The following is a 57,671-nucleotide window of genomic DNA, read 5'->3' on the forward strand; positions in this document are numbered from 1 at the left end:
GAAGAAAGTCGCTGATCAGCGAGCGGAGGATACGAGATTCGAACTCGTGAGGGTGTTAACCCAACACGCTTTCCAAGCGTGCGCCCTAGGCCTCTAGGCGAATCCTCCGTCGCACAGGATACAGGTCTGCTCGGGGCGATCCAGGCCACCCCAAACCCGGCGACGGGTCAGCCCGGGTACGCTAGGGGCACCCCTCGTGCGGCGTACAACCTGTGAACCTCCCCAGGGCCGGAAGGCAGCAAGGATAAGCGGGCTCTGACGGGTGCACGAGGGGCCTTTCTGTCTCTGGCCTCAGGTCCACTCGGACTGCGCGGCGTACCAGCCCAGTTGCATGCGGGTGCGCACGCCGGCCAACTCCATCATTCGCTGCACCCGGCGCTGCACCGTGCGCATCGACATGCCGAGCTGCGAGGCGATGGCGCGGTCGGTCAGCCCGGTCAGCAGGAGGGCGAGCACCTGGCGGTCGAGAGGGAAGAGCCGGCCGTCCTCGGATTGCTCGTTCAGCTCGCCGTCGAGGCCGAGCGAGAGCGGCCAGGCGCGGTCCCACACCGCGTCGAAGAGGGCCTGCAACGCGTCGAGCAGGCCGCTGCGGTGCACCACGATCGCCGTGGGGAGGTTGGTCTCGTCGGCCATCGGCAACACGCCGATCGCCCGGTCCGCGATCACGAGCTTGATCGGCACGTGGTCGGCGACGCGTACCTCTTCTCCCGCCGCCAACGCGGTGACCGCGTCGGCCGTGCCGCCGTCCTCTTCCAGCACCGCCCGCTCGACGACGACCCGATAGCGGACGCCTCTGCGCAAGGTCTCGGTCTCGACCGTGTTGTCGGCCCGGCTCACCGCGAGCGTCGTGGTGGTGACCAGGGCCTGCACCTCGTCCGTCGCAGTCGCCTGAAGCTGCTCGAAGCGCTGGCTGATCACATCGATCCCGCTGACCACCTCGACCAGGTCGCCGGCGGCACGGTCGGCGGCCGTCGCCCGGTACCGGGCCGCCAGGTTGGCGAGCTCGAGCTCCGCCCGGCGCAGCTGGTCGCGGCGGGCGGTGACCAGCGGGCCAAGGGCGAAAGCGGGGGAGCTGGCGATATATCGGCCACCGGAGCGGGCGGCCAGGCCGAGGCCGTGCAGGCTGGCCAGGGCAGCGTCCGCCTCGGGCAGGCTGGTGTCGAGCGCCGCGGCGAGCTCTTCGGTGGTTGCGGCGGGACGGGCGACCAATTCGCGGTAGGTCGCTTCTTCGATGGGTCGCAGGCCGAGTGCGGCGAGCGGTGAGCTGTCGGTCACGCGTTACTTCCCCCAGGTCAAGCGCTGGCGAGTATGCGCCATGACCTAAATACGACGCAACCGGAGCGTCCCGTCCATGTCGTGCGTGTGCCAGTGTGTGCGAAGTCGGCGCAGGCCCCTCACCCCCCAACTGCGCCGGCTACCTCGTGCGATGTCCGGGCGTTGCCAACCCAGTTGGTGGCGCCCGGATCACCGTTATGGGGCGGGCAACCTGTCGGTGCGGCGTGAGAGGCTAGACGCCGTTGGGAGGGGACTGTGGCGCTCGCGCTCTACCGCAAGTACCGGCCGCGGACATTCGCCGAGGTGATCGGCCAGGAACATGTGACCGAGCCGTTGTCGCAGGCCTTGCGCAGCGGTCGGCTTCACCATGCCTACCTGTTCTCCGGCCCACGGGGCTGCGGCAAGACCTCCAGCGCGCGCATCCTCGCCCGCTCGCTCAACTGCGAGCGCGGCCCGACGCCTGAGCCCTGTGGGGTTTGTGAGTCGTGCCGGGCGCTCGCGCCCGACGGTTCCGGCTCGATCGACGTGATCGAGATCGACGCGGCCAGCCACGGCGGCGTCGACGACGCCCGTGAGCTGCGTGAACGCGCTTTCTTCGCGCCGGCCTCCAGCCGCTTCAAGATCTATGTGATCGACGAGGCGCACATGGTGTCGACGCAGGGCTTCAACGCGCTGCTCAAGTTGGTCGAAGAGCCGCCCGACTACGTCAAGTTCATCTTCGCGACCACCGAGCCCGACAAGGTCCTCGGCACGATCAAGTCGCGCACGCACCATTACCCCTTCCGGCTGATTCCGCCAGGAATCTTGCGGCCTTATCTCGAGCAGCTCGCCGAGGCCGAAAAGGTGAAGGTCGAGCCGCCGGTCTTCCCGCTGGTGGTCCGGGCCGGTGGTGGCAGCGCTCGTGACACCCTGTCGGTGCTCGACCAGCTGATCGCCGGCGCGGGTCCGGAGGGCGTCAGCTACGGGCGGGCGGTGGCCCTGCTCGGGGTGACCGACGCCGCGCTGATCGACGAGATGTGCGACGCGCTGGCGGCCAGCGACGGCGCGGCGGCTTACGGCACGATCGACCGGGTCGCCGAGGCCGGCCACGACCCGCGCCGGTTCGCATCCGACCTGCTGGAGCGGCTGCGCGACCTGATCGTCATGCAGCAGGTCCCGGAGGCCGCGGCCAAGGGCCTGATCGACGGGCCGGCCGACCAGCTCGAGCGGATGAACGCCCAGGCACAACGACTCGGCCCGGCGACCCTGTCCCGGTGCGCCGACATCGTGCACAACGGCCTGATCGAGATGCGCGGCACCACCGCCCCCCGCCTCCTGCTCGAACTGATCACCGCGCGGATGCTGCTGCCGACCGCGGACCGGGCCGAGAGCGACCTGCTCCAACGGCTCGAGCGCATGGAGCACCGACTGGCGCTCGGGGGCGACCAGGGCTTCGCGTCAGAAGAGCCTTCCGATTCGCGGCCGGCCGTGCTCGCCGGCCGGGGTCCGGGCGCAGCCCGGCAGCCCGGCACCGCCGGTGAGGCGGCCCCGGCCGACCGGGGCGCGACCGACCCGGCTTCTACGGACGGCGACCCGCCCGCGGGCGGAGGCCTCGCCGCGGCCCGCGCGGCCGCAAGTCGTGGAGCGGCCGCGGCTCGCGCCGCGGCGAGCGGCGGAGCCACTGGGGCTCGCGCCGCGCAGGGCGGCATTGCGGAGTCCGGTGGTGGCGCGGCTGCGGCTCGCGCTGCGGCGGGCGGTGGCGCGGATGTCGGTGGTGGCGCGGCTGCGGCTCGTGCTGCGGCGGGCGGTGGCACGGACGCGGATGCGGCGTGGCACCGCGCAGGTGGCGGTGCCGCTGCGGCTGGTGGTCGCGCAGGTGCTGGCGGTGGCGCTGACGCTGGCGCTGAGGCGGACGCGGCGTGGCACGGCGTAGGTGGCGGTGCCGCTGCGGCTGGCGGTGGCGCGGATGAGGCCCGATCTGGCAGTTCTGCCGAGGCCCGCGGTGGCGTGGATGCGGCATGGCCGGTCGCCGGCGGCGAGGCCGGTGTGGCTCATGCCGCGGGCGGTTCCTCCTTCGCGGCTGCGCGCGATGACGTTGCCGGAGGCGGCCCGGACGAGGCGCGGTCGGGCGGGGGTTCCGGACGTGCGGCGGCCGACCGCACTGGCGGGAGCGCACGCCGCACCGAGATCGTGCCCGACGACCAGATGGCGTCCGGCGACGGCGATCAGCGACCGCCCTCCGACGCGCGGGCGCCCGACAACCGCCCCGGACGGCCACAGCCCCACGGGACCGACGCCGATGAATCCTCGAGCAACGGCTATGACGAGCGGCCCCGCCGGGTGCCGCCGCAGGCGGTGATGGCCGACCCCGCTACGCCGGAGCCGGTAATTCCTGAGGCTGGCGGGCCGGATGCGCTGGACGCGGCCGCCGTGCGGCGGGTCTGGGACGAGATCGTCGCCATGGCTCGGCGCGACAACAAGAGGATTGCCGCGCTGGCCAGCGAGGCGACCGTGCGCGACATCGACGGCGATACGTTGGTGTTGACCTTCCGGCATTCGTTCCACGCCCGCACCCTCGCCGAGAATCGTGAGCCGTTGTCGGATGCGATCTATGAGGTGCTCGGCAGCCGTTGGCAGATTCGCTGCGAGTTGGCCGGTGACGAGCGGGCCACTGGTTCCGGGGCAGGCCCCGCGCCTGCTCGGCCGTCCGGCGGCCGCGAGCCGTCCGGCGACTCCTCGGCGGCCGGCGGTCGGGCGCCCGGTCGCGAACGGGGAGCGCGGGAGCGCTCGTCGAGTGCTCGGGGTGAGAGCGGCGCCTCCGGCGACCGCTCGTCCGATGAGGATCACCCGGCCGGTTCAGCTACCCGATCCGCGCCGGCTACGGCCGGAACAGCCCGCGCCGACCGGGGACCGGATCCAGCTCGGCCCAGCGACGGCGAGCGGCCTCGCGTAGAGCGCAGCCCGGTCGCGACTGCCGAGGGCGAAGCGAGCCCAGCGGCCAGGGCCACCCCAGCCCAAGCCGAGCAGCAGTCGGACCGCGCCGCGACAGCACCAGCGGGACGCGCGGACTTCGCAGCGGCCACGGCGCACAGCGACGAGCGGGCGGCGGACCGGCCCGCGTCGGGACGCCCGCCAACCGCAAGCCCAGCACCGGACGTGAAGGACACGGACGGCCACGGCCTGGCAACGAGCCCGACACCCGACGCGAGGGAAGCAGGCGGGCGGACCACCTCGGCGCCGGCGAGCCCAGTCCGCCAGCCGGGTGCGTCCGCATCTCGCGCGGACAGGCCGACCGCGGACCGGCGTCCCCCCGCGCGGCCGGCGGCACCCGCCCCACCACCGGCGACCGACGAAGAAGAGGACTGGCCGGAGACCGCCCTACCAGGCGGTGTGGCAGCCGACTCGGAATGGCCTGAGACCGCGATCGCCTCACCACCGACCCAGACCGCCGCGGCAGCGGTAGCCGCTCCGGTCGCTGTAGCGGCGGCCCCAGCCCCGGTGCAAACCCGCCCGACACCACCGGCCGGAGGCGGCGGTGGTGCGGCGGCCGCCGCCCGGGCCGCCGCCCGAGCAGCCGCGGGCCGCGGCAACAAGACGACAACAACAGCACCACCAGCACCCCAGACCAAGGCCGCGGATGCCGACTGGGCGGCTGAGCCGCCGTTCGACCCGGACTACGACACTCCGGGCAAGGCGGCCCGGTTCGAGGGATTCGACCCGGGAGACGAGCCGACCGACGACGTGATCGACGAGAAGACCGCGCGGCAGAGCAGTGAGCAGCAGGCATTCGCGCTTCTGCACGAGGCTCTCGGTGCCGAACGGATCGGCGAGATCGACCTCAAGTAGCCGCAGGACCGCACCTCGCCAGCGATCGGCCCGATCACCCCACTAGTCTCTAAAGGGACCGACGGACCCGACGAAGGAGTCACCCGTGCGCCCCGGTGGACAGCCCAACCTGCAGCAGCTCATGAAGCAGGCGCAGAAGATGCAGCAGCAGATCGCCGACGCGCAGGCCGAGCTCGCTGAGGCCGAGGTGACCGGCACCGCCGGCGGTGGGCTGGTCACGGCCACCCTGAGCGGCACCGGCGAGGTGCTTAGCGTCAAGATCGACCCCAAGGCGGTCGACCCGGACGACGTCGAGACGCTCGAGGACCTGGTGGTCGCGGCGCTGCGCAACGGCACCGAGGCCGTGCGCACCCTCACCGAGGAGAAGATGGGTCCGGTCAGCGGCGGCATGGGCGGCCTCGGCCTGCCCGGCTTCTAAGAGCAGCCCACCGTGTACGAAGGCGCGATCCAGGACCTGATCGACGAGCTGGGCCGCCTGCCCGGCGTCGGGCCGAAGAGCGCCCAGCGGATCGCGTTCCACATCCTCTCGGCCGACCCGGCCGACGTCACCCGGCTGGCCACGGTGCTCAACCGGGTCAAGGACCAGGTGCGCTTCTGCACCACCTGTTTCAACGTCGCCGAGTCGGAGCAGTGCCGGATCTGCCGCGACCCGCGCCGCACCGACGAGTTCCTCTGTGTCGTCGAGGAGCCGAAGGACGTCGTCGCGGTCGAGCGGACCGGTGAGTTCCGCGGCCGGTACCACGTGCTCGGCGGCGCGATCAACCCGCTCGAGGGCATCGGCCCCGACAACCTGCGGGTACGTGAGCTGATGAGCCGGCTCGGGTCGGGCGAGGTCAAGGAGCTGATCCTGGCCACCGATCCGAATACCGAGGGTGAGGCCACGGCGACCTACATCGCCCTCCTGGTCAAGCCGATGGGCATCGCCGTAACGCGCCTGGCCAGCGGGCTTCCGGTCGGTGGCGACCTGGAGTACGCCGACGAGATCACATTGGGCCGTGCCTTCGAGGGCAGGCGTGCGGTCTGAGTCACTTCCCACGAGCGGGAAGCCACAAATAACTACAACTTAGACACATCGAATGCCCGTACATCGGGCATATCGGGGCAAGCTGTCCGGTTCGATGCCCGGGGTCAATATGACACTGGCCGAACCGTGTGCCAGCATGACCGTCACACCGAAGACGTTTTCACGTCCGGGCACAGCGTCATCCCCCGATTACCCGAGGTTCCGAGTTGGCAGGTCACATTGTCATTACGGGCAGGCCTGAAGTTGGTTACGCCCCTTCCCCGCCCTTGACGCTGAGCGACGACGCGAGAAATTGTTCGGTACGCAGCGACACGACGTCGCTGACGTTCGCGCGCCCGTTCGGCTCACCCCAGTCGAGCGGTCATCACGAACTCTCCACGTACGCGCCAACCGATCGGTTGTCGACGCGGCGGGGGCCGGTCCGTCCTGCGGGTCGCACGGTCACCTGCGCGCGGCGGCCGGGGAAAGGACCGGGCAGCTGATGGTCGTTGGCCCCGACGCGTCCATTTCCGATCAGGTCCCTGTCGGAGAGCCGCCGGCTGAAGCCGCGGGCTCCACGAAGACCATCGAAGGACGTTCCCTAGGCCAGATCGCCTGGCGCCGGCTCAAGCGGGACAAAGCCGCTATGGCCGGCGGCATCGTGATCATCCTGTTGATCCTGATCGCCCTCTTCGCGCCGCTCATCGTGCACGCGTGGGGCTACGACCCCAACTCCTTCCACCAGGAGACGATGGATCCGGCGACGCAGGCGCCCACGTCGACGTTCCCGTTCGGGGCGTTCGACTCCAAGCACCTGATGGGTGTCGAGCCGCCGTTCGGCCGCGACATCTTCAGCCGGGTTCTCTACGGCGCGCGCATCTCGCTGCTGATCGCCTTCCTGGCGACCCTGCTCTCGGTGGTCATCGGCGCGACGCTCGGCGTCATCGCCGGTTACCTCGGCGGCTGGGTCGACACGCTGATCAGCCGCGCGATGGACCTCTTCCTGGCGTTCCCGATCCTGGTGTTCGCGATCGCGCTGGCCGGTGTCATCCCGGACAAGGCGTTCGGACTCTCCGGCGACACGCTCCGAATAGTCCTACTGATCTTCATCATCGGCTTCTTCAACTGGGGCTACATGGCTCGCATCGTGCGGGGCCAGACGCTCTCGTTGCGGGAACGCGAGTTCGTCGACGCGTCCCGGAGCCTGGGTGCGCGCAGCGGCTACATCCTGCGCAAGGAGCTCCTGCCGAACCTGGTCGCGCCGATCCTGATCTACGCGACCCTGCTGATCCCGACCAACATCCTCTTCGAGGCGGGCCTGTCCTTCCTGGGCGTCGGCATCCGGCCTCCGACGGCGACGTGGGGCGGAATGCTCAGCGAGGCGGTGCGCTACTACACGATGCCGCACTTCATGTTCTGGCCTGGCCTGGCGATCTTCATCACCGTGCTGGCCTTCAACCTCTTCGGAGACGGACTCCGCGACGCGCTTGACCCAAAGACGCGATGAGCGAGCAACGGTTCCACAACCCGAAGCCCCACCACCTCTCAACCGAAGGGGAGCAGTAGATGAAGAGAAGGATGGTGACTGGCGTCGCCGTTGGCGTCGCAGCCGCCCTCGCTCTCGCCGCATGTGGCGGCGGGGGCACTGATTCCACCACGGACAACGCCGGCGGTGGCACCACCACGGCAGCGTTCGACGCCGCCAACGGCAAGGTGTTCAACCCTTCTGACAAGAAGGGCGGAACGCTGAAGATGGCGATTTCGTCGGACTGGGACTCGGTCGACCCGGGCGACACCTACTACGGTCTCTCCTGGAACCTCGCCCGGCTCTACACCCGTTCGCTGACCATGTTCAAGGTCGGCCCGGGCAAGACCAGCAGCGAGCTGACCGGTGACCTCGCCGAGGGCCTGGGCGTGCCCAGCGACGGCGGCAAGACCTGGACGTACAAGCTGCGTCAGGGTCTGAAGTTCGAGGACGGCACCCCGATCACGTCGAAGGACGTCGAGTACGGTGTGTCGCGCTCGCTGGAGAAGGCGACGCTGGTCAACGGCCCGACCTACTTCAACGACTTCCTCGACCTCAAGGGCTACAAGGGCCCCTACTCGAGCAAGGGTCAGGACAACCCGGCGATCGACACGCCGGACGACCAGACCGTTGTCTTCCACCTGAACAAGCCGTTCGGTGGCTTCGACTACTTCGCCCAGATCCCGGCGACCGCCCCGGTTCCGGCCGGCAAGGACACCGGTGCGAAGTACAAGGAGCACGTGGTCTCGTCGGGCCCGTACAAGTTCGAGAGCTACTCGGCCGGTAAGGGCTTCAAGCTGGTCCGCAACGACCAGTGGGACCAGTCCACCGACCCGAACCGCAAGGCGCTGCCGGACGCGTACGACGTCACCATCGGCGCCAACGCGGACGACATCGACAACCAGATCATCGATGGTTCGCTCGACGTCGACATCGCCGGCACCGGTGTGCAGCCCGCGGCTCTGTCCCGCGTGCTCGGCCAGCCGGACATCAAGGCCCGCGCCGACAACCCGCTCAGCGCGCGTCTGAACTACGTCTCGATCAACCCGAACGTCCCGGCTCTCAAGAACATCGAGTGCCGTAAGGCCGTCGAGTACGCGGCGGACCGCACCACCTACCAGACCGCGTACGGCGGCCCCCAGGCCGGCGGCGAGATCGCGACGGGTCTCCTCCCGCCGCAGCTCCCGGGCTTCCAGAAGCTCGACGTGTGGTCGGCCGGCGCGGACAACAAGGGTGACCTCGACAAGGCCAAGGCCGCTCTGCAGGCCTGTGGCTCGCCGAACGGCTTCGAGACCAACATCGCCTACCGGGCCGAGCGTCCGAAGGAGAAGGCGACCGCCGAGGCGCTGCAGCAGTCCCTCCAGCGGGTCGGCATCAAGCTCACGCTGAAGCCGTTCCCGACCGGTGACTACTTCGCGCTGTACGCGGGCAAGCCCAGCTACCGCAACTCGAACAACCTGGGCCTCATGGTCAACAGCTGGGCGGCGGACTGGAACGACGGCTTCGGCTTCCTGTCGCAGATCGTCGACGGCCGGGTCATCCGGGACACCGGTGGCTCGTCCAACCTGAGCGTCAACATCCCCGAGGTCAACACGATGATCGACCAGGCCATCGCGGAGACCGACACCGCCAAGCGGGACGCCCTCTGGGGCGCCATCGACAAGCGGGTCATGGAGGAGGCGGTGATCCTGCCGGGCGTTTGGGCCAAGCAGGTCACGGTGCGTTCGAAGAACACCACCAACGTCTTCGTCAACGACGCGTACGGCCAGTACGACTACCTGTCGATGGGCGTTCAGTAAATCTCCGTCTAGAGCTAAACCCCTTGGTTAGCAAGCACCCCAAGTGAGGTAGGTGAAGGCGCGCGGCGGTCGGCCCGTCCCGGTAACTCGGGACGGGCCGGCCACCGGAGCCGAACTCCGTGGTCACGTACATCATCCGGCGCCTGTTCGGTGCCGCGCTGACGTTGGTCATCGTCAGCATGATCACCTTCGGCATCTTCTACCTGGTGCCGCGTTGGGCCGGCGGCACCGCCGAAGACCTGGCGTCCCGCTATGTCGGCCGCACGGCCAACCCGGAGCAGGTCGCCGAGGCGGCGAAGGGGCTCGGCCTCACTGACAACTTCTTCGTGCAGTACGGGGACTGGCTCAAGGCCATCTTCGTCGGGCGGCAGTTCCACTTCGGTGGGACCACGTACGACTGCTCGGCACCGTGCCTCGGCTACTCGTTCATCGGCCGTAACCCGGTGCTGCCCGACATCCTCGACCGCCTCCCAGTCACCGCCTCGCTCGCCTTCGGCGCGGCGATCATCTGGGTGATCTTCGGTGTCGCCACCGGCGTGCTGTCCGCCCTCAAGCGGGGCAGCATCTTCGACCGCGCCGCGATGGGCATCGCGCTCGGCGGCGTCTCGCTGCCGATCTTCTGGACCGGCCTCGTCTCGCTGGTCATCTTCAGCTACACGCTCCACTGGACCAAGCCCGGTGGCTCGTACACCCCGATCGAACAGAATCCGGGCGAGTGGGCGTACAGCCTGCTGCTGCCCTGGATCACGCTCGCACTGCTGTTCTCCGCGGCCTATGCCCGGCTGACCCGTGCGGGCATGCTCGAGACGATGGGCGAGGACTACATCCGCACCGCGCGGGCCAAGGGCCTGCGCGAACGGACCGTGGTCACCAAGCACGGCTTGCGTGCCGCGCTGACCCCCATCGCGACCATCTTCGGCCTCGACGTCGGCCTGCTGATGGGCGGCGCGGTGCTCACCGAGAGCACCTTCTCGCTGCCGGGCATCGGCAAGTACGCGATCGACGCCATCAACGCCAACGACATGCCCAAGGTGATGGGATTCGTCATCTTCGCCGCCGGCTTCGTCGTCATCGCAAACCTGATCGTGGACGTGGTGTACGCGGTCATCGACCCGAGGGTGAGGCTGGCCTGATGCCTGCTCCAGATGCCTTCCTCGATGTGCGGGACCTGCGCATCCACTTCCCGACCGACGACGGCCTGGTCAAGTCCGTCGACGGCCTGAACTTCAAGCTGCAGCGCGGCAAGACGCTCGGCATCGTCGGCGAGTCCGGCTCCGGCAAGTCGGTGACCAGCCTCGGCATCCTGGGCCTGCACAACAAGCGCAACGCCCGGGTGTCCGGCGAGATCCTGCTGGACGGCACCGACATCGTCAGTGCCGACCCGGAGGAAGTGCGCAAGATGCGCGGCCGCCGGATGGCGATGATCTTCCAGGACCCGCTGTCCGCGATGCACCCGTACTACACGGTCGGCCACCAGATCGTCGAGGCCTACCGGGTGCACAACAACGTGTCGAAGGCGGTCGCGAAGAAGCACGCGATCGACCTGCTCGGCCGGGTCGGCATTCCGCAGCCGGACCGCCGCGTCGACGACTACCCGCACCAGTTCTCCGGCGGCATGCGGCAGCGCGCGATGATCGCGATGGCGCTGTCCTGTGACCCGGAGCTGCTGATCGCCGACGAGCCGACCACGGCCCTCGACGTCACGGTGCAGGCGCAGATCCTCGACCTGATGCGTGACCTGCAGGAGGAGTTCAACTCCGCGCTGATCATCATCACCCACGACCTGGGTGTGGTTGCCGAGCTCGCCGACGACGTGCTGGTCATGTACGGCGGCAAGTGCATCGAGTACGGCTCGGCCGTGACCATCTTCGAAGAGCCGGAGCACCCGTACACCTGGGGTCTGCTCGGCTCGATGCCGCGGCTCGACCGGGGCGTGACGAACCGGCTCATGCCGATCAAGGGCACCCCGCCCTCGCTGATCAACGTGCCGTCAGGCTGCGCGTTCCACCCGCGTTGCGCCTACGAGCCGCAGACCGGCGGTCGGGGTACGACGGAGGTCCCGGAGCTGGTCGAGTCCGGCCGGGGCCACCTGGTGCGCTGCCACCTTCCGGTGGCCGAGCGCAAGCGGATCTGGCAGGAGCAGGTCCGCCCGAAGTTGGAGGCAGGATCATGACGGAGAGCATCGCCCGGGAAGGCGTCGCCACGCAGACCCCGAGCAAGGAGGCGCTGCTCTCGGTGACCGGGCTGCAGAAGCACTTCCCGATCACCAAGGGGCTCCTCAAGCGTCAGGTCGCCGCGGTCAAGGCCGTCGACGGCATCGACTTCGAGGTCTTCAAGGGCGAGACGCTCGGCCTGGTCGGCGAGTCCGGCTGCGGCAAGAGCACGACCGGCCGACTGATCACCCGGCTGGCCGAGCCGACCGGCGGGAAGATCACCTTCGACGGCTCCGACATCACGCACCTGAAGACCGGCGCGATGCGGCCCTACCGCCGCGACATGCAGATGATCTTCCAGGACCCGTTCTCGTCGCTGAACCCCCGGCACACGGTCGGCGCCATCGTCGGTGCGCCGTTCCACATCCAGGGCGTCAAGACCGAGCACGGTGTCAAGCGCGCGGTGCAGGACCTGCTCAAGCTGGTGGGCCTCAACCCGGAGCACTACAACCGCTACCCGCACGAGTTCTCCGGCGGTCAGCGGCAGCGCATCGGCATCGCCCGCACCCTGGCGCTCAAGCCGAAGCTGATCGTCGCCGACGAGCCGGTGTCCGCGCTCGACGTGTCGATCCAGGCCCAGGTCGTCAACCTGCTCGAGGACCTCCAGGAAGAGCTCGGCCTGACCTACGTGGTGATCGCGCACGACCTCTCCGTGGTGCGGCACATCTCGGACCGGGTCGCGGTCATGTACTTGGGCAAGATCGTCGAGGTTGCCGATCGCGAGTCGCTCTACAGCAACCCGCGGCACCCGTACACGGTCGCGCTGATGTCGGCGGTGCCGGTCCCCAACCCGCGCCGGCGCGCGTCCAACCAGCGCGAGCGCGTGCTGCTCACCGGCGACGTGCCGAGCCCGATCGACCCGCCGTCCGGCTGCCGGTTCCGCACCCGCTGCTGGAAGGCCCAGGAGATCTGCGCGACGACAGAGCCGCCGCTCGTCGTCCGTGAAGGCGACGCACCAGGCCACCAGACGGCTTGTCACTTCCCGGTCGCTGACAACGAGGAAGTCGTCGGCCGCACCAAGACGGCATAAGAGCGGCTGGATCAAGAGCCGGTCGCGGTCCCGGGTTCGCCGGGGGCGCGACCGTTGCTCCCGCCGGAGACCGCTCCGCTTCGCTGCGCTGCCAGGTCCGCGGTGGGTTGCGGCAACGTCTTCAACCCGCCGCGACCGCGCAGGCCGCGGTGGGTTGCGGCAACGCCTTGGCCCGCCGGGACCGCGGAGGCTGCGGTGGGTTGCGGCGACGGCTTTAGCCCTCTGGGCGGTTCAGTAGCGCCAGCGCGATCGTGTGCACCGCGTCGAGGTCGGCCGGGTCTTTCAGGCTGGCCTTGCCGCCGGTGACGGCGTACCACTCGGCGGCGTCCTTGTACTGGACCTTCAGCGCGACGGTGCCGTCGGCCAGCTCGGTGCGCAGGGTCAGGTCGCCGGTCACTACGCCGACTTCGTCGGTCATGACGCCGCCTGGGCCGGCGGTCAGGTCGGACTGTTTCGCGGTTGGCTCCGTCATGGGCAGGTCTCCAGCATGTCGGCTAGCGCGTTCTTTTCCGCGGTGGTCACTGTCAGCTTCCAGTAGTGCTTGACGGTGATCCAGTCTTGCGCGTACTCGCACCAGAAGTCGCGGTTGCTCGGCTTCCACTGCGACGGATCCTGGTCACCCTTTGCCCGGTTGCTGTTGAGCGAAACCGCCAGCAGCTGGGGGCGCTCCAGGTCGTTGGCGAAATCGCCCCGTGCCTTGTCCTCCCACTCGTCAGCACCTGAGCGCCAGGCGTTCGCCAGCGGCACCATGTGGTCGATGTCGACATCGGACGGGTCCGTCAGCGTGCGGTTGTCATAGACGCTGTCCCAGCGCCCGCCGACCACATTGCACCCGCTCACCTCGACGCCCGTGCCGTCGCGGTGCAGCACCGTGTCACGGACGTCACAGTTCTTGCCGGCCTTGCGCCAGTGCGGGAATCGATCGCGGCTGTAGCCCTTCATCGAGGCCGCCCGGGCCACGGTCAACTGGTCGAGCAACCGGGTGGCTTCGGTGGCCGCCGGACCCGTTTCGGTGGCTCGTGGGCCGGCCGAACCCGGCTCAACCGGGACGCAACCGGCGGCGGCGGTGAGGACGAAGGCAGCGGCCAGGACATTGAGGATGATGCGGGGGGTACGCACGTACTAATCGTGCGCCCCGTCCGCCACCCAGGCCAGAACCTCCGGTCCCTTCGGCGAGTCAGTGGTGGTCCGTGACCGCGCGGGGCAGATTGGGCACATGACCACGCCCATCCCTCTCGAACTGAAGTCGGCAGCCGGTCGGGGCGTGCTCTTCTCCACCATCCTCGCGTCGGGCATGGCGTTTCTCGACGGCACCATCGTCAACGTCGCCCTGCCGCACATCGGCGCCGACCTGAACTCGACGGTCGCGGGTCTGCAATGGACCATCAACGGCTATCTGCTGACGCTGGCCGCGTTCGTGCTCCTCGGCGGCTCGCTGGGTGACCGGCTCGGGCGCCGCAGGATCTACGTGATCGGCATCGTCTGGTTCACCGTGGCGTCGGTGCTGTGCGCGCTCTCGCCGACCATCGGCATGCTGATCGGCGCCCGGTTCCTGCAGGGCGCCGGCGCGGCGCTGCTCACGCCGGGCTCGCTGGCGATCATCCAGGCGTCGTTCCGGTCCGAGGACCGCGGTCGCGCGATCGGCATGTGGTCCGGCTTCTCCGGCATCTCCACTGCGCTCGGCCCGTTCGTCGGTGGCTACCTGATCGACGCGTTGTCCTGGCGCTGGGCCTTCCTGATCAACGTGCCGCTCGGCGTGCTGGCGATCCTCGCGTCGGCCAAATGGGTGCCGGAGAGCCGGGCGCCCGCCGAGAACACCCGATTCGACGTGACCGGCGCCGTGCTGGCCGCGCTGGCTCTGGCCGGCATCACCTTCGCGTTGATCGAGGCGCCGGACGACGGTTGGGGCGCGCCGTTGGTGGTCGGGGCGGTCGCCATCGGCGTGGTGTGCGCGGTGGCCTTCGTGCTGGTCGAGCGCCACAAGGGCGACGCGGCCATGACGCCGCCCGCGCTGTTCCACAGCCGGGTATTCACGGTACTCAACCTCTACACCGTGGCGGTCTACGGCGCGCTGAGCGGCCAGAGCTTCTTCCTCGCCGTGATGCTCCAGAACGTCGCCGGGTACGACGCTTTCCAGACCGGCCTGGCCACGCTGCCGTCGACGGTCCTGATGCTGCTGCTCTCGGCCCGCTCCGGTGAGCTCGCGACCCGGATCAGCCCGCGCTGGCAGCTCGCCATCGGCCCGGTGGTCGCCGCGGTCGGGATGATCCTGCTCCGCCGCGTCGGACCGGACACCAACTACCTCACCGACGTGCTGCCAGGGGTGCTGCTCTTCGGCCTCGGCCTGGTCACCCTGGTGGCTCCGCTGACAACCGCCGTGCTCGGCGCGGTCAGCATGGAGCACTCGGGCATCGCGAGCGGGGTCAACAACGCGGCCGCCCGGGCCGGCGCGCTGATCGCCATCGCCGCGTTGCCGTTGCTGGTCGGCCTGACCGGCGCGGCGTACGAGGTGCCGGCCGAGCTCACGTCGTCGTTCCGCTCGGCGATGCTGTGGTGCGCCGGGTTGATGGTGGTCGGCTCGGTGTTAGCCGTGGTCTTCTGCGGTGGCGTCGTGGCGGCCATGTGGCACCGCGCGGTCACGGTCACGACGACAGCCACCCACTCCGTGCACCCGGTGCAGGACCGTGCCGACGTCTGAACAGGCCGGAGCCCGGCACCCAGGGTTCGGGTGCCGGGCTCCGGTCTTTCCGGGATCGCCGGTTACTTGCGGGCGCGGTTGACCGCGCTGGTGATGGCTCGCATCGAGGCGTTGACGATGTTGGGGTCGAGGCCGACGCCCCACACGGTCTCGCCGTCGACGTCGCATTCCACGTAGGCGGCGGCTCGGGCGTCGCCACCGGATGACATGGCGTGCTCGGCGTAGTCGAGCACCCGTACGCGGATGCCCATGCTCTGGATCGCGTTGACGTAGGCGTCGATCGGACCGTTGCCGACCGCGGTCAACACCCGCTGGACGTCCGAGTACTCGACGGTCGCCTCGACCTCGACCTTGTCGTCGACCGTGGCCGTCGCGTACCCGTGCAGCGTGATGTCGTTGGTCCGCGCGGTCAGGTATTCCGCCGCGAAGATCTCCCACATCCGCTCGGGCTCGACCTCGCCGCCCTCGTTGTCGGTGTGCGCCTGGACCACGCCGGAGAACTCGATCTGCAGGCGACGCGGCAGGTCGAGGTTGTGCTCCTCCTTCATGATGTACGCGACGCCACCCTTGCCGGACTGCGAGTTGACCCGGATGACCGCCTCGTAGGTGCGCCCCACGTCGCGCGGGTCGATCGGCAGGTACGGCACGCCCCAGGTGAAGTCGTCGATCGGCACACCGGCTTCCTTGGCGTCCCGGCCGAGGGCGTCGAGGCCCTTCTTGATCGCGTCCTGGTGCGAGCCGGAGAAGGCGGTGTAGACCAGGTCACCGGCGTACGGGTGGCGCTCGTGCACGGGCAGCTGGTTGCAGTATTCGACGGTCCGCTTGATCTCGTCGATGCGGCCGAAGTCGATCTGCGGGTCGACGCCCTGCGAGAAGACGTTCAGCCCGAGCGTGACCAGGTCGACGTTGCCGGTGCGCTCGCCGTTGCCGAACAGGCAACCCTCGACCCGGTCGGCGCCGGCCAGCACGCCGAGCTCGGCGGCGGCGACCGCGGTGCCACGGTCGTTGTGCGGGTGCAGGCTCAGCACGACGCTGTCCCGCCGGGGCAGGTTGCGGTGCATCCACTCGATCGAGTCGGCGTACACGTTGGGTGTTGCCATCTCGACGGTCGCCGGCAGGTTGATGATCAGCGGCCGGTCCGGCGTCGGGTCGATCACGTCGATGACGGCCGAGCAGACCTCGAGCGCGTAGTCGAGCTCGGTGCCCGTGTAGGACTCCGGCGAGTACTCGTAGAAGATCTCGGTGTCCGGGGTGTGGATCTCCGCGTACTTCTGGCAGAGCCGCGCACCGCTCGTGGCGATGTCGGTGATGCCGTCCTTGTCGAGGCCGAACACCACCCGGCGCTGCAGCGTCGAGGTCGAGTTGTAGAAGTGGACGATCGCGCGCTTGGCGCCGCGCAGCGACTCGAAGGTGCGTTCGATCAGGTGCTCGCGGCACTGGGTCAGCACCTGGATCGTCACGTCGTCCGGGATCATGTCGTCTTCGATGAGCTGTCGGACGAAGTCGAAGTCCGTCTGGCTGGCCGACGGGAAGCCGACCTCGATCTCCTTGTAGCCCATCTCGACCAGCAGGTGGAACATCCGGCGCTTGCGCTCGGGCGACATCGGGTCGATCAGCGCCTGGTTGCCGTCGCGCAGGTCGACGGCGCACCAACGGGGCGCGGTCTCGATGCGGCGGGTGGGCCAGGTGCGGTCGGGCAGGTCAACGCCGAACTGCTCGTGGTACGAGGCGTACCGCCGGAAAGGCATGCGGCTGGCACGTTGGCGGGCGATGGGATTTTCGGACGTTACGTCAGACATCGCGAAAAAGCTCCTGAGGCTGGAGAAGAGTCATGGGCGCCGTCGGGCGGCTAGAAAACCTGGGTTCGGTGCAGCGAACGGACGGCGCGACTCAGCTCCGCGACGGGGTGCCGGCCTAGAGGGCCCCGTCGCGGCAAGGAAGCAGGAGCTGCCGATGCCACATGACAACGATCACCCTACGTGACGCCGTGCCGCTTTTGCCAAGGACCGTCCGGACTCTGAGACGAAAGTCTCGTTACGTGCCCGGCTGAGCACTGCCGGTGACCGTCGGCGTGGGGCTCGGCGGTGCCGCCATGCCGAGCGGCTTGCCGTCGGTGACCGGGCCTGGCATGGCAACGCTCGCCGGCGCCGGGCCGGTCGGGCCGGCCAGCACCAGTTCGCCGTAGTCGAACCGGGCCGCGGTCAACGTCCCGTCGGCGTCGTAGCAGTAGAAACCGACGTCCAGGGCGGCGCTGACCGAGGCGGTGGTGGTCTCCACCGCGAAGCAGGAGCCCTTCGCGCCGGCCACCGGCGGTGCCGTCGAGACCGACAGCGGCGCGCCCGGGTCGGTCAACACGTGGCGGACCGTGACCAGCGCCCGCTGCACCTTGGGGTCGATCGAATGGGGCACGTCGGCGTCCGGGCCGCCGATCTTCACGCAGTTGGGCGTCAACGACTCGTCGGCCGAGGGCAGCGCGCACTGGAACAGGCCGATCTCGTTGCGCACGATCGAGATGTCGACCGTGCCGCCGAGCGCCAGGTCCGGCACGTCGACCCGCCAGCTCCCGTCGGGCGAGATCGTCAGCGAGACGCTGCGTTCGCGGTTGTCTGCCTTGTAGGTGTAGATCGCGGTGAGGGTGCGGTCCTGCGCGGCGGCGGCGAGGGCGGCGAGTTGGTCGCGAGCCTCGGCTTTCGGCGGCTGCGCGCTCGTGGGCGTCGGATCGGTGGGCTCCGGGGGCGGGTCGCCGCCACAGCCCGTGAGCACGAGCACGGCGGCCAGCGCGCCGGCGAACCACCGGCGCGGGCTCACCCCGTACGCCCACACGGGGTTCATTGTGGTGGTCCTGGCATGTAGAGCGGTCCATGCGTGTCGGCGTGTCTTCGCCCGGGTGGAACTTCTGATCGTGAACGGTGCGTGACGGTCCGTCAGATGGTGGGATCACGACTCCCCTCACACCCTGGCCGCCGGTACCCTGACGGGGGAAAAATCGCGCCGCCGGCGGCCAACCCGGCGGCGCTGGCACGTTTGCCCCGTGCGGCGCCGACCCGGTGCTGCGGGGCGCGGGCATGTGAGACGGGAGCATTCCGCGGTGGCGCTTGTAGTGCAGAAGTACGGCGGCTCATCGGTCGCCGACGCGGAGCGGATCAAGCGGGTTGCCGAGCGCATCGTCGACGCCCGCAAGGCGGGCAACGACGTGGTGGTCGTGGTGTCCGCCATGGGCGACACCACCGACGAGCTGCTCGACCTCGCCCACCAGGTCAGCCCGCTGCCGGCCGGCCGCGAGCTCGACATGCTGTTGACCGCCGGCGAACGCATCTCGATGGCGCTGCTCGCGATGGCGATCCAGAACCTGGGCTACGAGGCGCGGTCCTACACCGGGTCCCAGGCCGGCGTGTTGACCACGTCGGTGCACGGGCGCGCGCGGATCATCGACGTCACGCCGGGTCGGTTGCGCGGTGCGCTCGACGAGGGCGCGATCGCGATCGTGGCCGGCTTCCAGGGCGTCTCGCAGGACACGAAGGACATCACGACGCTGGGCCGGGGCGGGTCCGACACGACTGCCGTCGCGCTGGCCGCGGCGCTGTCGGCCGACGTGTGCGAGATCTACACCGACGTTGACGGCGTCTTTACGGCCGACCCGCGTATCGTGCCTCGGGCGCGGCTCATCAAGCAGATCACGTACGAGGAGATGCTGGACCTGGCCGCCTGTGGCGCCAAGGTGCTGATGCTGCGCTGCGTGGAATACGCGCGCCGCTTCAAGGTGCCGATCCACGTCCGCTCGTCCTACAGCCAGAACACCGGCACTATCGTCACCGGATCGATGGAGGATCTTCCCGTGGAGCAGGCACTGATCACCGGCGTCGCCCATGACCGGAGCGAGGCCAAGATCACGATTGTCTCGGTCCCGGACGAGCCCGGCGCGGCCGCCAAGATCTTCGAAACGGTGGCCGGCGCTGAGATCAACATCGACATGATCGTGCAGAACATCTCGACGGGGCAGGCCGGCGCGCACCAGAGCGGCCGCACCGACATCTCGTTCACGCTGCCGCGGGCCGACGGCCCGGTGGCGATGGGCGCCCTCAACCGGGTGCAGGCCGAGATCGGTTTCGAGACGCTGCTCTTCGACGACCACGTCGGCAAGGTGTCGCTCATCGGCGCCGGCATGCGCTCGCACCCGGGCGTCGCGGCCAAGTTCTTCGCCGCGCTCGCCGAGGCCGGCGTCAACATCGAAATGATCTCCACGTCGGAGATCCGCGTCTCGGTGGTCTGCCGCGACACGGACCTCGACGAGGCGGTACGCGCTGTGCACGACGCATTCGACCTCGGGGGCACGGAAGAAGCCGTGGTCTACGCGGGGACCGGGAGGTGACCGCGGTGTCGCGCTCGGGTCTGCCGTCGCTGGCGGTCGTCGGCGCGACCGGAGCCGTCGGCACGGTGATGTGCGAGCTGTTGTCGGCGCGCAAGAACGTCTGGGGCGAGATCCGCCTGCTGTCCTCGGCCAGGTCGGCGGGCAAGAAGATCTACTGCCGGGGCGAGGAGCTGACGGTCCAGGAACTGTCGGAGTCGACCCTGTCGGGCGTCGACGTCGCGATGTTCGACGTGCCGGACGAGGTGTCGGCGGAGTGGGCGCCGCGCGCGGCGGCCCTGGGAGCGGTCGCGGTAGACAACTCGGCCGCGTTCCGCATGGACCGCGACGTGCCGCTGGTAGTTCCGGAGATCAACCCGGAACAGATCCGCAACAGGCCGAAGGGCATCATCGCGAACGCCAACTGCACGACGCTGACGATGATCGTGGCGATCGCGCCGCTGCATCGCGAATACGGCCTGCGTGAGCTGGTCGTGGCGTCCTACCAGGCGGTGTCGGGTGCAGGGCAGGTCGGCGTCGACACGCTGCACGACCAGCTGACCAAGATCGCGGGGGACCGCGTGCTGGGCTCGCGCTCGGGCAACGTCCGCCAGGCGATCGGCGACGAGCTCGGCCCGTTCCCGGCGCCGCTGGCCCTCAACGTGGTGCCGTGGGCGGGTTCGCTGAAGGACGCGGGTTGGTCGTCGGAGGAGCTGAAGCTCCGCAACGAGTCACGCAAGATCCTGGGGTTGCCAGACCTGAAGGTCTCGGCGACGTGCGTCCGGGTGCCGGTGGTGACCGGCCACTCGGTGGCGGTGCACGCGGTCTTCGGCAGCGAGGTGACGGCAGACGGCGCACGCGAGGCGTTGCGCAACGCACCCAGCGTGATCCTGGTCGACGACCCGGCGGCGGGGGAGTTCCCGATGCCGATCGACGCGGTGGGCACGGACCCGTCGTGGGTGGGCCGGATACGTCGCTCGATGGACGACCCGCGCGCGCTTGATCTGTTCGTCACAGGTGACAACTTGCGTAAGGGTGCGGCGCTGAACACGGCCCAGATCGCGGAACTGGTCGCGGCAGAGCTGACCTCGAAGTAGCCGGAAGCGCGGCGTGATGGCCGCGCTTGACGGCCGTTGGCGCGTTCGATGGGTTGGACCAACCGGGCGCGTTCGGTTGCGGCAATCGCTGGGTTGGTTCGAGGTCGTTGCGGCAACCGCTGCGTCTGCCTGAGGCGGTTGCGGCATTGACCGCGCTGACACCTGTGGTGCGGCAACCGTTGCCTTAGCTGGTGGGTTGGTGTGGCCATTGCCGCCTGGGGTTGGCTCGTGTTGCGGCAACCGCCGTGCGGCTCGGGCTGCGTTGCCGCACCCCCGCCTTGACCCGGGGGTGCGGCACCCTCCGCGTTGATGCGCGGGTTGCGGCAACTACCGCCCTAGCTGGGCCGCGCTTCGGCAACCACCCTGCTGACCTGGACTGCGGTGCGGCAACTACCGCCCTAGCTGGGCCGCGCTGCGGCAACCACCCTGCTGACCTGGACTGCGTTGCGGCAACTACCGCGCTGACTTAGGCGGCATCGCCCAACCACGGCGCAGACCTGGCTGCGTTGCGGCAACCGCCGCTTCAGCTCGAGATGGTTGCCGCAACCACCACCACAGCTTGAGATGGTTGCCGCAACCACCGCTGACCTCAGCAGCGTTGCGGCAACCAGTCAGACGCCGAGCTGGCGGCGGACCTCGGCCGCTACCCGGCCGCCCTCCGCGCGCCCGGCCACGGCCGCCTGGGCGGCCTTCATGGCCGGCCCCATCTGAGCCTTGCCACTGAACGCCCCGGAAGCCAACGCCTCGGACACCAACCCCGACAGCTCTTCGTCGGAGAGTTGCTTGGGCAGGTAGCGGTCGATGACCTCGCCCTCGGCGGTTTCCTTCGCGGCCTGCTCGGCCCGCCCCGCGTCGGCGAACGCGGTCGCGGCCTCGCGGCGCTTCTTCGCCTCACGGGTGAGCACGGCCAAAACCTCGTCGTCGGTCAGTTCGCGCTTCTCCTTGCCGGCCACCTCGGCATTGCCGATCGCGGCCAGCGCCATTCGCAGCGTCGACGTCGTCATTTCGTCGCGGGCCTTGAGCGCCGCCCGCATGTCGGTGGTGAGGACGTCCTTCAGCGTGCCCATGACGCCACAAACTACCCTGGGTCCCATGCGAAAGCGCACGGTTTACCGGCTGGCGGCCGGCACGGCGATGGCTGGCGCGGCGACGTTCGCCTACGCCGCGCTGGTGGAACGGAACCTCTTCACCCTCCGGCGGTACGACGTGCCGGTGCTGGCCACCGACGCCGAACCTCTGCGCATCCTGCATCTGTCGGATCTGCACATGATGCCGGACCAGCGGCGCAAGCAGCAGTGGGTGGCCGCGCTCGCCGGCACCGACCCCGACCTGGTGGTCGTCACGGGCGACAACATGGCGAACCCGCACGCCGTACCCGGTGTCATGCGGGCTCTTCAGCCCCTGCTCGACGTGCCTGGCGCCTTCGTCTTCGGCTCCAACGACTACCGCGGGCCGGTGTTCAAGAACCCGTTCAGCTACTTCGAGAAGGACAGGGAGTACGTCCAGGGCGTCGAGCTCCCGACCGAAGAGCTGCGGGACGTCCTGGTCGGCTCCGGCTGGGCCGATCTCAACAACGCGCGCACCACGATCAAGGCCGGCGGCCGCCTGATCGAAGCCGTCGGGGTCGACGACCCGCACGTGGAACGTGACGACTACCCCTCGGTGGCCGGCCCGGCCTCGCCCGCCGCCGACCTAAGGTTGGCGCTGACCCACACGCCGGAGCCGCGGGTACTCGACGGCATGGCGCGAGACGGCTTCGACCTGATGCTCGCCGGCCACACCCACGGCGGCCAGGTCTGCGTGCCGTTCGTAGGCGCGCTGGTGACCAACTGCGGCCTGCCCCGGTCGATGGCCAAGGGCCTGCACCACTGGCCCGGCGGCGGCGCCTGGCTGCACGTCTCCGCGGGCCTCGGCACGCACCCGACCGCCCCTGTTCGGTTCGCCTGCCGCCCCGAGGCGACGCTGCTCACGCTCATCCCTCGCTGAGGCGGTATACCGAATTTGACCCCGGTGGGCGGTGGGCTAGTATTGCTCGGCACGCCTCGGGGTGTGGCGCAGCTTGGTAGCGCGCTTCGTTCGGGACGAAGAGGTCGTCGGTTCGAATCCGGCCACCCCGACCAGGTGTGAGGGCACATCCGAGATTTCGGATGTGCCCTCTTTGCATCTGGAGCCACGGGACGCCGAGCATTCGCGGTGCGGCCGGTCGAGTGATCGCGGAGGCGGGGCGCCGAGCATTTCCGGGTCACCACGGACCGGGGGTGCCGAGCAATTCACGGCCCGGTCGGTCGAGTGATCGCGAAGTGCGAGGGCCGCCGAGCATTTCGCGGCCAGCAGGGAAGTCACGGATCGCGGGCGGCGAGCAATTCAGAGCAAGGCTGGTCCAGTGATCACGCAGGCCAGAAGCGCTGAGCGAGTGACGGCGCGGGCAACCGAGCGATCGCGGAGGCAGGCCGCAAAACGCGCTAGGAGCTGGCCATCCGAGCGCCGTCGCGGCCGTGGCGCTTGACCTCGTACAGGGCCGCGTCCGCTCGGCGCAGTGCGCGCTCCGGTGGCTCGTCCTCCTCGACCAACGCCACCCCGATGCTGACCGTGCGACCGATCGCCCGGGCGGCCGAGGTCAGCCGGTCCGCGATGGCCATCGCCTCGTTGGGGTGACGCACCTCCAGGACCGCCACGAACTCGTCGCCGCCCAGGCGGAACAGTTCGTCGACGTGGCGCAGGGCGTCCTTCAGCGCGCCGGCCACGGCGACCAGGACCGCGTCGCCCTCCTGATGGCCGTACGTGTCGTTGATGACCTTGAACTGGTCGATGTCGATCGCCAGTAGGGCGGTTCGGCCAGGCACCGCGCCGCGGATCCGTTCGCCGAATGGGCCCTGGTGCCGCAACCCGGTCAACGGGTCGGAGCTCGCCAGCTCGCGTAGCTGGGTCAGGGTGCGCAGCCGGTCGAGGCAGGACCAGGCCTGCCTGGCCAGCAGCTCCATCAGGTTGACCATCGACGGGTCCGGCTCGAGAGTGCGCTCGTCGGCGATCAGCATCACGCCGCCGGAGTCCGGTGGGCCGACCGGCACCATGATCAGAGTGGCTACGCCGGCGTCGACGAGCGGGCGGTACGCGTCCGGTACGCAGTGCTCCGACTCGCCCAGCGTGTACGACGAGCCGTGCTTGTGCGCGAGGCTGACCAGCTCGAGCAGCGCCGACTCGGGCAGCGCCGTCATCATGTCGCGTAGCTTCGCCTCGAACTTGTCCGGGAGCACGGTGGGCATGCCGACCCGCATCCGCTGGCCGTCGTCGACGACGAGCACGGCTGCGGACAGTCCGGACATGTCGCGAGCGGCGTCGTTGGCGGCCGCCATCAGCTCCCACTCGGTCGACGCGGAGGTGAGCGCACCGGCGTGCCGCAGCAGCTTCTCGGTGCGCTTCTCGGGCGGCGGTCCGCCGAGCCGGGTGATCCGGTCACCGAGACAGGCGGCGACCTCGTCGACCAGCTTCCGGGCTTCTTCGACGGGAGTCGGGTTCTGCCATTCGACGTTGAGTACCCCGATCGACCCGCCGTCGGTTTCCAGCAGGGGCGCGCAGACCTCCAGCGCGGTGCCGGGCGCACCGACCGGGATGTAGTCCGGGTCGTCCTGGACCGCGACGACGATCTGGGTCTGCCCGGTGCGGAAGGCACGCCCGGACACGCCGCGCCCGGGTTGCACAGCGGTGAAAACCTGCCAGGCGCCGGCAGCGGCGACACACCGCAGATGACGTCGTACGGGTAGCAGAGCGGCGGCCATCGCCCCCGTGTGCGCATGCACGGCGTTGACCGTAAGCCGGCAGGCTTCTTCGGCGGACGAGGCCCTGGTCAGGCGCGCCGTCACGTCGTTGACGATGCGTTCGTGATCCAGTCGCACGGCAACTTTCCGGTAAGGGCAGTTCGGCGCTGCGGTGAAGAAGAAGAACCTTCGGCAGCCTACCGACTGTAGCTGGATCATTGCTGCCTGCCCGCAGCGCCTCCCGGACAAACCGGTTGATCCCGGATGGTCGGTGAGCGTTGTCACCACATGGTTGCCGGATGGCAACAGGCCCCGCCCGACAACCCCACAGGGCCGTTGACCTGCGTCTCGACTGCGGTCGAGACTTCCTCCCCGTCGCGACGCCGACGGTGTCGATTTCCGTTGCCAGACGGCAACGGGCCAGTCAGACAAGCAGGCGGGGCGGTTGCCCTGCCCCTGGGCTGCGGGTGTCGGCTCGGTTGCCGGCGGCCCGGACGATGCAGGCGGGCCGTTGACCTTGCGCTGCGGCCTGCTGAGACCGCGGGCGTCGGCTTGCGTGGACCTTGCAGTGCGGCCGGCTGGGGCCGCAGGGCGTCGGCTTGCGTGGACCTTGCAGTGCGGCCGGCTGGGGCCGCAGGGCGTCGGCTTCCGTTGTCAGACGGCACAGGGCCCGCCGGACGATGCCGGCGGGCCCTGTGCCCTTGCAGTGCGGCGGCCCGATGGCCGCGCGCCTCAGCCTCCTGGGCCTCGGCCGGGCGGTCGGCCCGGCCCGCCGTTGCCTGGGCCGTTGCCACCGGGGCCGCCCCCGCCCTTGCCGTTGCTGATCTTGATTACTACGACGCCGCCCTTGATGGTTCTGCCGTCTGGGGACGTGCCTGCTGCCTGGCCGGCGGGGCAGCGGGAGTCGACCGGGAGGTCGTCGACGTCTACGACGAAGCCGGCCGAGCGGAGCCTTGACCGGGCGGACTCGACCGAACTGCACTCGACGTTGGGGATGCTCCGCTGCTCGCCGTAGATCATCTTGCTGCTGTTCGGCGGCGTGAAGTCCTTGCGGGGTGCCTTCATCGCCTTCATGGCGTCGCGCAGCGTCTCGTAGACCGCCGGGTTGACGATGTCGTGCTCCATGTCGTGGTTGGTCTCGGCCCAGTCCGGGTCGGCCAGGATGCCCGCCACCGAGAGCTGCTTGGTCATCGTGACCAGGGAGGCCGTCTTCTCGCTGTCGGTCGTGCCGGACTTGCCGGCCACCGGGTAGCCAACCGTGCCGCGCACGCCGGTCGCGGTGCCGCCGGTGCACCGCGACGTTTCGGAGCGGTCGCCGAGCGGGCAGCGGGCCGCGTCGACGGCCGCGCGGGCGACCTGCGGGTCGACCGCCTTCCGGCACCGTGACGCGGCGACGTCGAGCTTGGCGCCGTCCGGAGCGATGATCTCCTGCACCGGGTTCGGCTCGCAGTATTTGCCGTCGGCGGCCAGCGTCGCGTACGCGTTGGCGAGGTCGAGCGGCGTGGTCGAGGAGACGCCGAGGGTGAAGGCGCCCCACTGGTCGGCGCCCTCCTTGTTGTTGGCGATCACCGCGTCGCTCTTGGAGCGGAACTTGATGCCCATCCGCTTGGCGGCGTCGACAACGTTGGCCGCGCCGGCGGCCTCCTCGAGCGGGACGAAGAACGTGTTGACCGACTTGCCGAAGCCGGACCACATGTTGTGGACGCCGGCCATGCTCTTGTTCGCGTTCTCCGGACAGTATTTGTTGGTGCCGGGGCAAGCGCTCGGACCGTTGTACTCCACGATGTATTTCGAGGTGTATTTCTCTTTTGCGTTAATCGTGTAGCTCAGCGGATAGCCCTTTTCGAGCGCCGCGACCAGCGTGAAGATTTTGAAGGTCGAGCCGGCCTGGTAGCCCGTGATGTCACCGCCACCACTGACCAACGGGTTCGTGGTGTTCGGATAGGTGCCGCGGATCTTGCGCTTTTTCTTCGCCGGGTTCGTGGAGATCCCGTTCTGCGGCTTGTCGGCGGGGTCCAGCTTGTAGTTGCGGTTGACCGCCAGCGCCCGCACGTATCCGGTGCCCGGCTCGACCGCCGCGACCATCAGCGCGTTGGGGTGGTTCTTGGCCGTCTTGTAGGCCTGCTCGACGTTTTTCTTGGCGGCGTCCTGCACCCGCGGGTCGAGCGAGGTGATGATCTTGTAGCCGCCGCTCTTCAGCCGCCGCTCACGGTCGTACGTCGTCGCGCCGAAGGCCTCCTGGTCCATCCACCAGCGGTAGAAGAAGTCGCAGAAGAAGCCCCAGCTGTTCTTGGTGGTCGCCACGCAACCGTTCGGCGCGCGCTTGCCCTTGACGGCCAGCTTGACCGCCTTGGCCTTGTCGCGCTGCTCGGCGGTGATCGCGCCGATCTCGAACATGTTGTCGATGACGTAGTTGCGCCGTGCCACCGCCTGGCCGTAGCCGTCGGAGTTCGTCGGGTCGTAGTCGGACGGCGCCTTCACCATGCCGGCGAGCATCGCGGCCTCGTCGACCGTGAGGTCCTTGGGCAGCTTGGCGAAGTAGACCTGGCTCGCGGCGTAGACCCCGTAGGCGCCGTTGCCGAACGGCGCGGTGTTGAGGTAACGCTCGAGGATCTCGTCCTTGCCGAGCTCCTTGTCGATCTGGAGGGCGTAGCGCATCTCGCGGATCTTGCGCTTTGGCGTGTCCTCGGTCGCGGCGACCACGTCCTGCGGGTCGGTCGCGGAGTAGGCGATGGCGAGCCGCACGTACTGCATCGTCAGTGTCGAGGCGCCCTGCGTGGTCTCGCCGGCCTGGTTGTTGGCGACGAAAGCGCGGCCGATGCCCTTGATGTCGACGCCGTTGTGCTTGTAGAAGTCGTGGTCCTCGGCGGCGATCATCGCCTGCTGCATCACCTTGGCGATGTCTTTGAGGTCGACGTCGCGCCGGTTCTCGTCGTACATCGTCGCCAGCGGGGTCTTGCCGTTGCTGGCGTAGATATAGCTGATCTGCGGTGGGCGCTTGAGCGTCAGCTCGGTGGGCAGCTTGTCGAAGGTCTCGACACCGGCTTTGGCGGCCAGGCCCGACATGGCCACCGCGGGGAACGCGGCGGCCGCGACCACCACACCGGCGAGCACGCCACAGATGATCAGCGACGCGGCATTGGCGAAGATGTTGTGATCACGTCGCCGCATCCAGCTTTTTTTGCGGGGCTTCCCAGCCTGCGCACTCGGCTCACTCACCCCGCCAGGGTACGGGAACGTACAACAATCTCGCGTCCCGCGTATGGGGCCTCAACGGCACACGGCGTCGACAAGGTGAAATCCGACGCGCCAGTGAGCACGTCCTTCGGAAGCCGGTGTCGTTGTTGTGTTATGCGCACGCTCCGGCAGCCGGTGCGCACCGGCATCGAGGATTCTGCCGGACTGCTGTGGTTCGTGTTGGCTTTTGACCGAATCCAACCAAGATTTTCCGCGTACGGGGCAGCTACACCCGCTACAGACCGGGTAGGCGAAGAGTGTCCCGGTTGTGATGTATTTATCTGACAACGTTGCGTAATCAGACGACTACGGAGCATGATGGTTCGGCGAGGATCGCGCACCATCCGCCGTCTCCCGGGGGGAACGGAACGGCGGGTGACCGGGGGCAACACCTGTCGACTCGAGGTCGGTCCGACCGCGGTGGAGAGTTCGGCAGCGGACTGCAAGGGGGGACGTGGACTGATGGGCATGATTACAGACTGGCCGACTTTGGCGGCATGCCAGAACGGGGACCCGGACGCGCTTTTCGTACAGGGCGCCGAGCAGAACGTCGCGAAGCGGATCTGCCGAAGCTGCCCCGTGCGATACGAGTGCCTGGCCGACGCGCTGGACAACCGCATCGAGTTCGGTGTCTGGGGCGGCATGACCGAGCGCGAGCGCCGGGCTCTCCTGCGGCGTCATCCGCAGGTCGCCAGCTGGCGCAAGATGTTCGAAGCCGCGTTGCGCAACAAGGACAAGTCGCTGGTCACGGCTGGCTGATAGCCGAGCCGATCGTCCGCAGCCCGTCGATGTCGTGCACATCGGCGGGCTGTGCCGTTACGGCGACCGTCGGCACGTGCGGGAACTCCCGGGCGAAACCGGCGGTCACGGACCGTTCGCGGTCGGCCAGCGCCGCCAGCGCGGCGTGGATCCGCAAGGCGTCGGCCGTCGGTGCCTGCTCGCCCGCCTCGGTCAGGCTCGCCGCGGCGGCCAGGCTCGCCTCGGCGCCCAGTTGCGGCACCTGGGTCGCGTGCACCCGGTTGACGACCAGCCCGGCCAGCGGCATCCGCTCCTCGCCGAGCCGGCGCGCGAAGTAGGACGCCTCGCGGATCGCGTCCGGCTCCGGCGTCGCGACCACGAGGAACGCGGTCTCCGGCGCCTGGAGGATCTGGAAGGTCTGCTCGGCGCGCTGCCGGAATCCCCCGAACATCGAGTCGAGCGCAGCGACAAAGCCTGACAAATCAGTCAAAAGCTGCGCGCCAAGCACCTTCTGTACGACTCGGGAGAAGACCCCGAACGACGCGGTCACCAGCCCGAACACGCTGCGTCCGCCGGCTCGGGCTGGTGCCAGCAGCAGCCGAAGCATCTTGCCGTCGAGAAACCGGCCCAACCGGGCCGGCGCGTCGAGGAAGTCCAGCGCGGAGCGCGACGGCGGGGTGTCGACGACGATCAGGTCCCACTCGCCCTGCGCGTGCAGATGGGCCAGCTTCTCCATCGCCATGTATTCCTGCGTGCCGGAGAAGGTCGAGCTCATCGCCTGGTAGAAGGGGTTGGCGAAGATCTCCGCCGCCTTCGCCGGGTCGGTGTGGGTCAGCACCACCTCGTCGAAGGTGCGCTTCATGTCGAGCATCATCGCGTGCAGCGAGCCCCCGCTGCCCTCGCCGACGTCCTTGACCGGCCGAGGGGTGTTGTCGAGCTCGGTGAGGCCGAGCGACTGGGCCAGCCGGCGGGCGGGATCGATGGTCAACACCACGGTGCGCCGGCCGTGCTCCTCGGCCGCCCGCAGAGCGAGCGCCGCGGCCGTCGTGGTCTTGCCGACCCCACCCGAACCGCAACAGACCACGATGCGGACGCCCGGATCACTCAGGATCCGGTCGACGTCCAGCCGTGGCGGGTGTAGATCCGAAGACACATGACCGAGTTTATGGGGTCGGACCAGCGAGCAGAGCGGCGGCGAGAAGGTCGAGGCCGTCGCGGTCGACTCCGGCGCTCAGCAGCGGCAGCTCCAGCACCGGCCGGCCGAGCTCGGCGAGGTCGGTGCGGAGCGAGTCCTCCAGCTCCTGGCGGGTCAGGTGGTTCTTCACCTCGGTGAGCAGGCCGGTGACCGTGGCCCGGTCGGTGGGCAGCCCGGCGGCGGTCAAACCGCGCTTGAGCTCGGCCTGGGTGACCTTGCCGACGGACGCGACGGGCGTCTGCGCCTCGTTGACGATCACGTGCCCGACCGGGATGCGCAGGCGGTTGAGCTCCTCGATCGCGTCGACGGTCTCCTGCACCGGCATCTCTTCCAAAAGTGTGACCACGTGCACAGCGGTCATCGGCGACCGGAGCAGCGCCTGGACGCCGTCGCTCTGCGTCTTGATCGGCCCGACCTTGGCCAGCTTGGCGGTCTCGGCCGTGACGTTGAGGAACCGGCCGATCCGGCCGGTCGGCGGCGCGTCGAGCACGACGGCGTCGTACACCCGATGCCCCCCCGAGGTCCTGGTCGTGGCCTCCTTGACCTTGCCGGTGAGCAGCACGTCGCGCACGCCTGGCGCGACCGTGGTCGCGAAGTCGATCGCGCCCAGCCGGCGCAACGCCCGCCCGGCGGCACCCAGCCGGTAGAACATCTCGAGGTATTCGAGCAGCGCTTCCTCGGCGTCGATGGCCAGCACCCGCACCTCGCCGCCGCCGGCCGCCGCCGTGATCCGGCGCTCCTCGTAGGGCAGCGGGGCCGTGCCGAACAGCTGCGCCACGCCTTGGCGCCCCTCGACCTCGACCAGCAGCGTCCGGCGGCCGCCGGCGGCCAGGGCCAGGGCGAGCGCGGCGGCCACCGTGGTCTTGCCGGTGCCTCCCTTGCCGGTCACCACATGCAGCCGGGCCGGCCACAGATCGGCACGTCGGCTGGTCGCGGCGGGTCTCGTCACGCTCCGAGGGTATCCGTCAGCCGACGTCGCAGACCCACCAGCCGGTCTTGTGGACGAGGGTGAACCGGAGCTGCTCCTCGGCACTGCGGTCGTCGGCCGTCAACACGGTCAACCTGGTCGACACGATCGCCTTCTCGGCGTCCTGCTCCTCCACCTTCGGCGGGTCCCACCGGTAGCGGGGGCTCGGGTACGTCCGGGCGTACTGCCGTACCTCGTCGATCTTGTCCTGGACGGCGCGCTGGTCCCGGGCCTCGCGACACAGCAGCCCGGTGGCCGCGGCCGCGTTCTGGTCGACGTAGACGGCGTCGAGGAAGCCCTCCACCGCGGCCACCGGCTCGGCCGCTCCCTCGCCGGTCTCCGGGTCCCGGAGCAGCAGGTAGGCGGCCAGGCCGCCGCCACCGCCACAGAGCAGCACCACGGCCAGCACGATCGCCACCACCAGCGGGCCGCGCCCCCGGCGCTGCGCCGGTGGCGGCGTAGGTGGCGGGGGTACGGCGGTCCAGCCGGCGGTGTCCGGAACGGGCGCGGTCGCCCATTCCTGCGTGCCAGGCGGCACCGGGGTCGGGTTCGGGTTCGGCGGCACCCACGGGGGCGGGGTCCACAGCGGCGGCTGCGCCGGCGGTGGAGCCGGCGGCGCGCTGATCGGCCGAGGCGTTGGGGCGTTCGTGGCTGGAGGAGCCGTTGGCAACTCCTGGGTCCAGGCCGGATCGGGCTCGTCCGCGGGCGTCGGCGGCTCGTCCGACGACGGCGGCGTTGGCCTGGGCGAGGGGGCCGCTGCCGGGGGAGCGGGGGCCGGGGGCGGCTCAGGTGTGGGTGGCGCGGAATGCGGCCCGGACGGGGGCGGCGGAGCGGGTGTCGCCTGTTGCGGCGGTGGCGGCGGGACGGGTGGGCGTCCGTCGCCTTCGTCGCCCGACGAGGGAGCGTCGGCTGGCCGGCTGTCGGCACCGTCGGGCGGCACGGTCATGGTCTCCCCACAAGCTCTCGTCCGTTGCGGTCGAGCCGTCGCCGAGCAGGGTAGCCGACCTCGGCCCACTCCGATCGCCACCGGTAACCTCGGCCGCATGCAGAAATGGGAGTACGCGACCGTGCCGCTGTTGGTCCACGCGACCAAGCAGATTCTGGACAACTGGGGTGACGACGGCTGGGAGCTGGTCTCCGTGATCCCGGGTCCGAACCCGGAGCAGTTGGTCGCCTACCTGAAGCGGCCCAAGGCATGACGACTCCGCACGAGCGCCTCGCCGAGCTCGGCCTCACGCTGCCCGAGGTCGTTCCTCCGGTCGCCGCGTACGTGCCTGCCGTGCAGTCGGGTGTGCACGTCTACGTCTCGGGTCAGCTCCCGATCTCCGGCGGCGAGCTGCTGGCGACCGGCAAGGTCGGCGCCGAGGTCACCGGGGAGCAGGCTCGCGACCTGGCCCGGCAGTGCGCCCTCAACGTGCTCGCCGCGATCGACGCCCTGGTCGGCCTGGAATACGTCGTCAAGGTCGTCAAGGTGGTCGGCTTCGTCGCCTCGGCACCCGGCTTCACCGGCCAGCCCACCGTCGTCAACGGCGCGTCGGAGCTGTTCGGCGAGGTGTTCGGCGAGGCCGGTCGGCATGCCCGCAGCGCGGTCGGCGTCGCCGAGCTCCCGCTGAACGCGCCGGTCGAGGTCGAGGCGATCGTCGAGGTCGCGACCGCCTGATCCGGACAGGCAGACATAAATCTTCTGTCGTAGGCCAGTCGTACGATCGCACCCATGACGACCCACGTGACCACTCCGGCGGCGGCCCTCGCGGAACGCCTGCCGGAGTGGGTCACTCTGGTCCGTGCGCCCAACCCCGGCCCGATGACCCTCGACGGCACCAACACCTGGGTTCTGCGGGCCACGCCCGGTGCTCCGGCCGTGGTCGTCGACCCCGGACCGCTGCACGAGGGGCATCTGCGGGCGATCGCCGAGCACGGCCCGATCGGCACGGTGCTGGCCACCCACGGCCACCCCGACCACGTCGAGGGGCTCGACCGGTTCGCCGAGCTCACCGGCGCGACCGTGCTGCGCGACCTCGGCGAGCACGAGCTGGCCGGCGTGCGGATCACCGCGGTGTCCACCCCGGGCCACACCGCCGACTCGGTCTGTTTCGTGGCCGAGGCCGGTGGCGAACGGGCGGTCTTCACCGGCGACACCATCCTGGGCCGGGGCACCACGATCGTCGCCCATCCCGACGGGGACCTCGGTGACTACCTGGCCAGCCTGGAGCTGTTGACCGCCTATGCCGACCAGCTCGCCCTGCCCGGCCACGGCCCGGCGCTGGCCGACTGCGCCGTCGCCGCGCGGTTCTACCTGGCCCACCGACGGGCGCGGCTCGACCAGGTGCGGCAGGCCGTTGCTGATGGCGCAAAAACCGCCGAAGAGGTCGTTTCCACCGTCTACGCCGATGTCGATCCCAGCCTCTGGCCGGCCGCCGCCTGGTCGGTCCGGGCCCAACTCGCATATCTCGGTGTGCCGTCCGGGGAATCGCGACGGGGGTCACAGGGGTTGGATGGACCGTGACTTGTCTTGTGTGCGGCACGGTCGCCGTCCCCGGCGCCCGTTTCTGCCACAACTGCGGCGCCGCCCTGCCCGCGGCGGCGACGCTGCCCGCCGCCGAGCGCCGGGTGGTTACGGTCCTGTTCGGCGACCTGTCTGATTTCACCTCCTGGTCCGAGAATGTCGACCCGGAGCGCGTCGGCGCGGTGACCGACCGGGTCCTGGCCGCGCTCGCCGGCGCGGTGAAGACCTTCGGCGGCCACGTCGACAAGCTCACCGGCGACGGCATCATGGCCGTCTTCGGCGCACCGGTCGCGCACGAGGACGACGCGGAGCGTGCGGTGCGGGCGGCCCTGTCGATGCAGCGCGCGGTGCGCCGCGTGCTCGACGACGAGCGCGGCGGCGGCGCGCCGCTCGGCCTGCGGGTCGGGCTCAACACCGGTGCCGTGGTCGCCGGCATCCAGGCCGCGATCGAATACACCGTCATCGGCGACACGGTCAACACCGCCGCCCGGCTCGCCGACGCCGCCGCGGTCGGTGCCGTCTACGCCGGTGCCAGCACCTTCGAGGCCACCCGCCGGGTCGCGTCCTGGCGGCAGCTGCGACCGCTGCGGCTCAAGGGCAAGCGCGACCCGGTCCAGGCGTACGAGCTGCTCGGCCTGCACGACGCCCCCGGCACCCGGTCCGGTCTCGGCGACGAGGCGCCGTTCGTCGGCCGCGAGGCCGAGCTCGGCCGGATCGCCGGCCGCCTCGCCGAGGTCGTCGACCAGAGCCAGCCCACCGTCATGTTGATGACCGCCGAGGCCGGCATCGGCAAGACCCGGTTCGCGGGCGAGGCCGAGCGGCTGGCCGCCGGCTTCGACGTCGCCGCCGGCCGGTTCGCCACCCGCACCGGCGCCCGCGTGCTCTCGGTGCGCTGCGCCGCGTTCGGCGAGCGCCGCCGGCTCGCGCCCCTGGCCGACCTCGTCCGCACGGCGATCGGCGCACCCGTCGACAACGGTGCGTCGCCCAGCCGGGCCGTGATCGAGGAGCGGCTCCGGCGGCTGACCGCAAGGCTGGCCCGCCTGCCCGACGCCCCACCGGTCGCCTCCGACCTGCTGCTGGCGCTGCTCGGCTACGGCGAGGTCCCGGCCACCGTCTCACCGGTGCCCGGCGAGTGGACCGGCGACATCCCGGGCGCCGACGCCGCCGCCGTGCCGGGCGCGGTCGCGGCCCTGCTCAGCGGGCTCGCCGCCGAGACACCGCTGCTCGTCGTGGTCGACGACCTGCACGACGCCACCCCCGAGACGGTCGAGGCCCTCGGGGTCATGCTGTCCCGGCTCACCGGCCCGGTTCTGGTGCTGCTGCTCGGCCGCCCCGAGCTCGTGCGCACCGCCGGCGCGCTGACCCGCCTGGCCGACGCCGAGGTGGTCAACCTGCCACCGCTGCGCGGCGCCGACGCCTCCCGCCTGCTCTCGTCCTATCTGAGCGGCGGCAAGCTGCCACAGCCCGACAACGACGGGCTGCTCGCCACCGCGCAGGGCAACCCGTTCTACCTGGCCGAGCTCGTCACGCTGCTGATAGAGCGGGGTGCGTTGACAAAGGTCGACGTCGACGGTGAGTCCGGTCAGCGGCGCTGGCGCCTGGCACCCGGCTCGTTGACCAGCCGGCTGCTCTCCCGCGACCTGGCCGCCGTGCTCGCCGCCCGCATCGACGCCTTGCCGGGCGACGCGCGTGCCGTGCTGCGCGACGCCGCGGTGATCGGCGACCAGGTGCCGCGCGGCACTCTCGAGGCGTTGCGGGAGCACTACGCGGGCCGGGCCGGTCGTCCGGCCGCGGTCGTCGCCGTCGAGCTCGAGCGCGCGGTCGACGAGTTGTTGCAGCGCCGCATGCTCCAGCGCACCCGAGGTGGCTACGCGTTCAGCACCCCGTTGATGCACGAGGCCGCCTACTCCGGCATCGGCAAGGCCGACCTCGCCGAGCGGCACGCGTTCCTGGCCGAGTGGGCGGCCCGCAAGACCCCGTCCGACGTGGTGGTCGGTCGGCGTCCCGTGACGGTCGACGCCCCGGCCGGCGACCCGGGCAGCTGGACCGACGGCGACCGCGACGCGTTCATCGCGCACCACACCGAGCGCGCCGTCGCCCTGGCCGACAGCGTCGGCCTCCGCCCTGACGCGGCAGCCCGCACCGTCGTACCCCTCGGCATCGCGGCGCTGAGCCGGTCCGCCCGGCGAGCGGCCGCCGCCGGTGAGCCGACGACCGCTGTCGAGTACGCGGAGCGGGAGGCCGCCCTCGCCGGTGACGCCCTGCCGACCGCCGACCGGCTCGTGCACGCGCGGGCGTTGCAGCAGACCGGGCGGGTCAACGACGCGCTCGCGTACGCGGAGAAGATCGCCGCCAACTCGGCCGAGCCGAGCGCCCGCGCCGGTGCGCTGCTGCTCGCCGGCCGCGCGCACCGCTCGCTCGGTGACTTCCCGCGAGCGCAGGTGATGTGGCGCGACGCGCTCCAGGTGGCCACCGACGCCAACCTGCCCGGCCCGCGCGCCGAGGCGATGCGCCGGCTCGGCATGGCCGACTTCCTGCAGGGCAAGCTGGCCCAGGCGAGCAGCCGGTTCGCGGCGGCCTACCAGGTCAACGTCGCCGCCGGGGACGAGCGCGGGCAGGCCTGGTCACTGCAGAACCTCGCGTGGGTCACCACGACCCGAGGTGACTTCGCCGGCGCCGACGCGGTGCTGGCCCGCGCGGCGCGGCTGTTCGCCCAGCTCGGCGACCCGGTCGGCCGGGCCTGGCTGCGCGGCACCACCGCCTATGCCCGGCTGCTGGCCGGCCGGCTGTCCGAGGCTCGTCGGCTCGCCCGGATCTTCCTGCCGTTCGGCGAGCGCGTCGGCGAGGCGTGGGCGGTCGGCACGCTGCGCGCGGTCGAGGCGTTCGCCGCCGCGGAGCTCGGTGACCTGGCCGAGGCCGACCGCGAGGCCCGCCGCGCCTACCGCGACTTCGCGGCCGCGTCCGACGACTGGGGCCGCGGCTTCGCCCTCGTCGTGCGCGGTGTCGTGGCCCGCGGGCTGGGGGAGCCGCAGCACGCCGCCGATTTGCTCACCGACGCCCTCTCCTATGCCAACCGGATCGGGCATCCGCTCCTGATGGGCATGGCCGGCACGCTGCGCGGCTTCGTAGCCCTGGACCGCGGCGACGTCGACGCGGCCGAGGCCGACGCGCGAGCCGTGATCACCGCGGTCGAGCCGCACAACCCGCTGGCACCGGCCCAGGTCGGCCCCCGGGTGCTGCTGTCCGCGGCCCGCCGCCTGGCCGGCGACACGACGACCGCGGTCGGCCTGCTGGCACCCATCGCCTCGGCCAGCGGTTCGCCGTCGCTGCTGTTCTCACGTCAGCAGGCGCTGGCCACCTACGCGTCGGCCCTGCTCGCCGCGGGACGGTGCGAGCAAGCGCTCGACTGGGCACAACGGGCTGCGGCCGTGCCGGCCGAAGACGTGCGTTCGCGGGTGATCGGGGCCGAGGTGCTGGCCCGGTCGCTGGCGGCGGCAGGACGCGTCGCCGAGTCGCGCGCCGCCGCCGAGCGGGCTGTCGACCTGTCGTTCTCGACAGAGCAGACGAGCGAGCGCGCCGGGGCCAAGGCGCTGCAGGCCGAGCTCTCGGACTGACGGGTCAGCCGCGGGACGTGACGCGTCGCTCCGAACTCAGCGGCTGAGAGTCGGGGTCTCCAACGCGTCCGGGCCGCGGCCGGCCAGGCAACGATAGGTGCGGTCGCCGGAGGCCAGTGCTGCCGCGTCCGGTGGCAGGACGTCCAGCTTCCAGCCCTGGGTGCTCATGAGCAGCGTCACGGAGGCGAACGTGGACCGCCCGCACACCTCCTGGACGGTCGGATCCGCACGCAACGACTGCCGGTCCACGGTGGTCACCGAGGGGGGCACCTCGCCGACGGCGAAGACCTCCCAGGTGTGCACGTCCCCGCAGGGCACCCGCTCGACATCGTCGGCGTAGCACTCCAGGTCGCCCGGGCACGCGCCACCTGACGGCAGCGGGACGACACAGCCGCGCAGGGCCTGGCCGTCCAGCCGCACGCTCGAGGTGGGCGTCGGCGGGTCGACCGGGTCGGTGTCCGGGCGGCTGGCCGCGTACCAACTCGTCAGGCCGCCCACCGCCAGGAGGGTGACCATCCCGAGGCCGCCGAGCCACCAGCGGCGCCGGCCGCGCCGGGGGGTGCCGCTGACCGTCGGGTGGTCGTCGCCGGAGTCGGCGGGTTGCGGCGGCACCTGCGGCGTGTAGGAGCGGGAGACGTAGACCGACGGGCCACCAGAGACGGGCGAGCCGGAGACCCGGGCACCGGAGACGGGGCGGGCCGGGCCGAAGCTGTCCATCGACAGCCCGGCCAGCAGGTCGCGCAGCTCCTCGGCCGAGGGCCGGGCCGCCGGGTCGTTGGCCATGCCCCGGCGCAGCAGGTCGAGGTAGGCCGGCGGAACACCGGGCAGGTCCGGGATCTGCTCGGCGAACATCTCCATCAGCGTGAGCAGGCTCGGGTCGCGGTCGTCGCGCCAGCGCGGCGGCTTGCCCCGCATGATCGCGTAGAGCGTCGCGCAGAGCGCGTACACGTCGACCGCCGGCGAGGGCTCGCTGTGGCGGAACATCTCGGGCGCGGCGTACGCCGGGGTCAGCACCTCGAGCGTCACCGACGAGTCGCGGACCTCGGCCAGCACCGCCAGGCCGAAGTCGGCCAGAGCCGGCTCGTTGAACCGCGAGTAGAGGATGTTGGCCGGCTTGACGTCGCGGTGCAGCACGCCGAGCTGGTGCGCGTCGGCCAGGGCGTCAGCGATCTTGACGCCGACGTCGCGCGATTCGGCGGCCGACAGGGGCGAGCTCTTCATCCGTTCGAGGTACGAGCCGTCGCAGAGCTCCATGATCAGATATGGGTGCCGCGACTCGGTGACCCCCGCGTCGAACAGGTCGACGACGTGCGGGTGCGACGACATCCGGCCGGCGGCGCGCGCCTCGCGCAGAAAGCGGCGCTGGTCGCGTTCGGTGTCGAGCGTGCGGTTTTCGACCTTGACGGCCACCTCGCGGCCGACTGACGCCTGCGTCGCCCGGTAGACGGTGGCATAACCACCACGGGCGAACACCGACAAGTCGGTCAGGCCAGGCACAACTGGCAGCGGGAGTGCTCCAGGTGATGTGCCGTTCACGGGTTAGAAGGTACCGAAGTCCCCCGCTTTCGTTCGAACCACAATGCGACACCGGTCGCGATTGCTCCGAGTCCCTCCCAGGCCGCGACACCGAAGAAGCGCGCCGGAGCGGCGTCGGTGACCACCAGGACGGTGAAAACCGTGAAGGTCACGAGCCGAAACCAGACCGTGAAGAGGTAGAACGGGCGCCACTCCGTGGCGACGGCGACCAGGTAGTAGACGCCCATGTTGAACGACGCCATGGACGAGGCCGCCATGAACGTCTTCGTGTAGTCGCCGGGCGGCCGCGAGCCGAGCACATCGAAGCCCAGGCTCTTCAGGAGAGTGTCCGGGCTGACCAGGCCGACCACGCCCATGATGATCGCGAGCACGCCGAAGACGGCCATGGTCCAGCCGGCGGGCGAGCGAGGAAGCCTCATATTCGAAGATCCAAGCATCTCGACCCGTATTGATCAACGATCTTTGACCTGTCGTACGGCCCGGAACCTCCGCAGGGCCAGCCAGCGGCGGTCTTCGTCGTCCTTCCGGTAGACGATCAGGCGGATGCCCACAGTGCTGGGCCGTTCGCCGCGGTCGCGATCGGACAGACGCCGGAAGCGTTGGCAGGTCACGCCGACCGGCGGCGTGTCGTACGACCCGCCGGCCAGGCGGAACGCGGCCGCGAACTTCTCGTCGGACCCGAACTTCTCGATCGGCAGCTCACGGACGATCTCGTTGACGCCACCGCAGCAGTCGTAGACGTCCGCCCGCGAGCGGCCGTCCTCGAACGCACCGATCGGGCTGAGTCGCGTGTGGACGTCCCACTTGAGGTTCGCGTGGTCCGGCGTCGGCGGCTTGTCGCCCCACGGGAACGGTTGGTCGACGCAGTCCGCGAGGGTCAGCCACTCCGCCACCGTGGGTATGTCCCAGCGCCAGTTCGGGTCGTCCGCATAGTGCGGCATCGAGCTGATGATGTGGCTCAACTCGCCCCACATGCCACCGAACGCGGTGCGTCCCGGTGGTTGCTCGAGCACGAAGGGCTTCGCCAGGTCGGCGCCGAGCGAGCGGCGAAGGAGTCCCTCGACATCGCCGACGGTGAGCGGGTGGCGCATCGCGCGGAACTCGTACGGCTGACCCGGCCTGACCGGAAACGCCACGAGGTCGGCCTGGAACGTCGCGCCGCCCGTCGAGTAGAACAGGTCGTGCTCCGCGTCGGCGATCAGCACCCGCAGCTTCCCGAGCATCGCCGGGCCGGCGCCGTTGGCCCGCAGCGTGCTGTCGTGCCGCTTCAGCGCGCCGCGGATCAGTCGCACCGACGGCTCGTCGAACCGGGCGATGTCCAGCAACAGCGAGACCCCGCGATAAAGCCTGTTGTGGTCGAGCGCGGCCTCGCCGACCGCCTCCTCGACGAACGACTCGAGCAGGCCAGACCCGGTCAGGTCGGCCCACGAGCTGAGATACGTGTCGAACATCCACTGCCAGACGTCGCGTACGCGGGCGAACGCCGCCGGCTCGCGGCGCCGGACCGTGTCGGTCTCGCGCAGCAACCAGCGCCGCAGCCCGAGGGTGTCACCGGTGAGCACGGAGTCGACCAGCATGATGGTCCAGAACTGCTCGACCGACTCGATCCGGAACGTCCGACCCCGGAACGCGGTGCGCAACTCAATCCGGATCGCCGGCAGTGACTGTCGGACGAACTCGTCGAGCCGAGCGAGATCCGGCGAGACCTCGGCGGCCGGGGCCCCGCGCAGGAGACCCTCCGACACGCCGTCGCGGGCGAGCAGGGGAGACCATGCGCCGGCGTCGACGACGATGTGCGCGGGCAGCGCCGCTGGTCGTGGTGCGGGCGCGCGGCGTTCCGCCGCCCCGTGCAGGTCGCGGAAGGCGTCCACGTCGCCGCCGAGCGCCACCACCACCTTCCGCAGGGTGTCCCATTTCGGCAGGCGGTCGCATTTCAACACTTCGCCGACCGTCGTATAGGTGATGCGGTCCTTGCCCGTCCGTTTGGCGATCTCGCGCAGCGAGGTGTGGCCGGGATAGTCGCGACGCAACTCGGCGAGCCTTTCGCGGATCTCCGACAGCCGCGCGGCCGAGTCGCCGGAAAGGAAAACCGGCGATTCGGAAGACATACGAACAGGGTCGCAAGCGTGTCAAGGCGCCCGTCAGAAGCGTTGTCAGGCGTCAGGTTCCGGTGTGCGACGACCCAGTTCGAACGGTTTGACGGACACGCTTCGCGCATGATGCGCTCTCTGGCCCTCGGACTGCTTCCGTTGACCGCACTGCTCGGCGCTTTGGTCGCGGTCAATCTCTGGTCGGCCGACCCCGCCCGGCGACGACGCGCGAAAGACCTGCTGCGCCTGTTGCTGCGTCGCTAGTGCGCCCGGGCGGGACTCGAACCCCCAACTTCGGCTCCGAAAGCCGACGCTCTATCCGTTGAGCTACAGGCGCGTCGGCCCGATGGTAGCAATCAATACGACTTCTCCTGACCGAGTACGTGCTGCGAGACGAAGTTGAGGATCATCTCGCGGCTGACCGGGGCGATCCGGCCCGCCCGCACCGCGCCGAGCAGGGTGGCGACGCCGTACTCCGTGGTCATGCCGTTGCCGCCGTGCACCTGGATCGCCGTGTCCACGGCGAGCGCCGCCGCGTCGGCGGTGGCGTACTTGGCCATGTTGGCCGCCACCCCGGCCTCCAGGTCGCGGCCCGCGTCGTAGAGCGCCGCCGCCTTGTAGACCATCAGCCGGGCGAGCTCGACCTGGATCGCCGCGTGCGCCAGCGGATGCGCCACACCCTGGTGCGTCCCGATCGGACGGCCCCAGACCTGTCGGGAGGCGGTGTAGCGCGACGCCCGGTCCAGCGCGTAGCGGCCGGTGCCGGCGCTCATCGCGGCGACCGTGATCCGCTCCGGGTTGAGGCCCGCGAACAGGGCCGGGAGGCCCGCGTCGCCGTCGCCGACGAGCGCGGAAGCCGGCAGTCGCACGTCGTCGAGGTAGAGCAGCCACTGGCTCTCCGGCGAAACGATCTCCATGTCCAGCTTGGACTTCGTCAGCCCGGCGGCGTCGGTGGGCACCAGGAACAGCGCCGGCACGAGCTTGCCGGTCGCCGCGTCCTCGGTGCGCGCCACCACCATCACGTAGTCGGCGTGGTCGACGCCGGAGATGAAGCACTTGCGGCCGTTGAGCACCCACTCGTCGCCGTCCCGCCGGGCCACCGTGCCGAGGCGGTGGAAGTTGGAGCCGGCCTCGGGTTCGGTGATCGCGAACGCGATGAGCAGCGAGCCGTCCGCCAGGCTCGGCAGGAACTCGGTGCGCTGCGCCTCCGTGCCGTGCTTGGCCAGGATGGTGGCGATGATCGCCGGCGAGACCACGAGCAGCAGCAGCGGTGACCCGGTGGCCGACAGCTCCTCGCAGACGATGGTCAGCTCGGTGATGCCGCCGCCGCCACCGCCGTACTCGGTGGGGATGCTGACGCCGAGATAGCCGAGCTTGCCGGCCTCGGCCCAGAGTTCGGTGGTGTGCTCGCCGGCCTTGGCCTTGCCGATGAAGTACTCGTGGCCGTAGCGGCGGCCGAGGGACGACACGGCATCGCGCAGGTCGCTCTGCTCCGGGGTCAGGTCGAAGTTCATGAGGGGTGGCCTCCGACTCTCTAAGAGTTACTCGGGACTGAGGACCGCCAGTACGGCACCGGTCTCCACCTGCGAGCCGGGGCCGACCGGCAACGCGGAGACGTAGCCGGCGGACGGGGCGTACACGGGGTGTTCGAGCTTCATCGCCTCGAGCGTCATCAGCAGCTCGCCGGGGCGGACCCGCTGGCCGGGCACGACCATGACCCGGCTGACGTGCCCGGGCAGCGGTGCGACCAACGATCCTTCGGCCAGTTGGGCCGACGGCAGCGGGAACCGGGGCAGCTCCTGGAGGGCGACCGAGCCTTCAGGACTGTCGATGTAGGACACGTCGTCGACGCGGCGCACGGTGAACATGAGCCGGATTCCGTTGACGTCGAGGGCGACCGCGTCCGGCTCCGCCGAGACCACCTGCGCCGGCGGGTGGTCGTCGGTGGCCGGCGGCTGGCCGAGCCCGCCGAGGTCCGGGTCGTCCGGGTCGACCGCCCGGACCCACCAGTTGACCAGGTCACCGGCCCGGTCCAGCCGGTAGCCGACCTCGACCGGGCCGGCCGGGCCGTCGTACACGGTGGTCTGCGATCGGGATGGGACGTTGCGCCACCCGGAGGGGAGGGAGGCGAGGACGGTCGCGTCGCCGCGCCGGGCGGCGGCGCCGGCGAGCGCCGCGGCCAGGCAGGACACCCGCACGGCGTCGACCGAGGAGAGCAGTGGCGCGAACACCTCGGGGTGGTGCTGCAGGAACGCCGTGTCGATGTCGCCGGCCCGGAAGGACGGGTGCCGCAGCGTACGCACGAGCAGGTCGCGGTTGGTCGTCACGCCGTGGATCTCGGCGCGGGCCAGGGCGCCCGAGAGCAGCCGGGCCGCGTCGGCCCGGGTCGGCGCCCACGCCATCAGCTTGGCCAGCATGGAGTCGTAGTGCACAGCGACGACCGAGCCGTCCCGCACCCCGGAGTCGAGCCGCAGACCGGGCGCCTGAAGCGGCTTGAACTCGCCGGCGACCTGCGGGATGTGGACCCGGTGCAGCGTGCCGGTCGACGGCAGCCAGTTCGCGGCCGGGTCCTCGGCGCACAGCCGCACCTCGATCGCGTGACCCCGCATCGGCGGCGGCGCGTTGAGTGGCAACGGGTTGCCCTCGGCCACCTCGAGCTGGAGCTGCACCAGGTCGAAGCCGGTGATCAGCTCGGTAACGCCGTGCTCGACCTGGAGTCGGGTGTTCATCTCGAGGAAGTAGAAGCCGCCGCCGACGGCGTCGACCAGGAACTCGACGGTGCCGGCGCCGACGTAGCCGACCGCCCGCGCGGCGGCGACCGCGGCCGCGCAGAGCTGCTCGCGCAGCTGTGGCGTGACCACCGGCGACGGAGACTCCTCGACGACCTTCTGGTAGCGCCGCTGGATCGAGCACTCCCGCTCGCCGAACGGCACCACGGTGCCCTGGGTGTCGGCGAAGATCTGCACCTCGATGTGCCGGGCGCTCTCGACGTAGCGCTCCATGAACACGGTGCCGTCGCCGAACGCCAGCGCCGCCTCGCGCCGGGCCGACGAGATCGCCTCCGGCAGCGACTCGCGGTCGTGCACGATCCGCATGCCGCGGCCGCCACCACCGGCCGACGCCTTGACCAGCACCGGGAACTCGCTGACGCGGTCGGCCTCGTACCAGGTCGGCAGCATCGGGATGCCGGCGTCGGCCAGCAGCGCCTTCGCCTCGATCTTCGAGCCCATCGTGGCGATCACCTTGGCCGGCGGGCCGACCCAGGTCAGCCCGTTGTCGGCCACCAGCGCGGCGAAGTCGGCACTCTCCGAGAGGAAGCCGTACCCGGGATGGATCGCGTCGGCACCGGTCTTGCGCGCGGCGCTGATCATCAGGTCGCCGCGCAGGTAGGTCGCGGTCGGGGCGTTGCCCGGCAGGTGCACGGCGTAGTCGGCCTCGGCCACGTGTGGCGAGTCGGCGTCGGCGTCCGAGTAGACGGCCACCGTCTCGATGCCGACCAGCCGGCACGAGGCGAAGACCCGGCGGGCGATCTCACCCCGGTTGGCCACCAGCAGTCTGCGGATCATGCGCGAGCCCTCACATCCGGAAGACGCCGAAGCCCTCGGCGCCCTTGATCGGTGCATTGTGGATAGCCGAAAGGCACAGCCCGAGGACGGTGCGGGTGTCGCGGGGATCGATGATCCCGTCGTCGTAGAGCCGGCCCGAGAGGAACAGTGCCGTCGACTGGCTCTCGATCTGCTGCTCCACCATCATCCGCATCGCCTGGTCGGAGTCTTCGTCGTAGTGCTGGCCCTTGGCCTCGGCCGCCTGCCGCGCCACGATCGACAGCACGCCGGCCAGCTGGGTCGGGCCCATGACGGCGGACTTCGCGTTCGGCCAGGTGAACAGGAACCGAGGGTCGTACGCGCGCCCGCACATGCCGTAGTTGCCGGCGCCGTACGAGGCACCGAGGTTGATCGTGATGTGCGGGACGGTCGAGTTGGACACCGCGTTGATCATCAGCGCGCCGTGCTTGATGATGCCGCGCTGCTCGTACTCCGCGCCGACCATGTAGCCGGTCGTGTTCTGCAGGAACAGCAGCGGCGTGTCGCTGGCGTTGGCGAGCTGGATGAACTGGGCCGCCTTCTGCGACTCCTCGGAGAACAGCACGCCGCGGGCGTTGGCCAGCACGCCGATGGGGTAGCCGTGCAGCTCACCCCAGCCGGTCACCAGCGCGGCGCCGTAGCCGGGCTTGAACTCGTCGAACTCGCTGCCGTCGAGCAGGCGCGCTAGAACTTCCTTTGGGTCGAAGGGGGTCCGCTGGTCGGCGCTGGCGATGGCCAGCAGGTCCTCGACGTCGTACTTCGGCGGTCGCGGGTTGTGCGTCCGGGGCGCCGGGCCCTGCTTTCGCCAGTTCAGCCGGCGGACCACCTTGCGGGCCAGTCGCAGCCCGTCGCGCTCGTCCTCGGCCAGGTAGTCGGCGAGGCCCGACGTGCCGGCGTGCATCGCGGCGCCGCCGAGCGACTCGTCGTCGGTGATCTCGCCGGTCGCCATCCGGACCAGCGGGGGGCCGGCCAGGAAGACCTTGGCCTGGTGCCGCACCATGATCGTGTAGTCGGACATGCCGGGCACGTACGCGCCGCCCGCGGTGGCGTTGCCGAAGACCACCGAGATGGTCGGGATGCCGGCCGCCGAGAGCCGGGTCAGGTCACGGAAGATGCCGCCGCCGGGGATGAAGATCTCCGCCTGGGTGGGCAGGTCGGCACCGCCGGACTCGACCAGGTTGACCAGCGGCAGCCGGTTCGCCAGGGCGATCTCGCCGGCCCGCTGGGTCTTCTTCAACGCGTACGGGTTGATCGCGCCGCCCCGGACGGTCGGGTCGTTGGCCACGATCACGCACTCGACGCCCTCGATCACGCCGATGCCGCTGACCACGCTGGCGCCGACGGGGAAGTCGGTGCCCCACGCCGCGGTGGGCGAGAGCTCCAGGAACGGTGAGTCCTGGTCGACCAGCAGCTCGATCCGCTCGCGGGGCAGCAGCTTGCCGCGGGCGTGGTGGCGACTCACGTACTTGTCGCCACCGCCCGAGCGGGCGTCGTCGAGCGCGTCCTCGAACTCGTGGAGGCGCTCCAACATCGCGGAGCGGTTCTCCAGGTAGGACGGGTTACGCGGGTCGACCGCGGTCTCCATGACAGTCACGCGCACCCCTCACCGGCGTCCTTGGCCATTGCCACCTCCGTAACGAGCGTCTCGGTGCGGTCGACACGGCGGTTGTCATGCATCACGTCGCGCCCTCTTCGCCGATCAGGGTGGCCGGGACCTCGGCGACGCGGGCGCGGAACAGCTCGCCGAGCGCCTTGCCCTGCGGGTCGAACCGCGTCGAGGCGGCGACTCCTTCGCCGAGCAGACCGCGGATGACGAAGTTGACCGCCCGCAGGTTGGGCAGCTCGTGCCGCTCGACGGTCAACGGCGCCGTCTCGGGCAGCAACTCCTTGAGCCGGTCCGTGGTCAGCCAGGCGAGCAACCAGGCGGCCGCCGCGTCGCTCCTGGCCCAGACGCCGAGGTTGGCGTCGCCGCCCTTGTCACCGGAGCGGGCGCCGAGCAGCGTGCCGAGCGCGGCCTTGATCTTTTGGCCCTCGTGGACCGGCGTGTCCCGGTGTTGCGGCACCGGTTGCCAGCTCGCGGTGCGGACCGGCGGGCGGATGGTCAACCGTTGCCCGTCGGGGAGCACGGCCGTGTGGTTGACGCCGTCCTGGGGCACCGCGTCGGCCGTGAACACGCCGAACGGGGTCGCGTCACCCGGCGGGGTGGTCAAGGTGCAGCCGGGATAAGAGGCCAGCGCCAGCTCCACCGCGGCGGCCGAGAACGCCCGCCCGGCCCGCTTCGGGTCCTGGTCCTTCAGGTGTACGTGCAGCAGGGCGCTGGCCGCCTCGGTGTCGACGGCGTCGGGGTGGTCGGTGCGCGCCAGCGTGAACTCCAGGCCCTCCTTGCCCACCACGTCCTCGAGCTGGCCGCGGACCAGCGCCGCCTTGGCCTCGATCTCGAGCCCACAGAGGACGAAGGTCATCGTGTTGCGGAAGCCGCCGAGGTTGGCCACGCCGACCTTGAGCGTGGGCGGTGGCGGCGCGCCCCGCACGCCGGTGACGGCGACCCGGTCCGGGCCCTGCTGGCCCAGGGTGACCGTGTCGAGCCGGGTGACCACGTCCGGGCCGAGGTAGGCCGGTGAGTCGATCTCGTAGAGCAGCTGTGCGGTGACCGTCTCGACCGTGACCGCGCCGCCGGTGCCGGGGTGCTTGGTGATCACGGAACTGCCGTCTTCCGCGATCTCCGCGATGGGGAAGCCGGGGCGGCGGGCGCCGTCGGGCAGCTCGGTGAAGAAGCTGAAGTTGCCACCCGTGGCCTGAGCGCCGCACTCGATGACGTGCCCGGCCACGGTGGCGCCGGCCAGCGCGTCGAAGTCGTCGCGCGCCCAGCCGTAGTGCGCCGCCGCCGGGCCGATCACCAGGGCCGCGTCGGTGACCCGGCCGGTGACCACGATGTCGGCGCCGGCGTCGAGGCAGGCCGCGATGCCGAAGGCGCCCAGGTAGGCGTTGGCGGTCAGCGCGTCCGGGCGGAGCAGGGCGTCGCCTTCGACGTACCCGATGCGGGGTTGGTGCCCTCGCTCCTCGGCCAGGGTCCTGATGGCCTGGGCCAGGCCGGCGGGATGGAGGCCGCCGGCGTTGGTGACCAGCTTGACGCCCTTGTCGAGGGCGGTGCCGAGGACGCCGTCGAGCTGGCGCAGGAAGGTCTTGGCATAGCCGAGCGCCGGATCGCGCGCCCGGTCGCGGCCGAGGATCAGCATGGTCAGCTCGGCCAGGTAGTCGCCGGTCAACACGTCGAGGTCGCCGCCGTCGAGCATCTCGCGCCAGGCGGTGAACCGGTCGCCGTAGAAGCCGGACGCGTTGCCGATGCGGATCATGCGACGGGCTCCCGCTTGGCGCCGGGCGGGCCGGCGAACGCCTGCGCCACGCCCAGCCATGCGGTCGCGACCGGGCCGGTGGCGACCAGAGCCAGGTCGCTGGGGTGGCGGCGCTGGGTGACCAGCAGGCAGAAGTCGAGTGCGGGGCCGGTCAGCCGGTCGGTCGCCGCTTCCGGGCCGAAGGCCCACACCGTGCCGTCGGGGGCAGCGAGCTCCACCCGGACCGGTTCCGTGGGCACGGCGTGGCCGTGGGCGAGGAACGAGTGGCCGAGGGTGCGGAAGCCGAGGAACGCGACGTGTCGCAGCCGGTCGGTGGGTTTCTGGGTGACACCGAGCGCGTCGGCGATGTCGAGGCCGTGCGCCCAGGTCTCCATCAGCCGGGCGGTGGCCATCGACCGCGGCGCGAGCAGGTTGCCGAACCAGGGGATCCGCTTGCCTTCCGGTGCGGCGCGCAGGGCCTCGGCCAGCTCGCGGTGGCCCGCGAGCCAGCGTTGCCGCAACTCGTCGGGCGGCGCGAGGAAGTCCTCCGCTCCTTTGTCAGTGATCCGGTCCGGGTCTTCGGCCAGCGGCGCGAGCAGGGCGACGAACTGGGCTTCGTCGGTGGTGGCCAGCAGCGCGGCGTGGTCGGTCCAGGCCAGGTGGGCGATCTGGTGCGCCACGGTCCAGCCGGCGCTCGGTGTCGGGCGGTCCCAGTCTTCCTGCGGCCGGTTGTTCACCAGCGCGTCGACCTCGGCGGTCTCGGCGTCGAGATCGGTGAGCAGGGCGGCGAGCTCGACCACTGGTCCTCCTTCAATCGCGGATCACGGCGGCGAGGTGGCGCTTCCACTCGCGTAACAGTGCGGCGCGGCGGGCGGTGTCGTCGGAGAGCAGGTTGGCCACGCCCAGGCCGCGCATCAGGTCGAGGGTGGCTTGCACGGACTCGCGTACGCCGGGGCGGCGCTCGTCGGCGCCGAGCAGCTCGACGGTGAGCCGGTGCAGCTCGCGGCCAACCCGGGCCTCGACCGGCACCAGCGCCGCGCGCAGCTCGGAGTCGGTGCGGGCGGCCACCCAGACCTCGAGGGCCGCGGCGTAGAGCGGGCCGGTGAACGCGGCGGCGAGCATGTCGATGACCCGGTCGACCCGTTGCGCCCCCGCGGGCAGGCTGGCCGCCTCGGCCCGGATCTCGGCGGCGCGGCGGTCGGCGAGGTGCTCGACGGCCGCCATCACGAGGGCGGCCTTGGTGGGGTAGTGGTGCAGCTGGGCGCCGCGGGAGACGCCGGCCCGCTCGGCGATCACGGTCGTCGTGGTGCCCGCCCAGCCCAGCTCGACCAGGCTGTCGACGGCCGCGTCGAGGAGGCGGGCCTGGGTCACCCGGCTGCGCTCCTGTTGCGGGGTCCGCATTTTCTGAGCATGGCCTGGGCGAAACAAACAGTCAAGCCTGATTGTTTCTGCCGGCTGTTTGTCTTGTTGTGCCCGTTTCCCCGGCTTACGCGTCAGGCAGGTTGATCTTGCCGGTCTCGTCGTCGAACTCGGCGCCGGTTCTCGGGAAGTCCTGCTCCGTCAGCTCGGTGATCATCGTGAGGCTGTCGTCGTCGGGGTCGGTGACGGGCTTGCCCGCGCCGTTCATCCTGGTCGAGACGAGCTTGCCGTCGACCCAGGACCCGTCGGGCTCGAGCTCGACCTTGAGCACCGCGCCCAGGCCGAGCGGGCCGCTGTTGTTGAGCGTGCCGCCGCCACCGGCGAAGTTGCCGAGGCTGTAGGCGATCAGGCGGCCCTTGTAGAACTCCATCGCGCGCAGCACGTGCGGGCCGTGGCCGACGATCAGGTCCGCGCCGGCGTCGATCATCGAGTGGGAGAACTTGATCGGGTCGCCCCGGTTCTCGCCGAGGAACATCTCGGTGCCGGGCTTCACCCGGGTCTGGCCGGAGCCCTCGGCGCCCATGTGTACCTGCACGACGACGATGTCGGCCTGCTTGGCCGCCTTCGCGATCAGCGCCTTGCCCTTGGCGATGTTGATGAGGCTGTTGTTCCAGGAGTACGACGAGAAGCCGACGACGGCGACCTTGACGCCCTTCACCTCGGCGACCGTGATCTGGTCGACGGCGCCGGTGTGCGCGAGGCCCTGCTTCTCCAGCGCCTCCTGGGTGTTCGCGTAGCCGGCCGGCCCGAAGTCGTTGCCGTGGTTGTTGGCCTGGTTGAGCAGCTGGAAGCCGGCGTCCTTGAGGTGCTTGGCATAGCCCGGCGGCGCCCGGAACTGGTGGCAGCCCGTCGACTCGGCGCCGCACTTCGAGCGCCCGGTGTCCTCCGTGAGCGGCTCTTCGAGGTTGCCCATCACCAGGTCGGCGACGAGGTCTTTCTTCACGCCGTCGAAGAAGCCCTTGCCGCCGTTGGACGGCAGCCGGTTGGGCGCGTTGCCCATGACGATGTCACCGGTCGCCGAGAGGGAGATCGACTTCTGCTCCTCGGGTGCGTCGCCTTCTTCGGTCGTGCTGTCGCCCGTCGGCGACGGCCCGGTCGGTGCGACCCAGACCGCGGCCGGGTCGCTCCGGCCCTTGGCCACCGCGGCGACCGCCGCGAACCCGACGCCGAGCAACGCGAGCACGGCGACACCGGCCACGATGGCCGGGCGCAGGCTACGCCGATCGGGTGAGTCGGGGTGAGACACGCGCGCACCATATCGTTCCGAAGGCACCCGTGGGCACCTCCGTCAGTAGGATGGGCTACCGCTCCGACCAGGGGATCTTGGGCCGACTGCCGCCTTCCCGGACGGCCCGGTGCGCGGCCCGGGCGAGGCGGGCACCCCAGACCGAAAGCGGCCCGCCGTAAGGCTCAGCGGGTCCGTCCGGCGGACACAGCACGGTGACCGCGTCGGTGGCGGTGCCGGTGGCCTCAAGGCCGAGTTCCCAGAGCGCCTGAGCCTTGGCCTCTGTGATGGTCGCGACAGCGTTGACCAGGGCCGCCTCGCTCAGCCGTACCGGGACGAAGGCGACGATGTTGATCGTTCCTGGGGTGTGTTGCCGGGGAAGGTCGCGCTCGGCGGCGGCCATGATCGGCGCCCCGAGGCCGACGGTCGCCCAGACCTCAGCCTCCCCGTCGAGCGCGGCAACACGTTGCGTCACGTCGACTCCGGTCAACAACCCGACACCGGGGCCATCGAGGTCGAGATCGCCCGCCAGCGCGGCGAGGTGCTCTTGCGGGTCTTCGCGGGCGTACGACATGGGCACTGTCGCGTTGACCACCCACTCCGCCGGGCCGATCCCGCCGCCCAGCGGGGCGGAACTGATCGCCCGCATCGGGGCTGGTAAGCGCCAGACCAGGAGGGGGATACTTTCGCCGTTCTCCTGACGCGCGGTAAGAATGGGCTTGAACGGCACGCGACGACGATAAGGCAGGCGGCAACCGGAGTCGGTCCAGCACATGGACTGATCACTATCCGGGGGTAGCCGGGCCGATCGGGCGGCGCGTACGCCTAGACTGACTGCGCGCGGTTTCCGCGCCATTCGTGGAACTGAGGTGCGCGATGGATGAGGTTCTGGCCCGTAGCGGCATCTTCCAGGGTGTAGACCCGGAGGCGGCCGAGGCGCTCGCCAAGGACATGGAGACCATCGAGGCCCGCAAGGGCGAGATTGTCTTCAACGAGGGCGAACCAGGCGACAGCCTTTACATCGTGCTCAGTGGCAAGATCAAGGTTGGCCGCCGCGCCGCTGACGGCCGGCAGAACCTGATCGCGGTGATGGGGCCGTCCGACATGGTCGGCGAGCTGTCGCTGTTCGACCCGGGCCCGCGCACGGCCACCGCCACGGCGGTCACGGACACCCGCCTGGCCCGCCTCCGCAAGCAGGCGCTCCGGCCGTGGCTCAACAACCGCCCGGAGATCGCCGAGCAGCTGCTGAGGGTGCTGGCCCGCCGACTGCGGCGCACGAACGACGCCCTAGCCGACCTGATCTTCACCGACGTCCCGGGCCGCGTGGCGAAGAACCTGCTCCAGATGGCAGGCCGCTTCGGCACCCGCGACGGCGGCGTTCTGCGAGTCACCCACGACCTGACGCAGGAAGAGATCGCCCAGCTCGTGGGTGCCTCGCGCGAAACGGTCAACAAGGCCCTGGCCGACTTCGCCAGCCGCGGCTGGCTACGCCTCGACGGCAAGTCGATCATCATCCTCGATCCGGAGCGGCTGGCTCGGCGCGCTCGCGTCTGACTGGTCTTGGGAAGGGCACCTTGCGCTGCGAAAGCGTTGGCAAGGTGCCCTTTGCTTGGGGTGACGGCGCCCCGCGACGGAGCTGGCAAGCGAAGCGTTCCCTCGCGGGAGGAACGATCAGGACCACCGCGAACCCGAGTCATGATCTTGCCTTGACCTGGATCGGTGCATGGCGACGCCGAGTTGTCGTAGGCGCGGAATACTCTTTGGCACGTGACTAGAGCAGCCGCCTTCGACACGGAGACCGAGCTCGGGCGCACTCGGCGGGCTCGCCGGATGGGGCGCATCCTGGCGGAGACCCACCCGGATGCGCACTGCGAGCTGGATTTTCGCAACCCGCTGGAGCTCGCGGTCGCGACGATCCTGTCGGCGCAGGCCACCGACAAGAAGGTCAACGAGGTCACGCCCAAGGTGTTCGCGCAATACCCGACGGCGGCTGACTACGCGGCCGCCGACCGGGCCGAGCTTGAGGTCACCCTCAAGCCGACGGGCTTCTTCCGCAACAAGACCGACTCGGTGATGAAGCTGGGCCAGCAGCTTGTCGAGCGGTTCGACGGCCAGGTGCCGGGCAAGCTGACCGACCTGGTGAGCCTGCCGGGCATCGGCCGCAAGACGGCCAACGTGATCCTGGGCAACGCGTTCGGCGTCCCGGGCATCACCGTCGACACCCACTTCCAGCGGCTGGTCGGCCGGTGGCGCTGGACCGCCGAGACCGACCCGGTCAAGATCGAGCATGCCATCGGCGCGATGTTCCCGAAGCGCGACTGGACGATGCTCTCCCACCGCGTGATCTTCCACGGGCGGCGGGTCTGCCACGCTCGCAAGCCGGCCTGCGGTGCCTGCACGCTGGCCAAGCTGTGCCCGTCCTACGGCACCGGCCCGACCGATCCGGTGCAGGCGGCCAAGCTGCTCAAGGGCCCGCGGGCCGCGGAGCTGGCAGAAGCTGTCGGCATCGACCCGTCGGTCGTCCCGCAGCAGGCGTTCGCGGCGGACGTGCCGTGAAGCGCTACCTGCCGCTGGTCGTCCTGCTGGTCGTCGGTCTGCTCGCGGGCATCGGCGTGCGGTCGTGCTCCAACCGGTCGTCGCCCTCGTCTTCCGGCGACGCCGCGCCGGCCGGCTCGGCCGCGCCCCCGGACGTGTCGTTCGCCGACTGCCAGGCGTTGACCGCGCCGCCGCCGGAGTCCGCCGCCGTTCGATCGGGTGCGCCCACCTCGGTCAAACTGCCGACCGCGTCGCTGCCGTGCTTCGGTGGCGGCAACCTGCGGCTGGCCGACGTCCGCGGACCAGCGGTGATCAACCTGTGGGGTTCGTGGTGCGAGCCGTGCCGGGCCGAGCTACCGGCGGTCGACGCGGTCGCGAAGCGCACGACCGGCCTGATCCACTTCCTCGGCGTCGACACCCGCGACTCGCGCTCCAACGGCGAAGACATGGTCAGCGAGTTCGGGCTGAGCTACCCGAACGTGTTCGACCAGAGCGAGCAGGTGCGCATCGCCTTGAAGCAGGCCGGCATGCCGGTCACCCTGTTCGTCGACCGGTCGGGCAAGGTGGTCCACCTCTACAACGGCACCCGGCTCGACGAAGCAGCCCTGACTGGCCTGGTGCAACGACACCTTGGGGTGGCGGTCCCGGTTGGCTGACGGAATCTGGGACAACGGCGGCGCGCCGACGGGCGGCCCGAGACTGTTCCCAGACGCGCTACCTGACGGCGTAGGCGCCCGCCGCCGCCCGTCGGCCGGCGAGCTGTCCCTGCCGGACTGGTTCGCGCCGCTGCTGTCCCGCCTGCACCGCTCGCGGGCGGAAGACTTCACGCGGATACCAACCCCGGACCAGGGCCGCGACAGCGCCGTGCTGGTCCTGCTGGGCGAAGAGCCCGACGGCGGCCCGGACATCCTGGTGCTGCAACGAGCGGCAACGCTACGCAACCACGCGGGCCAACCAGCCTTCCCGGGCGGCGTGGCCGACCCAGGCGACGCCGACCCGTCCGCCACCGCGCTACGCGAGGCGGACGAGGAGGTCGGCCTGGACCCAAGCAGCGTGACACTCCTGGCCGAGCTGCCCACGCTATGGATCCCGGCGAGCGACTTCCTGGTGACGCCGGTGCTCGCGTGGTGGCACCGCCCGCACCCGGTGGCCCCTCGGGACCCGGGCGAGGTGGCCCACGTGGCTCGGCTGCCGGTCTCAGAGCTGGCCGACCCAGCCAACCGCCTACGGCTACGTCACCCGAGCGGCTGGATCGGACCAGCCTTCGAGGTCCGCGGGATGCTGGTGTGGGGCTTCACAGCGGGGGTGCTGTCGACGCTGCTGGACATGGCGGGCTGGACCCGCCCGTGGCCACAGGACCGAATCGCCGACCTGCCACCCGCAACCCCACCCCCCGCCGCGACAGCGGACGCTGACGAGCAGCCTTAGCCGCACAACTCGCGTGCTGGCCTCGGTCGGCGGCGACGGGTTCGCCGGCGAAGCGATCTCTCGCGGTCGTCACAGCGGGCATGGGCGGCGGCGTGAGCTGGCCCGCGCCTGCCCGATCTTGACCGCCGGTCGGCCTTCGAGCGGCTGCCCGGGCCGTCAACGACGAGGCGGTGGCCCGTGGGGCGGTGTCCTCGACCGGGCACCGGCGCGCTTCGGCGGCGCCAGCCACGAAACGAGCAGATCGCCGACGGAGACAGCGCGGCGATGGCTGGCGCCGGTCGAGAGCGGCCTGGCGCGCCGTCTCCATTTCAGCTTGTCGATTGCCGGCGTCGAGTTGCCGACCAGGTCCAGGCCGCCCACGACGTTGCCGAACGACGACACGTAGTGAGGGCGCCGCTCACGGCTCTCCCGCCATCAGGCCCTGGCCGTGCGACCGTCCGCGGCCGTCAGCATGTGCGGGACGCGGTGGCCCGTCGGTCACCAAGGCCGAGGAGTCCCAGATCCGACTTATCCGGCTCGGGCACGAGCGTCCGTATTCGACGGTGTCGGGACCACTGATGGGGTCGCCGAGTCGCTCAGGGCAGGGGCGTGGGTGGCCGGACGCCCGTACCCTGTCAGGGTGTCCGCCGTCGACCTTGTCCTGGTTCTGCTGATGGTTGTGTTCGCCGTCAGCGGCTACCGGCAGGGGTTCGTGATCGGTGCCCTGTCCTTCTGCGGGTTCTTCGGCGGCGCGCTGATCGGTCTTCAGGTCGGGCCGCTGGTGGCCCAACGCTTCGCTGACGGCGCGATTCGCGTCGTCATTTCTTTGGTCGCGATCTTCGGGCTCGCGGTGCTCGGGCAGGCGCTCACCGGCTGGGTCGGCGCCCGTCTTCGGCACGCGATCACCAGCCCGGCCGGCCGTCGGGTCGACGATGCCGGTGGGGCCGTGGTCTCGACGTTGGCCGTGCTGATCGTCGCCTGGCTGGTGGCGGTGCCGCTCGGGTCCTCGTCGGTGCCTTGGCTGGCCAGCTCCGTACGCAACAGCGCTCTCCTCGACGGCGTCGACAAGGTGTTGCCGGAGCAGGCGCAGGCCCTCTCCGAATCGTTGCGCGACACCGTCGACACCCGCGGGTTCCCCGACGTGTTCGGCGGGCTCACCGCGACCCGCGCCCGCGAGGTGGCCGCCCCCGACCCGGCGCTCGCCAACTCGCAGGTCGTCATCAACTCGAAGCGGTCCGTGGTCAAGGTGCTCGGGTCCGCGCAGAGCTGTGGGCGGCGCATCGAGGGCTCAGGATTCGTGTACGCCCCCCAGCGCGTCATGACCAACGCCCACGTGGTGGCCGGCACCGACCGGGTGTCGATCGAGGTCAACGGCGACCGGGAGAGTGGTCGGGTGGTCGTCTACGACCCCAACCGGGACCTGGCCGTCATCTACGTGCCCGACCTCGAGGCGCCGGTGATGCCGTTCGCCCGCAACCTCGCCCGCGCCGAGGCCGACGCGATCGTGCTGGGCTTCCCGCTGGACGGGCCCTACAACGCCCAGTCGGCCCGCATCCGGGACGTCGGCGACATCACCGGACCCGACATCTACGAGTCCGGCGAGGTGACGCGGGAGATCTACACGATCCGAGCGCTGGTACGCAGCGGCAACTCCGGCGGCCCCCTGGTCACCCCGGACGGCACCGTCCTCGGCGTGATCTTCGCCGCCGCCGCGGACGACCGGAACACCGGGTTCGCGGTGACCGCCGACGAGGCCTCCAGGGTCGCCACGGCGGGCATCCAACGCACCAAGGCCACCGCCACCGGCGAGTGCGTCTGACCCCGAGGACATCCCGGAGTCGTCGACGTCCAGAGGCGGACCTCGAACCGGCGCCAACGGCTGCCGACAATCGACCGTGTCGCCGCAGGCGAGATGCCCGGTGTATGCCCGGCACGCTGCGCGAGCCTCAACGAGCAGGGCCGCGGTCGAGCGTCCGGCGGGGTCCCAGACTTCGGCTCCGGACCGTTGTAGCCAGTTCACTGGCCGGAGGCGAGCCGAGCAGGGCCGCGGTCGAGCGTCCGGCGGGGTCCCAGACTTCGGCTCCGGACCGTTGTAGCCAGTTCACTGGCCGGAGGCGAGCCGTGCGGACCCAAGCGCTCGGAGCGTCCGCAGCCAGCCATGACCGAGGAGATCAGGAAAGCTCAGCGGCCGTGTTTCGGTTCGCGGGTTCGCGAGCGCGCCCAGCGGCTCGAGCGCCCCGCGAGCAGGGCCATCGCCGGATGCCGGGAGAACAGGATCACGAAGACCACGCCGGCGGCCAGGACCAGCAGGGAGATCGCTGCGGCTATTCGCCAACCGACCGGGCGGGCCGGGTTCGTCGGGGTCGCGGAGCGTTGGGCCGCCGAACCCGAAGCGCCCGACGCGCCCGAGGTCGTGCCCGGCTCGTGGGCGCCGCCTCCGGTGACGGTGTCCGTGCCCTGGCCCGGTGCCCGGCCGAAGCCGGCCACGCCCGGGGACTTGTTGTCGTCGAGCGGGTTGCGCGCCACGCCCGGCAACTGGGTGGTCAGGGCGGCCAGCGGGTCGACCCGGCCGAAGCCGTAGGTGCTGTCGCGGCCCGGGGCGCCCAGGTCGTCGGCCGTGTTGATCAGGCGGTTGACCACGTCGCCGGCCGGCATCGATGGCCAGCGCGAGCGGACCAGGGCCGCCGAGGCCGACACCAGGGGCGCGGCGAAGCTGGTGCCCCGGACCCGCCAGAAGCCGCCGGTCTTCGCGCCCACCAGGTCCGTCGCGGGTGCGGACAGCACCGTCGCGCTGCCCGTGATCGAGCCCGTCCAGAGGACGTCGGTCTCCTTCTCGAGGCCGGCTACGGCGATCACGCCGGGCTCCCGGGCCGGGTACCACACGTTCGTGGTCGCCTCCGGCAGCACGTTGCCCGTGCAGGCGACCACGACCACGTCGCGGGCGAAGGCGTAGTCCAGGGCCGCTGCCAGGGCGGGGCTGGTGCCCGAGCCGCCCAGGGACAGGTTGATGACTTTGGCGCCGCTGTCGACCGCCAGGCGGACCGCTCGCGCCACGATCATCGCGTCGCTGTAGCGGTTGTCGGCGTCCAGGACGCGGATCGGGAGGATCTTGGCGTTGGGGGCAAGGCCCATGACGCCGTCGTCGTCGTCCGAGCGGCCGGCGATCAGGCCGGCGACCGTGGTGCCGTGGCCCACCGGGTCGGTGTGGCCGTCGCCGCCGCCCTCTTTGACCAGGTCTTTGCCCGGCAGAACCTGGCCGGCGAGGTCTTCGTGGGTGGCGTCGACGCCCGAGTCGATCACCGCGACGATCACGCCGCTGCCGGTCGAGTAGCGCCAGGCCGTCTTGGCCTTCAGCTCACCGAGCTGCCACTGCTCGTCGCGCACCGAGTCGGACGGGATCGGGAGCATCGGCGTGCGGGCTGCGGCCTGGCCGTGGCTCATCGGACCTATGTGGCCAGGCGGGATCGGCAGCGGTGCGGCGGTCAGGGCCAGGGTCGCCGCCATGGCGACCAACGCCGACCCACCCAGCCGTGGGACGGCGCTTCGGCGCTGGTGCGTCAGCCTCGTCACCTCACGGCCTTTTCACCCCGGGAAGTTCCTGTGCTGGGAGGTTACCCCGAGGTCCCACCTGTTCGGGACACACAATGTGCGACCAGTTCGCCATTGTCCGAGGTACGGGCCGCTGACCTCGGACGTGTGCGCAGAGTGATCCATCGATCGC

Annotated in this window: 44 protein-coding genes, 3 tRNA genes, 1 other RNA gene and 2 pseudogenes; 25 read left to right on the forward strand and 25 right to left on the reverse strand. The window is 70.6% G+C overall.

Annotation, left to right across the window (positions count from 1 at the left end; all coding sequences use genetic code 11):
* Positions 1 to 23: 23 nt before the first annotated feature.
* Positions 24 to 108 (reverse strand) — tRNA-Ser (locus tag AB0J88_RS00450).
* 80 nt (positions 109 to 188) lie between these two features.
* Between AB0J88_RS00450 and ffs the strand changes: the two genes are divergently transcribed.
* An RNA gene (gene ffs, locus AB0J88_RS00455) (signal recognition particle sRNA small type) lies at positions 189 to 279 on the forward strand.
* 12 nt (positions 280 to 291) lie between these two features.
* Here ffs and AB0J88_RS00460 read toward each other — a convergent pair.
* Positions 292 to 1,275, reverse strand: a complete 984-nt coding sequence (locus AB0J88_RS00460; RefSeq protein ID WP_364354170.1) for a helix-turn-helix transcriptional regulator — start codon at positions 1,273 to 1,275, stop codon at positions 292 to 294.
* Positions 1,276 to 1,530: 255 nt separating this feature from the next.
* Here AB0J88_RS00460 and AB0J88_RS00465 point away from each other — a divergent pair, with 255 nt between their 5' ends.
* The 8 genes from AB0J88_RS00465 to AB0J88_RS00500 all read left to right on the forward strand — a co-directional run bounded on the left by AB0J88_RS00465 (position 1,531) and on the right by AB0J88_RS00500 (position 12,670).
* Entirely contained in the window at positions 1,531 to 5,100 is a 3,570-nt protein-coding gene (locus AB0J88_RS00465; protein ID WP_364354173.1) for a DNA polymerase III subunit gamma and tau, read from the forward strand.
* A 109-nt stretch (positions 5,101 to 5,209) separates the two neighbouring features.
* Complete coding sequence (locus AB0J88_RS00470; RefSeq protein ID WP_364354594.1) at positions 5,210 to 5,518, forward strand: YbaB/EbfC family nucleoid-associated protein; 309 nt, start codon at positions 5,210 to 5,212, stop codon at positions 5,516 to 5,518.
* A 12-nt stretch (positions 5,519 to 5,530) separates the two neighbouring features.
* Positions 5,531 to 6,124 carry a recombination mediator RecR gene (recR, locus tag AB0J88_RS00475; protein ID WP_364354176.1) on the forward strand — a complete coding sequence of 198 codons (594 nt, stop codon included), beginning with the start codon at positions 5,531 to 5,533 and terminating at the stop codon, positions 6,122 to 6,124.
* A gap of 481 nt (positions 6,125 to 6,605) precedes the next feature.
* Positions 6,606 to 7,610, forward strand: coding sequence for an ABC transporter permease (locus AB0J88_RS00480; RefSeq protein ID WP_364354179.1), 1,005 nt, complete (start codon positions 6,606 to 6,608; stop codon positions 7,608 to 7,610).
* A gap of 59 nt (positions 7,611 to 7,669) precedes the next feature.
* Complete coding sequence (locus tag AB0J88_RS00485; RefSeq protein ID WP_364354182.1) at positions 7,670 to 9,427, forward strand: ABC transporter substrate-binding protein; 1,758 nt, start codon at positions 7,670 to 7,672, stop codon at positions 9,425 to 9,427.
* A gap of 119 nt (positions 9,428 to 9,546) precedes the next feature.
* Positions 9,547 to 10,560 carry an ABC transporter permease gene (locus tag AB0J88_RS00490; RefSeq protein ID WP_364354185.1) on the forward strand — a complete coding sequence of 338 codons (1,014 nt, stop codon included), beginning with the start codon at positions 9,547 to 9,549 and terminating at the stop codon, positions 10,558 to 10,560.
* Positions 10,560 to 11,600: an ABC transporter ATP-binding protein gene (locus AB0J88_RS00495; RefSeq protein ID WP_364354188.1), complete on the forward strand. Its 1,041-nt coding sequence runs from the start codon at positions 10,560 to 10,562 to the stop codon at positions 11,598 to 11,600. The genes AB0J88_RS00490 and AB0J88_RS00495 overlap by 1 nt, the downstream gene beginning before the upstream one ends.
* The gene (locus tag AB0J88_RS00500; protein ID WP_364354191.1) at positions 11,597 to 12,670 is read left to right on the forward strand and encodes a dipeptide ABC transporter ATP-binding protein; all 1,074 of its coding nucleotides are present in this window, start codon (positions 11,597 to 11,599) and stop codon (positions 12,668 to 12,670) included. The genes AB0J88_RS00495 and AB0J88_RS00500 overlap by 4 nt, the downstream gene beginning before the upstream one ends.
* Positions 12,671 to 12,884: 214 nt before the next feature.
* On the opposite strand, the pseudogene AB0J88_RS00505 reads toward AB0J88_RS00500, so the two are convergent.
* Both AB0J88_RS00505 and AB0J88_RS00510 read right to left on the reverse strand, forming a co-directional pair.
* Positions 12,885 to 13,127, reverse strand: a pseudogene (locus AB0J88_RS00505) (hypothetical protein); the annotation flags it as partial.
* An 11-nt stretch (positions 13,128 to 13,138) separates the two neighbouring features.
* On the reverse strand, positions 13,139 to 13,789 hold the full coding sequence (locus AB0J88_RS00510) for an HNH endonuclease family protein (RefSeq protein ID WP_364354194.1): 651 nt from the start codon (positions 13,787 to 13,789) through the stop codon (positions 13,139 to 13,141).
* A 97-nt stretch (positions 13,790 to 13,886) separates the two neighbouring features.
* Here AB0J88_RS00510 and AB0J88_RS00515 point away from each other — a divergent pair.
* Positions 13,887 to 15,450: pseudogene (locus AB0J88_RS00515) on the forward strand (MFS transporter).
* Here AB0J88_RS00515 and leuA read toward each other — a convergent pair.
* Together leuA and AB0J88_RS00525 are read right to left on the reverse strand one after the other, a co-directional pair.
* Positions 15,431 to 17,167 (reverse strand): 2-isopropylmalate synthase, encoded by a 1,737-nt coding sequence (leuA, locus tag AB0J88_RS00520; protein WP_364354197.1) that lies wholly within the window; start codon positions 17,165 to 17,167, stop codon positions 15,431 to 15,433. The pseudogene AB0J88_RS00515 and the gene leuA overlap by 20 nt on opposite strands.
* Positions 17,168 to 17,402: 235 nt before the next feature.
* The gene (locus AB0J88_RS00525; RefSeq protein WP_364354200.1) at positions 17,403 to 18,200 is read right to left on the reverse strand and encodes a hypothetical protein; all 798 of its coding nucleotides are present in this window, start codon (positions 18,198 to 18,200) and stop codon (positions 17,403 to 17,405) included.
* Positions 18,201 to 18,456: 256 nt separating this feature from the next.
* Between AB0J88_RS00525 and AB0J88_RS00530 the strand changes: the two genes are divergently transcribed.
* Both AB0J88_RS00530 and AB0J88_RS00535 read left to right on the forward strand, forming a co-directional pair.
* Positions 18,457 to 19,737, forward strand: a complete 1,281-nt coding sequence (locus tag AB0J88_RS00530) for an aspartate kinase (RefSeq protein WP_364354597.1) — start codon at positions 18,457 to 18,459, stop codon at positions 19,735 to 19,737.
* 5 nt (positions 19,738 to 19,742) lie between these two features.
* Positions 19,743 to 20,810, forward strand: coding sequence for an aspartate-semialdehyde dehydrogenase (locus tag AB0J88_RS00535; protein WP_364354202.1), 1,068 nt, complete (start codon positions 19,743 to 19,745; stop codon positions 20,808 to 20,810).
* 611 nt (positions 20,811 to 21,421) lie between these two features.
* On the opposite strand, the gene AB0J88_RS00540 is transcribed toward AB0J88_RS00535, so the two are convergent.
* The gene (locus AB0J88_RS00540; protein WP_364354205.1) at positions 21,422 to 21,877 is read right to left on the reverse strand and encodes a GatB/YqeY domain-containing protein; all 456 of its coding nucleotides are present in this window, start codon (positions 21,875 to 21,877) and stop codon (positions 21,422 to 21,424) included.
* A gap of 25 nt (positions 21,878 to 21,902) precedes the next feature.
* Here AB0J88_RS00540 and AB0J88_RS00545 point away from each other — a divergent pair, with 25 nt between their 5' ends.
* Together AB0J88_RS00545 and AB0J88_RS00550 are read left to right on the forward strand one after the other, a co-directional pair.
* Entirely contained in the window at positions 21,903 to 22,796 is an 894-nt protein-coding gene (locus AB0J88_RS00545; protein ID WP_364354208.1) for a metallophosphoesterase, read from the forward strand.
* 57 nt (positions 22,797 to 22,853) lie between these two features.
* A tRNA-Pro gene (locus tag AB0J88_RS00550) sits at positions 22,854 to 22,930 on the forward strand.
* A 342-nt stretch (positions 22,931 to 23,272) separates the two neighbouring features.
* On the opposite strand, the gene AB0J88_RS00555 is transcribed toward AB0J88_RS00550, so the two are convergent.
* Positions 23,273 to 24,697, reverse strand: coding sequence for a sensor domain-containing diguanylate cyclase (locus AB0J88_RS00555; protein WP_364354600.1), 1,425 nt, complete (start codon positions 24,695 to 24,697; stop codon positions 23,273 to 23,275).
* A gap of 600 nt (positions 24,698 to 25,297) precedes the next feature.
* Positions 25,298 to 27,736: a transglycosylase domain-containing protein gene (locus AB0J88_RS00560; protein ID WP_364354211.1), complete on the reverse strand. Its 2,439-nt coding sequence runs from the start codon at positions 27,734 to 27,736 to the stop codon at positions 25,298 to 25,300.
* Between the two features lie 528 nt (positions 27,737 to 28,264).
* On the opposite strand from AB0J88_RS00560, the gene AB0J88_RS00565 reads away from it, so the two are divergent.
* Positions 28,265 to 28,561 carry a WhiB family transcriptional regulator gene (locus AB0J88_RS00565; RefSeq protein ID WP_089254707.1) on the forward strand — a complete coding sequence of 99 codons (297 nt, stop codon included), beginning with the start codon at positions 28,265 to 28,267 and terminating at the stop codon, positions 28,559 to 28,561.
* On the opposite strand, the gene AB0J88_RS00570 is transcribed toward AB0J88_RS00565, so the two are convergent.
* Genes AB0J88_RS00570 through AB0J88_RS00580 form a run of 3 tightly spaced genes read right to left on the reverse strand, consistent with a single transcriptional unit; the run spans position 28,548 to position 31,267 of the window.
* Positions 28,548 to 29,693 (reverse strand): ArsA-related P-loop ATPase, encoded by a 1,146-nt coding sequence (locus AB0J88_RS00570; RefSeq protein WP_364354214.1) that lies wholly within the window; start codon positions 29,691 to 29,693, stop codon positions 28,548 to 28,550. The genes AB0J88_RS00565 and AB0J88_RS00570 overlap by 14 nt on opposite strands.
* A 10-nt stretch (positions 29,694 to 29,703) precedes the next feature.
* Positions 29,704 to 30,684, reverse strand: a complete 981-nt coding sequence (locus AB0J88_RS00575; RefSeq protein WP_364354217.1) for an ArsA-related P-loop ATPase — start codon at positions 30,682 to 30,684, stop codon at positions 29,704 to 29,706.
* A 16-nt stretch (positions 30,685 to 30,700) separates the two neighbouring features.
* The gene (locus tag AB0J88_RS00580; RefSeq protein ID WP_364354220.1) at positions 30,701 to 31,267 is read right to left on the reverse strand and encodes a hypothetical protein; all 567 of its coding nucleotides are present in this window, start codon (positions 31,265 to 31,267) and stop codon (positions 30,701 to 30,703) included.
* A 478-nt stretch (positions 31,268 to 31,745) separates the two neighbouring features.
* On the opposite strand from AB0J88_RS00580, the gene AB0J88_RS00585 reads away from it, so the two are divergent.
* Genes AB0J88_RS00585 through AB0J88_RS00600 form a run of 4 tightly spaced genes read left to right on the forward strand, consistent with a single transcriptional unit; the run spans position 31,746 to position 36,822 of the window.
* Entirely contained in the window at positions 31,746 to 31,901 is a 156-nt protein-coding gene (locus AB0J88_RS00585; RefSeq protein ID WP_090804462.1) for a DUF4177 domain-containing protein, read from the forward strand.
* Positions 31,898 to 32,362: a RidA family protein gene (locus AB0J88_RS00590; RefSeq protein ID WP_364354223.1), complete on the forward strand. Its 465-nt coding sequence runs from the start codon at positions 31,898 to 31,900 to the stop codon at positions 32,360 to 32,362. Before AB0J88_RS00585 ends, AB0J88_RS00590 begins: the two co-directional genes overlap by 4 nt.
* Before the next feature lie 54 nt (positions 32,363 to 32,416).
* Positions 32,417 to 33,208, forward strand: a complete 792-nt coding sequence (locus AB0J88_RS00595; RefSeq protein WP_364354226.1) for an MBL fold metallo-hydrolase — start codon at positions 32,417 to 32,419, stop codon at positions 33,206 to 33,208.
* Positions 33,205 to 36,822: an adenylate/guanylate cyclase domain-containing protein gene (locus AB0J88_RS00600; RefSeq protein WP_364354229.1), complete on the forward strand. Its 3,618-nt coding sequence runs from the start codon at positions 33,205 to 33,207 to the stop codon at positions 36,820 to 36,822. Before AB0J88_RS00595 ends, AB0J88_RS00600 begins: the two co-directional genes overlap by 4 nt.
* A 36-nt stretch (positions 36,823 to 36,858) precedes the next feature.
* Here AB0J88_RS00600 and AB0J88_RS00605 read toward each other — a convergent pair whose 3' ends face one another.
* The 3 genes from AB0J88_RS00605 to AB0J88_RS00615 are packed head-to-tail and all read right to left on the reverse strand — an operon-like array spanning position 36,859 to position 40,466.
* Positions 36,859 to 38,358, reverse strand: a complete 1,500-nt coding sequence (locus AB0J88_RS00605) for a serine/threonine-protein kinase (protein ID WP_364354232.1) — start codon at positions 38,356 to 38,358, stop codon at positions 36,859 to 36,861.
* Positions 38,355 to 38,777, reverse strand: coding sequence for a hypothetical protein (locus AB0J88_RS00610; protein ID WP_364354235.1), 423 nt, complete (start codon positions 38,775 to 38,777; stop codon positions 38,355 to 38,357). Before AB0J88_RS00610 ends, AB0J88_RS00605 begins: the two co-directional genes overlap by 4 nt.
* Before the next feature lie 33 nt (positions 38,778 to 38,810).
* The gene (locus tag AB0J88_RS00615; protein WP_364354238.1) at positions 38,811 to 40,466 is read right to left on the reverse strand and encodes a hypothetical protein; all 1,656 of its coding nucleotides are present in this window, start codon (positions 40,464 to 40,466) and stop codon (positions 38,811 to 38,813) included.
* A 108-nt stretch (positions 40,467 to 40,574) separates the two neighbouring features.
* Between AB0J88_RS00615 and AB0J88_RS00620 the strand changes: the two genes are divergently transcribed.
* Positions 40,575 to 40,712, forward strand: a complete 138-nt coding sequence (locus AB0J88_RS00620) for a hypothetical protein (protein ID WP_364354241.1) — start codon at positions 40,575 to 40,577, stop codon at positions 40,710 to 40,712.
* On the opposite strand, the gene AB0J88_RS00625 is transcribed toward AB0J88_RS00620, so the two are convergent.
* The 9 genes from AB0J88_RS00625 to AB0J88_RS00665 all read right to left on the reverse strand — a co-directional run bounded on the left by AB0J88_RS00625 (position 40,713) and on the right by AB0J88_RS00665 (position 50,738).
* A tRNA-Arg gene (locus tag AB0J88_RS00625) sits at positions 40,713 to 40,785 on the reverse strand. It lies immediately after the preceding gene.
* Positions 40,786 to 40,804: 19 nt separating this feature from the next.
* The gene (locus AB0J88_RS00630) at positions 40,805 to 41,962 is read right to left on the reverse strand and encodes an acyl-CoA dehydrogenase (protein WP_364354244.1); all 1,158 of its coding nucleotides are present in this window, start codon (positions 41,960 to 41,962) and stop codon (positions 40,805 to 40,807) included.
* Positions 41,963 to 41,989: 27 nt separating this feature from the next.
* Positions 41,990 to 44,014, reverse strand: a complete 2,025-nt coding sequence (locus AB0J88_RS00635) for a biotin carboxylase N-terminal domain-containing protein (RefSeq protein ID WP_364354247.1) — start codon at positions 44,012 to 44,014, stop codon at positions 41,990 to 41,992.
* 10 nt (positions 44,015 to 44,024) lie between these two features.
* Positions 44,025 to 45,626 carry a carboxyl transferase domain-containing protein gene (locus tag AB0J88_RS00640; RefSeq protein ID WP_364354250.1) on the reverse strand — a complete coding sequence of 534 codons (1,602 nt, stop codon included), beginning with the start codon at positions 45,624 to 45,626 and terminating at the stop codon, positions 44,025 to 44,027.
* Positions 45,627 to 45,708: 82 nt separating this feature from the next.
* Positions 45,709 to 47,385, reverse strand: coding sequence for an acyclic terpene utilization AtuA family protein (locus AB0J88_RS00645; RefSeq protein ID WP_364354253.1), 1,677 nt, complete (start codon positions 47,383 to 47,385; stop codon positions 45,709 to 45,711).
* Complete coding sequence (locus AB0J88_RS00650; RefSeq protein WP_364354256.1) at positions 47,382 to 48,164, reverse strand: TIGR03084 family metal-binding protein; 783 nt, start codon at positions 48,162 to 48,164, stop codon at positions 47,382 to 47,384. Before AB0J88_RS00650 ends, AB0J88_RS00645 begins: the two co-directional genes overlap by 4 nt.
* A 10-nt stretch (positions 48,165 to 48,174) precedes the next feature.
* Complete coding sequence (locus AB0J88_RS00655) at positions 48,175 to 48,765, reverse strand: TetR family transcriptional regulator (RefSeq protein WP_364354259.1); 591 nt, start codon at positions 48,763 to 48,765, stop codon at positions 48,175 to 48,177.
* An 85-nt stretch (positions 48,766 to 48,850) separates the two neighbouring features.
* Entirely contained in the window at positions 48,851 to 50,029 is a 1,179-nt protein-coding gene (locus AB0J88_RS00660) for a CapA family protein (protein ID WP_364354262.1), read from the reverse strand.
* Positions 50,030 to 50,084: 55 nt separating this feature from the next.
* The gene (locus tag AB0J88_RS00665) at positions 50,085 to 50,738 is read right to left on the reverse strand and encodes an adenosylcobinamide amidohydrolase (RefSeq protein ID WP_364354265.1); all 654 of its coding nucleotides are present in this window, start codon (positions 50,736 to 50,738) and stop codon (positions 50,085 to 50,087) included.
* Positions 50,739 to 50,884: 146 nt separating this feature from the next.
* On the opposite strand from AB0J88_RS00665, the gene AB0J88_RS00670 reads away from it, so the two are divergent.
* From AB0J88_RS00670 to AB0J88_RS00690, 5 genes are all read left to right on the forward strand, one after another.
* Positions 50,885 to 51,562, forward strand: coding sequence for a Crp/Fnr family transcriptional regulator (locus tag AB0J88_RS00670; RefSeq protein WP_089254691.1), 678 nt, complete (start codon positions 50,885 to 50,887; stop codon positions 51,560 to 51,562).
* Between the two features lie 276 nt (positions 51,563 to 51,838).
* Positions 51,839 to 52,564, forward strand: coding sequence for an endonuclease III (gene nth, locus AB0J88_RS00675; protein ID WP_364354602.1), 726 nt, complete (start codon positions 51,839 to 51,841; stop codon positions 52,562 to 52,564).
* A complete protein-coding gene (locus tag AB0J88_RS00680) occupies positions 52,561 to 53,199 on the forward strand; it encodes a TlpA disulfide reductase family protein (protein WP_364354268.1) in 639 nt (212 codons plus the stop codon). The genes nth and AB0J88_RS00680 overlap by 4 nt, the downstream gene beginning before the upstream one ends.
* 103 nt (positions 53,200 to 53,302) lie before the next feature.
* Positions 53,303 to 53,971: a CoA pyrophosphatase gene (locus AB0J88_RS00685; protein ID WP_364354604.1), complete on the forward strand. Its 669-nt coding sequence runs from the start codon at positions 53,303 to 53,305 to the stop codon at positions 53,969 to 53,971.
* Between the two features lie 619 nt (positions 53,972 to 54,590).
* Positions 54,591 to 55,769, forward strand: coding sequence for a MarP family serine protease (locus tag AB0J88_RS00690; RefSeq protein WP_364354271.1), 1,179 nt, complete (start codon positions 54,591 to 54,593; stop codon positions 55,767 to 55,769).
* Between the two features lie 362 nt (positions 55,770 to 56,131).
* On the opposite strand, the gene mycP is transcribed toward AB0J88_RS00690, so the two are convergent.
* Entirely contained in the window at positions 56,132 to 57,391 is a 1,260-nt protein-coding gene (gene mycP, locus AB0J88_RS00695; RefSeq protein WP_364354607.1) for a type VII secretion-associated serine protease mycosin, read from the reverse strand.
* Positions 57,392 to 57,671: the final 280 nt, after the last annotated feature.

The sequence above is a fragment of the Asanoa sp. NPDC049475 genome, assembly GCF_040676915.1.
GTDB lineage: Bacteria > Actinomycetota > Actinomycetes > Mycobacteriales > Micromonosporaceae > Asanoa.

What these genes read in the sequence shown, in the direction of transcription:
- AB0J88_RS00630 (WP_364354244.1), bottom strand. Translation starts at nt 41,962, where the DNA reads ATGAACTTCGACCTGACCCCGGAGCAGAGCGACCTGCGCGATGCCGTG.
- AB0J88_RS00560 (WP_364354211.1), bottom strand. Translation starts at nt 27,736, where the DNA reads ATGCGGCGACGTGATCACAACATCTTCGCCAATGCCGCGTCGCTGATC.
- AB0J88_RS00595 (WP_364354226.1), top strand. Translation starts at nt 32,417, where the DNA reads ATGACGACCCACGTGACCACTCCGGCGGCGGCCCTCGCGGAACGCCTG.
- AB0J88_RS00590 (WP_364354223.1), top strand. Translation starts at nt 31,898, where the DNA reads ATGACGACTCCGCACGAGCGCCTCGCCGAGCTCGGCCTCACGCTGCCC.
- AB0J88_RS00480 (WP_364354179.1), top strand. Translation starts at nt 6,606, where the DNA reads ATGGTCGTTGGCCCCGACGCGTCCATTTCCGATCAGGTCCCTGTCGGA.
- AB0J88_RS00495 (WP_364354188.1), top strand. Translation starts at nt 10,560, where the DNA reads ATGCCTGCTCCAGATGCCTTCCTCGATGTGCGGGACCTGCGCATCCAC.
- AB0J88_RS00635 (WP_364354247.1), bottom strand. Translation starts at nt 44,014, where the DNA reads ATGATCCGCAGACTGCTGGTGGCCAACCGGGGTGAGATCGCCCGCCGG.
- AB0J88_RS00610 (WP_364354235.1), bottom strand. Translation starts at nt 38,777, where the DNA reads ATGAGGCTTCCTCGCTCGCCCGCCGGCTGGACCATGGCCGTCTTCGGC.
- mycP (WP_364354607.1), bottom strand. Translation starts at nt 57,391, where the DNA reads ATGAGCCACGGCCAGGCCGCAGCCCGCACGCCGATGCTCCCGATCCCG.
- AB0J88_RS00615 (WP_364354238.1), bottom strand. Translation starts at nt 40,466, where the DNA reads ATGTCTTCCGAATCGCCGGTTTTCCTTTCCGGCGACTCGGCCGCGCGG.
- AB0J88_RS00585 (WP_090804462.1), top strand. Translation starts at nt 31,746, where the DNA reads ATGCAGAAATGGGAGTACGCGACCGTGCCGCTGTTGGTCCACGCGACC.
- AB0J88_RS00525 (WP_364354200.1), bottom strand. Translation starts at nt 18,200, where the DNA reads ATGAACCCCGTGTGGGCGTACGGGGTGAGCCCGCGCCGGTGGTTCGCC.
- AB0J88_RS00645 (WP_364354253.1), bottom strand. Translation starts at nt 47,385, where the DNA reads ATGATCCGCATCGGCAACGCGTCCGGCTTCTACGGCGACCGGTTCACC.
- AB0J88_RS00670 (WP_089254691.1), top strand. Translation starts at nt 50,885, where the DNA reads ATGGATGAGGTTCTGGCCCGTAGCGGCATCTTCCAGGGTGTAGACCCG.
- AB0J88_RS00485 (WP_364354182.1), top strand. Translation starts at nt 7,670, where the DNA reads ATGAAGAGAAGGATGGTGACTGGCGTCGCCGTTGGCGTCGCAGCCGCC.
- AB0J88_RS00500 (WP_364354191.1), top strand. Translation starts at nt 11,597, where the DNA reads ATGACGGAGAGCATCGCCCGGGAAGGCGTCGCCACGCAGACCCCGAGC.
- AB0J88_RS00565 (WP_089254707.1), top strand. Translation starts at nt 28,265, where the DNA reads ATGGGCATGATTACAGACTGGCCGACTTTGGCGGCATGCCAGAACGGG.
- nth (WP_364354602.1), top strand. Translation starts at nt 51,839, where the DNA reads ATGGGGCGCATCCTGGCGGAGACCCACCCGGATGCGCACTGCGAGCTG.
- leuA (WP_364354197.1), bottom strand. Translation starts at nt 17,167, where the DNA reads ATGTCTGACGTAACGTCCGAAAATCCCATCGCCCGCCAACGTGCCAGC.
- AB0J88_RS00540 (WP_364354205.1), bottom strand. Translation starts at nt 21,877, where the DNA reads ATGGGCACGCTGAAGGACGTCCTCACCACCGACATGCGGGCGGCGCTC.
- AB0J88_RS00545 (WP_364354208.1), top strand. Translation starts at nt 21,903, where the DNA reads ATGCGAAAGCGCACGGTTTACCGGCTGGCGGCCGGCACGGCGATGGCT.
- AB0J88_RS00620 (WP_364354241.1), top strand. Translation starts at nt 40,575, where the DNA reads ATGATGCGCTCTCTGGCCCTCGGACTGCTTCCGTTGACCGCACTGCTC.
- AB0J88_RS00655 (WP_364354259.1), bottom strand. Translation starts at nt 48,765, where the DNA reads ATGCGGACCCCGCAACAGGAGCGCAGCCGGGTGACCCAGGCCCGCCTC.